The sequence below is a fragment of the Pseudidiomarina mangrovi genome, assembly GCF_003999375.1.
GTDB classification, from domain to species: Bacteria; Pseudomonadota; Gammaproteobacteria; order Enterobacterales; family Alteromonadaceae; genus Pseudidiomarina; species Pseudidiomarina mangrovi.
In genome coordinates, this window is sequence record NZ_RJLC01000014.1 from 249,177 (window position 1) to 302,432 (window position 53,256).

At 49.9% G+C, this 53,256-nt stretch carries 73 protein-coding genes and 1 pseudogene (2 of these 74 running past the window's edge); 57 read left to right on the top strand and 17 right to left on the bottom strand.

The annotated features are described in order from the left end of the window. On the bottom strand, positions 1-2,382 hold the 5' portion of the coding sequence (locus tag EFO84_RS06940; protein ID WP_127347321.1) for an alpha-2-macroglobulin family protein. 2,904 nt of this gene lie to the left of the window's left edge; 2,382 of the gene's 5,286 nt are visible here — the first part of the coding sequence; the start codon lies at positions 2,380-2,382; its stop codon lies off the left edge, out of view. A gap of 138 nt (positions 2,383-2,520) precedes the next feature. Here EFO84_RS06940 and EFO84_RS06945 point away from each other — a divergent pair, with 138 nt between their 5' ends. Continuing rightward, the gene (locus EFO84_RS06945) at positions 2,521-3,165 is read left to right on the top strand and encodes a DUF2959 domain-containing protein (protein ID WP_127347322.1); all 645 of its coding nucleotides are present in this window, start codon (positions 2,521-2,523) and stop codon (positions 3,163-3,165) included. 164 nt (positions 3,166-3,329) lie between these two features. Here EFO84_RS06945 and arsJ read toward each other — a convergent pair whose 3' ends face one another. The 12 genes from arsJ to EFO84_RS07010 form a co-directional block, all read right to left on the bottom strand. Beyond that, positions 3,330-4,523: an organoarsenical effux MFS transporter ArsJ gene (gene arsJ, locus EFO84_RS06955; protein ID WP_127347323.1), complete on the bottom strand. Its 1,194-nt coding sequence runs from the start codon at positions 4,521-4,523 to the stop codon at positions 3,330-3,332. After that, complete coding sequence (locus tag EFO84_RS06960) at positions 4,517-5,518, bottom strand: ArsJ-associated glyceraldehyde-3-phosphate dehydrogenase (protein ID WP_127347324.1); 1,002 nt, start codon at positions 5,516-5,518, stop codon at positions 4,517-4,519. The genes arsJ and EFO84_RS06960 overlap by 7 nt, the downstream gene beginning before the upstream one ends. Further along, positions 5,515-6,276: an arsenate reductase/protein-tyrosine-phosphatase family protein gene (locus tag EFO84_RS06965; RefSeq protein ID WP_127347325.1), complete on the bottom strand. Its 762-nt coding sequence runs from the start codon at positions 6,274-6,276 to the stop codon at positions 5,515-5,517. The genes EFO84_RS06960 and EFO84_RS06965 overlap by 4 nt, the downstream gene beginning before the upstream one ends. Before the next feature lie 83 nt (positions 6,277-6,359). Next, positions 6,360-6,992 carry a YiaD family glycine zipper/OmpA-like lipoprotein gene (locus tag EFO84_RS06970; protein ID WP_127347326.1) on the bottom strand — a complete coding sequence of 211 codons (633 nt, stop codon included), beginning with the start codon at positions 6,990-6,992 and terminating at the stop codon, positions 6,360-6,362. 80 nt (positions 6,993-7,072) lie between these two features. Further along, complete coding sequence (locus tag EFO84_RS06975) at positions 7,073-7,906, bottom strand: SDR family NAD(P)-dependent oxidoreductase (RefSeq protein ID WP_127347327.1); 834 nt, start codon at positions 7,904-7,906, stop codon at positions 7,073-7,075. Next, entirely contained in the window at positions 7,903-8,853 is a 951-nt protein-coding gene (locus EFO84_RS06980; protein ID WP_127347328.1) for an SDR family oxidoreductase, read from the bottom strand. Before EFO84_RS06980 ends, EFO84_RS06975 begins: the two co-directional genes overlap by 4 nt. Continuing rightward, positions 8,846-9,733 (bottom strand): bile acid:sodium symporter family protein, encoded by an 888-nt coding sequence (locus tag EFO84_RS06985; protein ID WP_127347329.1) that lies wholly within the window; start codon positions 9,731-9,733, stop codon positions 8,846-8,848. The genes EFO84_RS06980 and EFO84_RS06985 overlap by 8 nt, the downstream gene beginning before the upstream one ends. Continuing rightward, complete coding sequence (locus EFO84_RS06990) at positions 9,733-11,055, bottom strand: flavin-containing monooxygenase (protein ID WP_240642658.1); 1,323 nt, start codon at positions 11,053-11,055, stop codon at positions 9,733-9,735. The genes EFO84_RS06985 and EFO84_RS06990 overlap by 1 nt, the downstream gene beginning before the upstream one ends. Before the next feature lie 14 nt (positions 11,056-11,069). Continuing rightward, on the bottom strand, positions 11,070-12,161 hold the full coding sequence (locus EFO84_RS06995; RefSeq protein WP_127347330.1) for a PQQ-dependent sugar dehydrogenase: 1,092 nt from the start codon (positions 12,159-12,161) through the stop codon (positions 11,070-11,072). Further along, positions 12,161-12,631 carry a hypothetical protein gene (locus tag EFO84_RS07000; protein WP_127347331.1) on the bottom strand — a complete coding sequence of 157 codons (471 nt, stop codon included), beginning with the start codon at positions 12,629-12,631 and terminating at the stop codon, positions 12,161-12,163. The genes EFO84_RS06995 and EFO84_RS07000 overlap by 1 nt, the downstream gene beginning before the upstream one ends. Positions 12,632-12,673: 42 nt before the next feature. Beyond that, positions 12,674-13,192 carry a DUF6702 family protein gene (locus EFO84_RS07005; protein ID WP_205701955.1) on the bottom strand — a complete coding sequence of 173 codons (519 nt, stop codon included), beginning with the start codon at positions 13,190-13,192 and terminating at the stop codon, positions 12,674-12,676. Then, positions 13,192-15,666: a M1 family metallopeptidase gene (locus tag EFO84_RS07010; protein WP_127347332.1), complete on the bottom strand. Its 2,475-nt coding sequence runs from the start codon at positions 15,664-15,666 to the stop codon at positions 13,192-13,194. Before EFO84_RS07010 ends, EFO84_RS07005 begins: the two co-directional genes overlap by 1 nt. Positions 15,667-15,818: 152 nt before the next feature. Between EFO84_RS07010 and EFO84_RS07015 the strand changes: the two genes are divergently transcribed. From EFO84_RS07015 to glmS, 17 genes are all read left to right on the top strand, one after another. Continuing rightward, the gene (locus EFO84_RS07015) at positions 15,819-17,183 is read left to right on the top strand and encodes a sensor domain-containing diguanylate cyclase (protein WP_127347333.1); all 1,365 of its coding nucleotides are present in this window, start codon (positions 15,819-15,821) and stop codon (positions 17,181-17,183) included. Between the two features lie 10 nt (positions 17,184-17,193). After that, positions 17,194-17,637: a flavodoxin domain-containing protein gene (locus EFO84_RS07020; protein ID WP_127347334.1), complete on the top strand. Its 444-nt coding sequence runs from the start codon at positions 17,194-17,196 to the stop codon at positions 17,635-17,637. 327 nt (positions 17,638-17,964) lie between these two features. Continuing rightward, the gene (gene mnmG / locus EFO84_RS07025) at positions 17,965-19,866 is read left to right on the top strand and encodes a tRNA uridine-5-carboxymethylaminomethyl(34) synthesis enzyme MnmG (protein ID WP_127347335.1); all 1,902 of its coding nucleotides are present in this window, start codon (positions 17,965-17,967) and stop codon (positions 19,864-19,866) included. A 20-nt stretch (positions 19,867-19,886) separates the two neighbouring features. After that, complete coding sequence (rsmG, locus tag EFO84_RS07030; RefSeq protein WP_127347336.1) at positions 19,887-20,507, top strand: 16S rRNA (guanine(527)-N(7))-methyltransferase RsmG; 621 nt, start codon at positions 19,887-19,889, stop codon at positions 20,505-20,507. A gap of 6 nt (positions 20,508-20,513) precedes the next feature. After that, positions 20,514-21,329, top strand: coding sequence for a ParA family protein (locus tag EFO84_RS07035; protein WP_127347337.1), 816 nt, complete (start codon positions 20,514-20,516; stop codon positions 21,327-21,329). Further along, entirely contained in the window at positions 21,326-22,222 is an 897-nt protein-coding gene (locus EFO84_RS07040; protein WP_127347338.1) for a ParB/RepB/Spo0J family partition protein, read from the top strand. Before EFO84_RS07035 ends, EFO84_RS07040 begins: the two co-directional genes overlap by 4 nt. A gap of 82 nt (positions 22,223-22,304) precedes the next feature. After that, positions 22,305-22,727, top strand: a complete 423-nt coding sequence (locus EFO84_RS07045; protein ID WP_240642663.1) for an ATP synthase subunit I — start codon at positions 22,305-22,307, stop codon at positions 22,725-22,727. Between the two features lie 16 nt (positions 22,728-22,743). Then, complete coding sequence (gene atpB, locus EFO84_RS07050) at positions 22,744-23,601, top strand: F0F1 ATP synthase subunit A (RefSeq protein ID WP_127347340.1); 858 nt, start codon at positions 22,744-22,746, stop codon at positions 23,599-23,601. 47 nt (positions 23,602-23,648) lie between these two features. Continuing rightward, the gene (gene atpE, locus EFO84_RS07055; protein WP_127347341.1) at positions 23,649-23,882 is read left to right on the top strand and encodes a F0F1 ATP synthase subunit C; all 234 of its coding nucleotides are present in this window, start codon (positions 23,649-23,651) and stop codon (positions 23,880-23,882) included. Positions 23,883-23,926: 44 nt separating this feature from the next. Beyond that, entirely contained in the window at positions 23,927-24,397 is a 471-nt protein-coding gene (atpF, locus tag EFO84_RS07060; RefSeq protein WP_127347342.1) for a F0F1 ATP synthase subunit B, read from the top strand. Between the two features lie 18 nt (positions 24,398-24,415). After that, positions 24,416-24,949 (top strand): F0F1 ATP synthase subunit delta, encoded by a 534-nt coding sequence (gene atpH, locus EFO84_RS07065; RefSeq protein ID WP_127347343.1) that lies wholly within the window; start codon positions 24,416-24,418, stop codon positions 24,947-24,949. Positions 24,950-24,963: 14 nt separating this feature from the next. After that, a complete protein-coding gene (gene atpA / locus EFO84_RS07070; RefSeq protein WP_127347344.1) occupies positions 24,964-26,505 on the top strand; it encodes a F0F1 ATP synthase subunit alpha in 1,542 nt (513 codons plus the stop codon). Between the two features lie 56 nt (positions 26,506-26,561). Next, positions 26,562-27,428 (top strand): F0F1 ATP synthase subunit gamma, encoded by an 867-nt coding sequence (atpG, locus tag EFO84_RS07075; protein ID WP_127347345.1) that lies wholly within the window; start codon positions 26,562-26,564, stop codon positions 27,426-27,428. Between the two features lie 39 nt (positions 27,429-27,467). Then, the gene (atpD, locus tag EFO84_RS07080) at positions 27,468-28,853 is read left to right on the top strand and encodes a F0F1 ATP synthase subunit beta (RefSeq protein WP_127347346.1); all 1,386 of its coding nucleotides are present in this window, start codon (positions 27,468-27,470) and stop codon (positions 28,851-28,853) included. A 13-nt stretch (positions 28,854-28,866) separates the two neighbouring features. Beyond that, a complete protein-coding gene (locus EFO84_RS07085; RefSeq protein WP_127347347.1) occupies positions 28,867-29,283 on the top strand; it encodes a F0F1 ATP synthase subunit epsilon in 417 nt (138 codons plus the stop codon). Positions 29,284-29,426: 143 nt separating this feature from the next. Continuing rightward, a complete protein-coding gene (gene glmU / locus EFO84_RS07090; RefSeq protein ID WP_127347348.1) occupies positions 29,427-30,794 on the top strand; it encodes a bifunctional UDP-N-acetylglucosamine diphosphorylase/glucosamine-1-phosphate N-acetyltransferase GlmU in 1,368 nt (455 codons plus the stop codon). A 2-nt stretch (positions 30,795-30,796) separates the two neighbouring features. Continuing rightward, positions 30,797-32,629: a glutamine--fructose-6-phosphate transaminase (isomerizing) gene (gene glmS, locus EFO84_RS07095; protein ID WP_127347349.1), complete on the top strand. Its 1,833-nt coding sequence runs from the start codon at positions 30,797-30,799 to the stop codon at positions 32,627-32,629. Positions 32,630-32,639: 10 nt separating this feature from the next. On the opposite strand, the gene EFO84_RS07100 is transcribed toward glmS, so the two are convergent. Continuing rightward, entirely contained in the window at positions 32,640-33,614 is a 975-nt protein-coding gene (locus EFO84_RS07100) for an integron integrase (protein ID WP_348534533.1), read from the bottom strand. 308 nt (positions 33,615-33,922) lie between these two features. Between EFO84_RS07100 and EFO84_RS07105 the strand changes: the two genes are divergently transcribed. The 17 genes from EFO84_RS07105 (at position 33,923) to EFO84_RS07195 (ending at position 42,174) form a co-directional block, all read left to right on the top strand. Beyond that, positions 33,923-34,330 carry a GFA family protein gene (locus EFO84_RS07105; protein WP_008983313.1) on the top strand — a complete coding sequence of 136 codons (408 nt, stop codon included), beginning with the start codon at positions 33,923-33,925 and terminating at the stop codon, positions 34,328-34,330. A 108-nt stretch (positions 34,331-34,438) separates the two neighbouring features. Next, positions 34,439-34,744, top strand: coding sequence for a hypothetical protein (locus tag EFO84_RS07110; RefSeq protein ID WP_127347350.1), 306 nt, complete (start codon positions 34,439-34,441; stop codon positions 34,742-34,744). Positions 34,745-34,831: 87 nt separating this feature from the next. Then, positions 34,832-35,356 carry a hypothetical protein gene (locus EFO84_RS07115; RefSeq protein ID WP_127347351.1) on the top strand — a complete coding sequence of 175 codons (525 nt, stop codon included), beginning with the start codon at positions 34,832-34,834 and terminating at the stop codon, positions 35,354-35,356. A gap of 862 nt (positions 35,357-36,218) precedes the next feature. Further along, positions 36,219-36,608, top strand: coding sequence for a MerR family transcriptional regulator (locus EFO84_RS07130; protein WP_127347354.1), 390 nt, complete (start codon positions 36,219-36,221; stop codon positions 36,606-36,608). A gap of 59 nt (positions 36,609-36,667) precedes the next feature. Further along, positions 36,668-37,051: a MerC family mercury resistance protein gene (locus EFO84_RS07135; protein ID WP_127347355.1), complete on the top strand. Its 384-nt coding sequence runs from the start codon at positions 36,668-36,670 to the stop codon at positions 37,049-37,051. After that, positions 37,033-37,248, top strand: coding sequence for a GDCCVxC domain-containing (seleno)protein (locus tag EFO84_RS11805; RefSeq protein WP_127347356.1), 216 nt, complete (start codon positions 37,033-37,035; stop codon positions 37,246-37,248). Before EFO84_RS07135 ends, EFO84_RS11805 begins: the two co-directional genes overlap by 19 nt. Before the next feature lie 150 nt (positions 37,249-37,398). Next, on the top strand, positions 37,399-37,662 hold the full coding sequence (locus EFO84_RS07145) for a BrnT family toxin (RefSeq protein ID WP_127347357.1): 264 nt from the start codon (positions 37,399-37,401) through the stop codon (positions 37,660-37,662). Next, the gene (brnA, locus tag EFO84_RS07150) at positions 37,652-37,921 is read left to right on the top strand and encodes a type II toxin-antitoxin system BrnA family antitoxin (RefSeq protein WP_127347358.1); all 270 of its coding nucleotides are present in this window, start codon (positions 37,652-37,654) and stop codon (positions 37,919-37,921) included. Before EFO84_RS07145 ends, brnA (EFO84_RS07150) begins: the two co-directional genes overlap by 11 nt. A 22-nt stretch (positions 37,922-37,943) precedes the next feature. Further along, positions 37,944-38,228 (top strand): hypothetical protein, encoded by a 285-nt coding sequence (locus EFO84_RS07155; RefSeq protein ID WP_127347359.1) that lies wholly within the window; start codon positions 37,944-37,946, stop codon positions 38,226-38,228. Between the two features lie 149 nt (positions 38,229-38,377). Continuing rightward, on the top strand, positions 38,378-38,779 hold the full coding sequence (locus tag EFO84_RS07160) for a hypothetical protein (protein ID WP_205701956.1): 402 nt from the start codon (positions 38,378-38,380) through the stop codon (positions 38,777-38,779). Between the two features lie 84 nt (positions 38,780-38,863). Then, positions 38,864-39,523 (top strand): NADPH-dependent FMN reductase, encoded by a 660-nt coding sequence (locus EFO84_RS07165; RefSeq protein ID WP_127347360.1) that lies wholly within the window; start codon positions 38,864-38,866, stop codon positions 39,521-39,523. 95 nt (positions 39,524-39,618) lie between these two features. Beyond that, on the top strand, positions 39,619-40,107 hold the full coding sequence (locus EFO84_RS07170) for an Imm26 family immunity protein (protein ID WP_164742400.1): 489 nt from the start codon (positions 39,619-39,621) through the stop codon (positions 40,105-40,107). An 81-nt stretch (positions 40,108-40,188) separates the two neighbouring features. Then, positions 40,189-40,503, top strand: a complete 315-nt coding sequence (locus EFO84_RS07175) for a hypothetical protein (protein WP_127347362.1) — start codon at positions 40,189-40,191, stop codon at positions 40,501-40,503. Positions 40,504-40,612: 109 nt separating this feature from the next. Beyond that, positions 40,613-40,918 (top strand): hypothetical protein, encoded by a 306-nt coding sequence (locus EFO84_RS07180; protein ID WP_127347363.1) that lies wholly within the window; start codon positions 40,613-40,615, stop codon positions 40,916-40,918. A gap of 84 nt (positions 40,919-41,002) precedes the next feature. Next, positions 41,003-41,479 (top strand): hypothetical protein, encoded by a 477-nt coding sequence (locus tag EFO84_RS07185; protein WP_127347364.1) that lies wholly within the window; start codon positions 41,003-41,005, stop codon positions 41,477-41,479. A 147-nt stretch (positions 41,480-41,626) separates the two neighbouring features. Further along, positions 41,627-41,884 (top strand): type II toxin-antitoxin system Phd/YefM family antitoxin, encoded by a 258-nt coding sequence (locus EFO84_RS07190; RefSeq protein ID WP_127347365.1) that lies wholly within the window; start codon positions 41,627-41,629, stop codon positions 41,882-41,884. Continuing rightward, positions 41,872-42,174 carry a type II toxin-antitoxin system RelE/ParE family toxin gene (locus EFO84_RS07195; RefSeq protein WP_127347366.1) on the top strand — a complete coding sequence of 101 codons (303 nt, stop codon included), beginning with the start codon at positions 41,872-41,874 and terminating at the stop codon, positions 42,172-42,174. The genes EFO84_RS07190 and EFO84_RS07195 overlap by 13 nt, the downstream gene beginning before the upstream one ends. A gap of 66 nt (positions 42,175-42,240) precedes the next feature. Here the strand turns inward: EFO84_RS07195 and vapC are convergent, their stop codons facing one another. Further along, complete coding sequence (gene vapC, locus EFO84_RS07200; RefSeq protein WP_127347367.1) at positions 42,241-42,642, bottom strand: type II toxin-antitoxin system VapC family toxin; 402 nt, start codon at positions 42,640-42,642, stop codon at positions 42,241-42,243. After that, positions 42,639-42,833, bottom strand: coding sequence for a type II toxin-antitoxin system VapB family antitoxin (locus tag EFO84_RS07205; protein ID WP_127347368.1), 195 nt, complete (start codon positions 42,831-42,833; stop codon positions 42,639-42,641). The genes vapC and EFO84_RS07205 overlap by 4 nt, the downstream gene beginning before the upstream one ends. 205 nt (positions 42,834-43,038) lie before the next feature. On the opposite strand from EFO84_RS07205, the gene EFO84_RS07210 reads away from it, so the two are divergent. From EFO84_RS07210 to EFO84_RS07310, 22 genes and pseudogenes are all read left to right on the top strand, one after another. Then, a complete protein-coding gene (locus tag EFO84_RS07210; protein WP_127347369.1) occupies positions 43,039-43,263 on the top strand; it encodes a BrnT family toxin in 225 nt (74 codons plus the stop codon). After that, on the top strand, positions 43,253-43,522 hold the full coding sequence (brnA, locus tag EFO84_RS07215) for a type II toxin-antitoxin system BrnA family antitoxin (RefSeq protein ID WP_127347370.1): 270 nt from the start codon (positions 43,253-43,255) through the stop codon (positions 43,520-43,522). Before EFO84_RS07210 ends, brnA (EFO84_RS07215) begins: the two co-directional genes overlap by 11 nt. Positions 43,523-43,732: 210 nt before the next feature. Beyond that, positions 43,733-44,518: a GNAT family N-acetyltransferase gene (locus EFO84_RS07220; protein WP_127347371.1), complete on the top strand. Its 786-nt coding sequence runs from the start codon at positions 43,733-43,735 to the stop codon at positions 44,516-44,518. 46 nt (positions 44,519-44,564) lie between these two features. Beyond that, positions 44,565-45,257, top strand: coding sequence for a CPBP family intramembrane glutamic endopeptidase (locus tag EFO84_RS07225; protein ID WP_127347372.1), 693 nt, complete (start codon positions 44,565-44,567; stop codon positions 45,255-45,257). Positions 45,258-45,331: 74 nt separating this feature from the next. Further along, positions 45,332-45,565, top strand: a complete 234-nt coding sequence (locus EFO84_RS07230) for a CopG family transcriptional regulator (RefSeq protein ID WP_127347373.1) — start codon at positions 45,332-45,334, stop codon at positions 45,563-45,565. Next, on the top strand, positions 45,552-45,815 hold the full coding sequence (locus tag EFO84_RS07235) for a type II toxin-antitoxin system RelE family toxin (RefSeq protein WP_127347374.1): 264 nt from the start codon (positions 45,552-45,554) through the stop codon (positions 45,813-45,815). Before EFO84_RS07230 ends, EFO84_RS07235 begins: the two co-directional genes overlap by 14 nt. A gap of 29 nt (positions 45,816-45,844) precedes the next feature. After that, positions 45,845-46,222, top strand: a complete 378-nt coding sequence (locus EFO84_RS07240) for a VOC family protein (RefSeq protein ID WP_127347375.1) — start codon at positions 45,845-45,847, stop codon at positions 46,220-46,222. Next, the gene (locus EFO84_RS07245; protein ID WP_127347376.1) at positions 46,215-46,610 is read left to right on the top strand and encodes a hypothetical protein; all 396 of its coding nucleotides are present in this window, start codon (positions 46,215-46,217) and stop codon (positions 46,608-46,610) included. The genes EFO84_RS07240 and EFO84_RS07245 overlap by 8 nt, the downstream gene beginning before the upstream one ends. Next, positions 46,603-47,229 carry a hypothetical protein gene (locus EFO84_RS07250; RefSeq protein ID WP_127347377.1) on the top strand — a complete coding sequence of 209 codons (627 nt, stop codon included), beginning with the start codon at positions 46,603-46,605 and terminating at the stop codon, positions 47,227-47,229. Before EFO84_RS07245 ends, EFO84_RS07250 begins: the two co-directional genes overlap by 8 nt. Further along, the gene (locus EFO84_RS07255) at positions 47,214-47,594 is read left to right on the top strand and encodes a VOC family protein (RefSeq protein WP_127347378.1); all 381 of its coding nucleotides are present in this window, start codon (positions 47,214-47,216) and stop codon (positions 47,592-47,594) included. Before EFO84_RS07250 ends, EFO84_RS07255 begins: the two co-directional genes overlap by 16 nt. A gap of 61 nt (positions 47,595-47,655) precedes the next feature. Further along, positions 47,656-47,754: pseudogene (locus EFO84_RS11700) on the top strand (type II toxin-antitoxin system prevent-host-death family antitoxin); the annotation flags it as partial. Between the two features lie 102 nt (positions 47,755-47,856). Beyond that, the gene (locus tag EFO84_RS07260; protein WP_127347379.1) at positions 47,857-48,201 is read left to right on the top strand and encodes a hypothetical protein; all 345 of its coding nucleotides are present in this window, start codon (positions 47,857-47,859) and stop codon (positions 48,199-48,201) included. Positions 48,202-48,205: 4 nt separating this feature from the next. Next, positions 48,206-48,487, top strand: a complete 282-nt coding sequence (locus EFO84_RS07265; RefSeq protein WP_127347380.1) for a DUF167 domain-containing protein — start codon at positions 48,206-48,208, stop codon at positions 48,485-48,487. A 14-nt stretch (positions 48,488-48,501) separates the two neighbouring features. Next, positions 48,502-48,708, top strand: a complete 207-nt coding sequence (locus EFO84_RS07270; RefSeq protein WP_127347381.1) for a tautomerase family protein — start codon at positions 48,502-48,504, stop codon at positions 48,706-48,708. A 52-nt stretch (positions 48,709-48,760) separates the two neighbouring features. Continuing rightward, positions 48,761-49,126 carry a GNAT family N-acetyltransferase gene (locus EFO84_RS07275; protein ID WP_240642659.1) on the top strand — a complete coding sequence of 122 codons (366 nt, stop codon included), beginning with the start codon at positions 48,761-48,763 and terminating at the stop codon, positions 49,124-49,126. Between the two features lie 79 nt (positions 49,127-49,205). After that, entirely contained in the window at positions 49,206-49,514 is a 309-nt protein-coding gene (locus EFO84_RS07280) for a 3'-5' exonuclease family protein (RefSeq protein ID WP_205701957.1), read from the top strand. Positions 49,515-49,556: 42 nt separating this feature from the next. After that, positions 49,557-50,090: a hypothetical protein gene (locus EFO84_RS07285; RefSeq protein ID WP_127347383.1), complete on the top strand. Its 534-nt coding sequence runs from the start codon at positions 49,557-49,559 to the stop codon at positions 50,088-50,090. Between the two features lie 161 nt (positions 50,091-50,251). Then, entirely contained in the window at positions 50,252-50,503 is a 252-nt protein-coding gene (locus EFO84_RS07290) for a type II toxin-antitoxin system Phd/YefM family antitoxin (protein ID WP_127347384.1), read from the top strand. Further along, positions 50,493-50,738, top strand: coding sequence for a type II toxin-antitoxin system RelE family toxin (locus EFO84_RS07295; protein WP_127347385.1), 246 nt, complete (start codon positions 50,493-50,495; stop codon positions 50,736-50,738). Before EFO84_RS07290 ends, EFO84_RS07295 begins: the two co-directional genes overlap by 11 nt. 174 nt (positions 50,739-50,912) lie before the next feature. Further along, positions 50,913-51,425: a GNAT family N-acetyltransferase gene (locus EFO84_RS07300; protein ID WP_127347386.1), complete on the top strand. Its 513-nt coding sequence runs from the start codon at positions 50,913-50,915 to the stop codon at positions 51,423-51,425. 44 nt (positions 51,426-51,469) lie between these two features. Continuing rightward, entirely contained in the window at positions 51,470-51,718 is a 249-nt protein-coding gene (locus tag EFO84_RS07305; RefSeq protein WP_127347387.1) for a DUF6868 family protein, read from the top strand. Positions 51,719-51,734: 16 nt separating this feature from the next. Beyond that, the gene (locus tag EFO84_RS07310) at positions 51,735-52,787 is read left to right on the top strand and encodes a DNA-binding protein (RefSeq protein WP_127347388.1); all 1,053 of its coding nucleotides are present in this window, start codon (positions 51,735-51,737) and stop codon (positions 52,785-52,787) included. A gap of 24 nt (positions 52,788-52,811) precedes the next feature. Here the strand turns inward: EFO84_RS07310 and EFO84_RS07315 are convergent, their stop codons facing one another. Further along, positions 52,812-53,256: the final stretch of a S66 peptidase family protein gene (locus tag EFO84_RS07315; RefSeq protein WP_127347389.1), read on the bottom strand. It continues 611 nt past the right edge of the window; 445 of the gene's 1,056 nt are visible here — the last part of the coding sequence; its start codon lies beyond the right edge, outside the window — the gene reads right to left on this strand; the stop codon is at positions 52,812-52,814.

Sequence of the window (53,256 nt, forward strand, 5' to 3'; positions counted from 1 at the left end):
TTTCGACTGCTCAAAAAACTCGAGCCAAAAGCCATAATCCCAGTTCTTTGGCCAATTAGCGGCGGCCTCGATATACAAATTTTCGTAAAATTGCAGACTCATTTCAACCTGCTGATTAGCCAGTCCCGCCTTAGCTACCGTCTTGATACTTCCGCTCACGGTCACCATCGACAAGTCATTTGGGTCCACTGTGAGCGTGGTTGTAAGCTCCATCTGTGGAGGAATAAATTCAGTTAAATTAATTTGATACACCGAATCAATGAGTTGACCATCATAACTGAGCTCTAGATGGTAATAGCCCAACGGCATGGCCTCTTGAAAGCGGAAGGTTGCTGACGCTAAGCCATGTTCCGAAAGCTCGGACAAGGGCAGCTCATATCGGCTTTTTTGGTGCAGTAATTCCAACTTTAATAGTGACGGGTTCAGTGCTTGGTGATGACGATGTAAGATATCCACCGTAACATGCAATAGGTCGTCGCGGCGCAATTGTGATTGAGCAACCGATAGGTGGCCGACCACTGCTGTTTGTACTGCCTCTATATCTTCAAGAGCAGCACTGGCATGACGGTCGCCGAGACTCCCCCATAACCAGCAAGTATCTGGCTCATCCTTTGACTCAGTGGGCGCGACTAATTGTGTTGCCAGGGAACCGGTGCTGTCACTTTCACCTAAATAAATTGGGCTGGCATCGCCCTGACAGACTTTATAAACAGCAACACCACGAAGTGGCAGACCGCTCCAATCCCAAGTTGCAATCATGCCGTTCTGGAAACCCCGGTACTGCAGCAAAAAGTCATCAAATTGCACCAAGTCCTGCAGCCGATAAGGCGTATTAGGCACTCCAGTGCCACGCACCTGCTGCGGGCCATCAATCCAGACCACGCCTCCCGTAGGCAGCTGATCAGTAATCGGCAGTGGGTACAGGTTGCCTTCTTGCTGATCAGCAAACGTCATTTGCAACAATGTGCTCGAGCGCTTCCCATTGAGCCGATCCAGCAACTGTTGCGCTGAGGTCATTACATCGTATTGCAGCGTCAACGACTCCAACGAGCGGACCCCAATTTGCAGCGCGTCACCACTGCGTAGTTGCGCCACCTTTTTCACAACATCATAGTCGTTATGAATTTCAGGAGCCTCAAACACCGGCCACCAGTCATTGAATACAGCCGCAGTGGCAAGAGGGACCACAGCAGTTAATGGCGCCTTAATACCTGCCTCTTGCATTGCGTGCGCTTGCCACAATCCAGCTAGATCAAGTTGGTATTGCTGCTCCGGCTGTAAATATAAACTGACTTGATAGAACGAGTTATCAGCCATCATTAACCGACTAAGCCCGGCATTACCGCCTAACCAATCCAACCACTGCAGCTGGTGGCCATAACCATCTCTTTCGCGGCGCGCTTGGTACTCAGGAATCGGGAAATTATGGCTAAACAAGAGTTCAACATTGCTGGTTGGGCAGTCAATGAGAAGACTACTCTGCAACTCAGTGGGCTGCTCAAAATAGCTATCAAAATCGTCGTGACAGCGATAACCCATATAACCAAAGTGTTCTTCCCGTTGAATTTCACCCAACACCAAATCCTTGCCTAGCGGCAGATTGCTACCCGGCAACCACAACCCCGCTGGCAACACCACCTGAAACTTCCCGAACTGTGTCAGCTTTTTGGTCACATTCAAGCTGATGGTGTACTCATCATCCTCGCGAGACATTTTTAGCTGCTCAACACCACGATCTGGGTTAATCAGGGTCAAATGATCCGTCAACGCTGACAACCATGCATCTTCAACCGGATCGGCCTGTTCAGAACTGTCACCACCCTCAGGGAAGATAGTCCTGCCATAAGCATAAATTGTGACCTCAAGTTCAGCACTATTGGCGGTAAAATCAACCTTGAGATTAATCTGTGATGGCAAGCTACTGGTCTTATCTAACATAGCGGTGGTGAGGGTAAACTGCGCGGGTTCGGCCAAGCGCTTTCCGGCCGCCGAAAAATCACCAGACACGGTCAGCACAAATTCTGAATTTCGCGGTAACGCGCTGGTTAAATCACAGGCTAGCGCAGTGGTGCCGACAAAGCGCCAGCGACAACCGGGAAAATACTCGCCTTCAATAGTTATCGCGGCAATTTGTTCTGGATTGGGTAATTCCCCAGCAATACTGATAGGCTCAGCAAAGCGTAACAAAATCTGCCGCGTCTCGGCCATGCTTGGGTCATCAAACTGAATAGTCGGCGGGGCTAACTGACTCGCGGAAAGCTCGGCCGCACTGAGTGGTTGAGACCAACGCTCAGGAACAATACGCGCCTCACCAATAGGCACTAGGCTGATTAAACCAATCGCTAGTAGCGACGCCATGAATAGCAGCCATGACCGAGCCATAAAAATTCCTTTTCAGTAGTAGTTCACATAACTATAACAACTCATGGTGATATGTCATGGATTTATTGGAGTTTTCTAGGGTTGTGGTTATAGTGAAACCAACAACCTAATCACGGCACAACCCAAACGAGGTATCGCATGATCATTCGCACCTTACTCATTAGCTGTTCTATGCTGGCTCTCAGCGGCTGTTCTAGCGCCTATTACGGCGCCATGGAAAAACTCGGCTATGAAAAACGCGACATCTTAGTGGATCGGGTTGAACAGGCGAGCGATGCGCAAGGTGACGCGCAAGAGACGTTTCAGTCGGCTTTGGAGCAATTTCAGCAGGTGATCGGTACCCCTGAATCCGAGCTCAACAGCGTTTACCAAGATATCAATAGCGCCTTTGAAGACTCGCAGGCAGCAGCCAAACGCGTGAGTGACCGTATTGACCAAGTGGAGAAAGTTGCCGAGGACCTGTTTGACGAGTGGGAAACCGAGTTAGGCGAGTACTCCAACGCTAATTTGCGCCGCCAAAGTGAGCAGCAACTCAACGATACCCGCCGCCAGTACAACGCCTTAGTACGCCAGATGCGGCAAGTTGAGTCGCGTATGCAACCGGTGCTGACAGCATTCCAAGACCAAGTGCTGTACCTGAAACACAACCTCAATGCCCAAGCTATTGGTGCCCTGAAAGGCGAGCTCGGCCGCATAGAAAGCGACGTCACCTCGCTGATTAAAAACATGCAGCAATCCATTGCTGAATCAGAAGCCTTTATTGCCCGTTTTAAGTCGCCTTAGACCGCACGGGCGTTTTTTCGCGTAAAACTATTGAGTCCGGCATTCTTTCTAAACCCGTCGAATTCGATGGGTTTAAGATTTTGATTGTTGCGCGTTGCTCCCAAAAGTCTAAAAATTCGAGCGTATATCTATTACGCCGCCAATTTCTGATATAACTCAGCGGCTCATGAACATTTATCCATACTAGGCAAGAGAGACACAATTACCGTAGACGCCAACAGCAACGCTGCCGAGATCACCAAACAAGCTATCAGCCCAGCTTGCATATATACATAACCCGATAGCACTGTACCCAACAAGCGACCGGCAGCGTTGGCCATATAATAAAAGCCGACATCAAGGGATACCCCATCGGCACGCGCGTGGGCAACGATTAAATAACTATGCAGTGACGAATTAATGGCGAACAACAGGCCAAATAGCCCCAGCCCCACCATAATGCTTACGGACACCGGAAAACTGCCATACCACAGCGCCGCAGCGAGCCCTAGTGGCGCTAATGTCAGCAAGGCACCATAACGGGTAACCTGGTGCGCTTGGGTGAAACGTGGTGCGATTGCTTGCACGCCACCGTAGCCGATCACCCACAATGCGAGAAAGCTACCGACCTGCCAATGATCCCAACCCAGTTGCGCCGCTAAGAATACCGGTAGTGCTACCACAAACCACACATCGCGCGCGCCGAACAAAAATAATCGCGCCGCCGCTAAAATGTTAATGGCTCGGCTTTTTGACCAGAGGTCGCGAAACTTCGGTTTAAAGCTAGCCTTGCCGGTGTCGCGCCGTAAAAACATCAGGCTACCAAGCCACACCACGCTGAGCATCAGCGCCAGTGCCAACACCGCGCCTTGAAAGCCAATCAGCGTAAGCAATAAGCCACCCAAAAAGAAGCCAATACCTTTGAGCGTGTTCTTGGAACCGGTTAACAGTGCCACCCAGCGGTACAATTGCCCTTGTTGGTTATCGGGCACTAGCAACTTGATGGTGCTTTTGGCACTCATTTTATTGAGATCTTTGGCGATACCCGACAGCGCCTGTGCGGCCATCACCCAAACCACGGTCAGCCACTCGGCTGGCACCAATAACAGCATCAATGCTGTAATTTGCAGCCCCAAGCCAATGTTCATGGTACGGTTTAACCCCCAGCGGGCGCCAAGCCAACCACCAAAGAGATTGGTGACTACCCCAAAAAACTCATAAAACACGAACAACAGCGCAACTTCTAGCGCACTGTAACCAAGCTGATGAAAATACAACACCACCAGCATGCGCAGCGCACCATCGGTCAGGGTAAAGGCCCAATAATTGCCGGTAACCAGCAAATATTGGCGTACCGCTGGTGATAACTGACTTAACATGCGCCAACCTTAGCAACTAACTCAACGGCGCGGTTGGCGTAGCCCCATTCATTGTCGTACCAGGCGTAAATCTTCACCTGAGTACCGTTCACCACCATGGTGGATAAGCCATCGACAATACTTGAACGCGGGTCGGTTTTGTAATCAATCGACACCAGTGGTCGCTGTTCAAAACCGAGAATTCCCTTAAGCGGGCCTTCTGCCGCCGCTTGCAACCAAGCGTTGATCTCCGCCACTGTAGTGGGCCGCGCCACTTCGAACACACAGTCGGTTAACGACGCATTGGCCAGCGGTACCCGCACCGCATGGCCATCAATTTTGCCCTTCAGTTCAGGAAAAATTTCAACAATCGCGGTGGCCGAGCCGGTGGTAGTGGGAATTAAACTCATGCCGCAGGCACGAGCGCGGCGCAGATCTTTATGCGGCGCATCCAGAATCGTTTGAGTATTGGTGAGGTCATGAATTGTGGTGATGGAACCATGCACAATGCCAATGTTCTCCTGCAACACCTTCACCACCGGCGCCAAACAATTGGTGGTGCATGACGCCGCAGTGACAATACGGTGCTTGTTGGCATCAAATAGTTGGTCGTTGACGCCCATAACCACATTCAGCGCACCCGCTTCTTTCACCGGAGCCGACACCACCACGCGCTGCACACCGAGGTCTAAATACGGCTGCAACGCCGCTACTTTTTTAAATTTGCCGGTTGCGTCGAGTACCACGTCGCAATCGCCCCATGGGGTATCTTCCAACGCTTTATTTTGCGTGTGGATAATGCGCTGACCGTTGATGATTAATGCATTGGTCTCGGCGGTCACGCTGGCAGCCCAGCGCCCATGCACCGAATCAAACGCCAGCAAATGGGCAAAGGTGGCGGCATCTGCCGCTGGGTCATTAACCCGCACCACAGTCACATCGCTACGCGCAGCAAAAATTCGCAACGCCAAGCGGCCAATGCGGCCCAAGCCGTTAATACCTACTTTGATGCTCATGCTACTGCTCCTACTAAAAATTGTGGGTTATGCAAGGCGGTGGTCTCAATTACCCTGCGCATCCAATCGGGGAGCGCTGGGTTGATGCGGTAGAACACAAATCTGACATCTTTGCGATCCACCAACACCCCATATTCACGCAACTGCGCTAAGTGCCGTGACACCTTGGGTTGTGACATTTGCGTGGCCTCAACCACCTCATTGACACAGAGCTCGTTCATACAAAGCTCGCCATCATCGTTCACACAGACTTCGCCGCGCTGCGCTAACAGCATGATGATTTGCAGTCTTAAAGGGTCAGACAACACTTTGAAGAACTCTTGTGGCGCGTTGAAAATACTCGGTTGCTGGGCGCGCTTACGGATAATCAGCAAAAACATCCGAATGCGTTCACTGAGCTCTTGTGCGGTTTTCTTAAAGGCGTCATTACTGCGCATGGCTACCGGATCGGGGAAATCCCAAGCGACAAAATTGTGCTCTTGAAAATCAACGCGGCATTCCTGGCGGGCGCGGTCACATAAGCTAATCACGTAGTCAAAATTGTGCTGACCGAGTTCGGTGATGGTCTTAGAGTGTAAATCTTCGGTGGCAATTCCAATACTCTGTAATGCCGCCAACGCGCCGGGCTCAGGTGCTGTGGGATTGGTGCCAGCGCTATAGGCCTGCACGCTATCACCGCCTAACTGACGCAGAATAGCCTCGGCCATCAGCGAGCGCGCAGAGTTGGCCGAACAGAGAAAAAGAACGCGAACAGACATAGAAAACCCCACCAACGAAAACCATATATATGGTATTCCGTATGTGTGGGGCTGTAAAGTGTCTTCTACCTAACCCGCACGGCTTACGCCTGGTTCGGCACGATCCGTAATTCCACCCGGCGGTTTAATTGGCGGCCATCGGTAGTGCTGTTATCGGCTACCGGCTGGGTGGGGCCAAAGCCCATGGTGGTGAGTCGGCGCTGATCAACGCCATTGCCCATAAAGTGGTTGCGCACCGCATTGGCGCGGTTCAGCGATAGGGTTTGGTTGTATTCAAGGCTACCGGTGTTATCGGTATGGCCTTCAATCACCAGCGTGGTTTTTTCGTATTTGTTTAATACTTTAACCACATCATCGAGCACTGGATAGAAGCCTTGAGAAATGCTGGCACTATTGGTGGCGAAGGTAATGGCGCCTGGTAATTGCAGACGAATGGTGTCGCCTTCACGGATCACTTCAACGCCACTGCCAGCTAATTCATCACGGAACTCTTGTTCTTGCTGGTCCATGTAATTACCGATGGCAGCACCCGCTAAAGCACCCACTGCCGCACCCCACACATAGCGACTTTTATCATGATCACCGGTTCCTTTGCCCAGAATAGCTCCGGCAACGGCTCCAATAGCAGCACCCTTTTGGGTATTACTCATGGTGTTATTAGCACAACCGCTCACCAATAACGCAGATAAAACGCCTACTAAGATAGTCTTTTGCATACAGAAGTCCTCGTATTCGGGAAATACCGATAGGCACTGTAGCAGCATCGCACAGCCAGCACGTTAACTTTGCAAAGAATTTACTCGGGGCTGTTGTTTGATATGTGGCCTTTGGCTTGCCTGAGTTCGCCGGCAAAGCGGCGCGCCATAAGGCGCAGGTACAGCCGTGGTGCCAGCCGATAGAGCAGGCTAGCAAAGTAACTGAAGTTATCGGCGAATAGCCGCTGCTGATTACGCTGCATCGCCTTGATAATACGTTGCGCCATCCAATCGCTGCTGCGGGTCTGACCCACAGTTGAGCGTGCATGCCGAGCCGGTTGGCCATCTGCGCCTAAGGCGTTCTGTTCAATGGCGGTCGCCAAAAAGCTCGGATACACCTGCAACAGCCGAATTCCCAGCCCCGCCACCTCGGCCCTATAGGTTTCAAAATACTGCGCCAGAGCCGCTTTGGCGGCACAGTAACCGGCCCGCCCTAGCACCGGCATCCACGCCGCCATCGAGCCAATCACCACCACTTGGCCGGCCGCGGCTTGTAACGGCTCGGTGAGGCCTTGGGTGAGCCGCACGGGGGCAAAATAATCCACCGCCATCACCTGCTCCATCACCGCCGGTTGGGTTTGATAACTAAGCGAGCGCTGGGTAATACCGGCGTTGTTAATCAGCACGGCTACCTGCGGGTAGCGGGCGCGTAATTGTACCAGCAGCTGGTCAATGGCTGCCGCATCGGCTAAATCACAGGTATAACAATGCGCGGCTGGGCCGAGAGCTGGTGCCGCAAACGCTGCCAATCCAGCGCCATCACGATCAATCAGCACCAATTGATGGGTTGCTTGCAACCGGCGGGCTAAATCCGCACCCAAACCCGAGGCAGCCCCGGTGATAATGGCTACTGGCAAAACCGAGGCGACCGTCATTCCGAGTTCCTCCCGCCACGAAAGTGGTGATTGTGCGCCAGATAAAAGGCAAATACCTGCGCGGAGGTTTTACGCAGTTGGTAGCCGAACTGGGTTTTCAAAGCATGGTTAGAGAGCACCGGCCGGTAGCGTAGAAAATCCACTTGCTCCGGCCCATAGCGGCTCAACCTCAGCCGCGAGCCCAACCATAGCGCGCTGCGTAGCAGCCAGGCCGGCAGTACAAGCAACGGCTTACCCATCATTGCCGCTAACTCCTGCACACTCAGAGCACCATCGCCGGCCAGATTATAAATGCCAGTTTTACTGCTGCGCACGCCATCCAGCACAATGGCGACTAGGTCTTCATCCCAAATAAACACGAACGGCGAGGCGCTACCGCGGATGGCAATCAATCGCGGCCGCATAAACAGTTGGGTGATGGGGTTGTTGGTGTGCTCGCCAAGCACCGTGCCTGGGCGCAACACTAGCTGTTGTAAATTCGGATGCTGCTGCCGGTACTGGGCCAATAAGGCTTCAATCTGGCGCTTATGTTCGCTGTAGCTGAACTGCGGGTGGCCGCGGAGTGGGTCACTTTCGGTCAACCACTCTGGGTTATCGGCATGGTAGCCATAGGCCGCACCGCTACTGGTCACGGTAATATGCTGAACACCCGCCGCAACACAGGCCTGCAAGACATTGGCGGTGCCGTTTACATCAATATCGTGATCGCGAGCGGGGTCATCACTGGTCTGCAAAATACTAGCTAAATGCACCACATGGGTTATCTGCTGTTCGGCCATCAATGCCGTCAGCTTGGCGTCGCGAATATCCATCGGGTAATAGGCGTAACCGCTGCCAGCGGCTTGGGCGCGGATATCCAAGCCCACTAGGGCATGCTCAGCGGCAAGTGCAGCACACAGGCGCTGGCCCAAATAACCTTCACAGCCGGTAATTAAAATATTAGCCATTAGCAGCCGCCCGCTTGCGGTCACGCGCCTGCCACCAGAAGCACAGGCTCATGCCGGCAATTAAATGCCAAATACCCCACCCAGCGGCAATAATTGCCATATCACCAAGGTCACTGAAAAAGGTAAAAATAATGCCCAGCCCTAAGCCGGAATTCTGTAGCCCCACCTCAAAGGTAATAGCGCGTTGATCGGCGCGGTTCAGTTGCATCAGCCGTGCTGCGGTGAACCCCAGCGTCAGTGCCAAGGCGTTGTGCGCTACCACCGCCAGCAAATACCAATTGGCATCGGCGATAAACTGCTGCCAATTGGCCGCCAGCGCTAACGCCACAAAACCAAATAGCGCCAACAACGAGCCATGCCGAAACCACGGCTCCATGCGCACCGCCCACTGCGGCGCTATGCGGCCCACCAATAAGCCCAACGCGAGCGGCAGCGCCAGCACCAAACCTACCACCGCATACAACTGCTCGGCTGGCACCGCGATGCTTTGCAACAATGCCGCGGTATTGGGGTTTAAACTGGCATATAACATAAAGTTGAACGGGGTTAACACCGTTGCTGCAAGGCTGGCAACAGCGGTCATACTCACCGACAGAGCGGCATTGCCGCCGGCTAAATAGGTCACGATATTGGAGAAACTGCCGCCAGGGCAGCTGGCCACTAACAGCAAGCCGAGGGCAATCTCAGCCGGAATAGGCAGCAGCAGGGTGGCGACAAAGGTCAAAGCCGGCAACAGCAGAAATTGCGCCAGCAAACCCGTCAACACGCCTTTGGGATAGCGCAACACCCGCTGAAAATCAGCCCAACGCAGGTTCAGCGCGATGCCGAACATCATCAGCGCCAACACCCCGTTGAGCCACAGCAAGCTGATGCTCGACATTACCCAGCGCCCTGCTGCAGCGCCCGTGTTTGCTGCTGCACCGCTTTCAAATACTCGGCCTTATGCACGTAAAACGCCATACGCTCGAGCTCTAAGTAACGAATACCACCATCAATACGTTGTTGCGATTGCTGCCGTACGCGGGCAAAGAAGGCCTCGGCTTGCTGCGGACGCTGCTGCTGCGCAGCAATCACTTCGGCCACCAGTTGCGCTTGATCGTCGCGCCCCTGCCAGCCCAAGCCGGCCGCTTCCACCATGCCCAGCATGAACAAATGCGGTTGCGCAGGGTTAAAGATGTTGAGATACAGCTGCGGCGCAAAGCCCTTCCAGTTCAGCAGTTGTTGATCAATAAAGGGGTAGTGCAGCTGGTAGCCGGTGGCTTCTAAAATAATATCGTACTCAGCATGGCTACCATCGACAAACTGCGCGCCCGTGGGTAACAGCGTGTCTACCGCTGGGCGCACTTTAATATCGCCATGGCCAATATGATGCAAGAACATCGAATTCACCACCGGGTGGGATTCGTACATGCGGTAGTCTGGCTCCGGCAAGCCATAACGACTGGGCGGCCCCGAAATTAACCGCACCAGGGTGCCATCCAGCCACTGCTTCAGTCGTGTCGGTAATTTAATTTTGCCGCCTAAGGTGTCGGTGGGCCGCCCAGCGATAAATTTTGGCAAAAAGTAGTAACCGCGGCGTACCACCATATCGACCGAACGCGCCCGATGCACGGCATCAACGGCAATATCACAACCGCTGTTGCCGCAGCCAACAATTAACACCCGTTTATCGGCAAAAATATCGGCGCTGCGGTAGCTGCTGCTATGCATCAAGGTACCGTTGAATTGGCCATTAAAATTGGCGCGTTTGGGTTGGTGTAAGGTGCCGTTGGCAATGATCACCCCAGCCGCCTGCAATTGCTTGGCCTCACCTTGTTGTTGGTAATGCACTAACCACGCATCACCTTGAGGCTCAACCCGCTCCACCCAACTGTTAAATTGATAGTGGTCATAGAGACCAAAATGGCGGGCAAAATCTTGGAAATAGCGTTTCAGCTGATCGTGACGCGGGTAATCCGCCACCTCGTCGGCCATGGGGAAATCGCTGAACTCGGTCATGCGTTTTGATGAAATCAGATGCGCCGATTGATACATGGTGCTGGTGGCCGAATCGATGTCCCATAAGCCGCCCACATCGCTATGGGCTTCAAGCCCAATCACTGCAATACCACGCTCAGTTAACCGCCGCACCGCGCACAAACCCGATGGCCCAGCGCCTATCACCACATAAGGCAATTGCTGACTCATTGCGTCACTACCCATCACCACATTCCTGGTTAGTTTAATCGAATTAACCTGCCCTCGGGGCTGTCGGTAAGCACGTAGACATGACCATCGTGCCCAACATGAACCGCGCGAAAACGCTGGTCTAAATCAGTAAGTAACTGCTCACTTAGCTCTAACAGCCCGTTATTGTATGAAAACCGTTGTAGCCGTTTCCCGGCTAAGTGAGCCACCAATAAATCACCCTGCCAATCAGGGTGCTTGTCACCGTAATACACCGCTAAACCAGCCGGCGCTAACGACGGTGTCCACACCCATAACGGAATATCGATACCGGGCAATTCTTGAAATGGTGACACTTTAGCGCCGGTGTAATCAATGCCATAAGTGACCATAGGCCAGCCGTAATTGCGGCCTTTTTCGAGCTGATTGATTTCATCGCCGCCTTTTGGCCCATGTTCATGTTGCCAAATAATTTGTCGCTCGCGGTCGTAAGCTAGCCCTTGCACATTGCGGTGGCCATAGCTAAAGGTAGCAGGCGCCTCGGTGTGGGTGTAGGGGTTATCGGCCGGAATGCTGCCATCACGGTTGATGCGTACCACTTTGCCCAAGTGGCTATTGAGGTTTTGCGCCTGCTCACGGTAGTCAAAGCCATCGCCTAAACTCAGTAACAAGGTGCCGTCTGCCCACCACGTCATGCGCGCACCATAATGCGCTGAGCCCTTTTTATCAGGCGTAGCACGGAAAATTTGTTGTACCTGCTGCAACTGATACGGCGGCTGTGCCGATAACTGGGCGCGGCTTACACACGTGGCGTTGGCATCAGCGGTACCACAGGCATAGCTCAAAAACAGCTCGCGACTACTGCTAAAGTCAGTGCTTAATAGCACCTCAAATAAGCCGGCTTGAGCATCTACAAACAAACTATCGAGCTGCTGTTCGACGGTACTTTTTTGCCCATCGGGCGCCACATAAACCAGTTGCCCACTACGCTCCGTCACTAACCAGCCGGTATCCGGTAATTGCGCAACCGACCAAGGAAAATGCAAACCCTCGGCGATGGTTTCAAAGCGCTCATCAGCTTGCGCTACGGGAGCCAACAGCAACAGGCCTGTCAGCGCTGCTAGACAATGATGCAATTTCATCAGGCGTGCTCCTGCAATTCAACCGCGGTGGGGTGCCAAAGGCGATGGAAGACCCAGCCCGCTAAGCCACCGCAGCTGCTAAGCAGAATAAAACCCAGCGCAGTGCGGTTAGCGGCTATCAAGGTAGGCATGGGCGCTAAATAATCAATGATGGTAAAAGCGATCATCAGGCCAATCACCCCAGCAGCTATAAACCAGCGCCGCTCGTGGCGCGGTTGTCCGCGGCCAAGCCAATAGGCTACAGGCAGCGCCAGCACTAAGGTCAGGGACAGAAACACCGCCATGGTGGGGGAGAAATGTAAGACATCGTGATACATGGTGGCGATGCGGGCATCCATATCAATCTCAACCGACAGCGCGGTAAGCGCGGCTAAATTAAATTGGGTTTGGATCACGCTGGCAGTGATGGCGGCAGCCGTCACTGCCACCATGAACGCGATAATAATTCGCACAATACTGAATTGACGCATAAAAACAGTCCTTCGCTAACAGATGAAATTAGCTTAGCACTGTCACCATTGCACCGCTAACCAATTATCATCACGGCTAAAGGTCACGCTTTGCAGGGCATCACTGAAGCCCTCCACGTTGACCAAATTGCGCTGTGACGACCAGATTTCTTGCAACACCGGTTGGCGTATCATAAAGCCGGTTAAATCACCGGGGCGAGCCACCTCTTGATAAACCCAAAAATCGCGTCCATCAATCTGAAAGCCAACCAACTGCAGCGCCAGCGAGTCACCAGAGAGCGGCGCCAGCTCAAATTGGCTGGCGGCGTAGTCGGCAAATTGCTGCTGAGTTACGGCATTGCTGTGAATGTCCGCCTTGGCATCAAACAACTGCTTCACGGCATGCTCGGCATCATGCAAAAAGAACCGATGCATGACTTCAATGTTACCGCTGCGCGGGTTGTACGCCACGGTCGTTGAGGCGGTATGTAATTGATGCGCCCAAGCACTACTGAGCATGCTGCTGACAACCGTCAGCAGCACCACCATAGCCTTCGCTAAAGCGAACCCAGTACGCACCATTAACGTTCTACCTCGGGCTCAGTCTTCTTGCTGTCCGTCTTCTTGCTGTCCGTCTTTAATTCTGTTTTCGCCTCTTGCATCAGGTCGCGAGAAATATGATCACGACCACGCTGTGACTTAAACGCTTCAATACGTGATTCAATCATTCGCCGTGGATAGTAGTTATTGCTGATATCCACATCGGCTGTTTCCCAATTTGGGTCCACCGCGAACTCTTGTACCGGCTTATCGGTAATAATCAATTTGCTCACCGATTTTGCGTTACGACGCCAAATTTCAGCTGGAATGTTAAGCATTTCGGTGCTGCCGTCGGCATAAGTGGTGTGCAACAGAATCGGCATCACCAAGCCGCCAATATTATCGAAATCCAGCACATAATAATGCTTGTCTTCGGTAACCGCGCGCTCAAATACCCGCCGCTCCCATGGCTCTAACTTGGCCAAAAAGCTTTGATACTCGTTGCGCTGCTTATTGGTGACGGTGAACTGATCGTTGTCGTCATGGAAATCACGAATCTCTGGGTTCAGTTCTACCCAAGTTTTGCGTGCTTCTTCAGCGTTACGTTGCACAAATAGTGAGGTGGGTTTGTTCTGCTCTTCATCGCGACGGCGCTGCCAATCGATATCTGGATCTTGAGTATCGAGGCGCAGCTTGTACACGCGCTCTAAGCTGATATCAACGTGGTCGGTCGAGTAAAACCAGCCGCGCCAGAACCAATCCAAGTCAACCCCTGAGGCTTCTTCCATGGTGCGGAAGAAGTCGGCCGGCGTTGGTCGTTTAAAGGCCCAGCGCTGGGCATATTCTTTAAAGGCATAATCAAATAATTCACGGCCCATCACCACTTCGCGCAAAATATTCAGCGCTGCAGCCGGCTTGGTATAGGCATTCGGCCCAAGATTAAGCACGCTATCCGACTGGGTCATAATGGGTACTTGGTTGGTCGATTTCATGTAATCGATAATCGACCGCGGCTCAACGCCCCACGGAATCGATGGATCCCATTCACGCCCCGCCACGCCATCTAAAAAGCTGTTGAGGCCTTCATCCATCCAGGTCCATTGACGCTCATCAGAATTGACGATCATGGGGAAATAAATGTGACCAATCTCATGAATCACCACGCCAATTAAAAAGCGTTTTTCAGCCAATGAATAGGTGCGCGTACCGTCATCTTGTAACACCGTGCGCGGGCCATTGAAGGTGATCATTGGGTATTCCATTCCACCCACGGGACCGTTCACTGACTGTGATGTTGGGTAGGGGTAATCAAACGAGAAGCGTGAATACACCTCCATGGTGTGAATCACCGACGCAGTGCTGTATTTTTCCCACAGCTCGCCACCCTCTTTCGGGTAAAACGACATGGCCATCACCAACGGTTGTACTTTACCGCCCTGCTGATAACCCTGCGCATCCCAAATAAATTTGCGCGATGACGCCCAGGCAAAATCACGCACGTTTTCGGCTTTAAAGCGCCATACTTTGCGCTCATCGGTACCTTCTTTCTCGTTGTCGAGGGCTTCTTCTGGGGTCACCACAAACACTGGTTTGTCGGCCTTCTCCGCTTGCTTTAAGCGCTCGCGCTGCTGCTTAGTCAGCACTTGTTGTGGGTTTTGTAGCACCCCAGTTGCCGAAACAATATGATCTGCCGGCACATCAATGGCGACTTCAAACTCACCAAACTCCATGGTGAACTCGCCTCGACCTAAGAATTCTTTGTTCGTCCAGCCTTCATAATCGGTAAATGCGGCCACCCGCGGGTACCACTGCGCTAACAAGAAGATATCGTTGCCGCCTTGGCGCGCATCGTCAGCAAAGTGCTCGTAGCCTGAACGGGCATTGACGGTATCTTCTTCGACCATGTTAAAGGCAAAATCAATATCGAATTCAAACTGTTGACCAGGCTTCAGTGGCCGTGGCAAATCAATACGCAGATTGGTGCCCACAACGATAAATTCCAGCGCCTTATCATTGCCATCAACAATCTTATTGATACTAAAACCGAGTTCGTTATCCGCCATAAATTGCTGACGACGCAGCTGATTCAGCGACAAGCGGGCTGGTTTATCAATGCCGCCTAGGTTCACGCTAGGTTTGCTATCAAAGGTTGCGGTTAACTCAGCCATGGAATCATCTTTGAAAATATTCTGGTCGAGCTGAATCCAAATATATTTCAAGGTATGCGGCGAATTGTTGGTGTAACGAATTTCCTCGTACGCCTCTATGCGGCGACGCTGCTCATCAAGGCGCACGTTAATGCTGTAGTCGGCACGTTGTTGCCAATATTTCTCGCCAGGTTCACCGGTGGCGGCACGATACACGTTTGGGGTCGGCAAGCTCTCATCAAGCTGGCGGAATTTATCGACATAGGAGCCTTTGGTCTGGCTAATAGCGCTGGCCGCAGCGGCCTGCAGTGTCATCCCTGAAAGTAGAGCGAGGCCCACTAGGGCAAGCGCCAATTGCTGCTTTTGCATGATGTAACCTTGGTTGGTAAAAAAATAGGCTCGAATCTAGCAATATTCTGCTCAGCTGACCAATCAACTAGTCGCAAAAACTTTCCATTTGTCGCAAACCTTTAGTTGGCATAAAGTAGAGCTATAACAGGAAGTTCCAGGGACGCTTTACCATGTCGGAATTGAAATACGGGGCATTAATTGGGGTTTGGATTGCCGCTTGGCACTTAGCCGGCGTGATGGAGTACGCGCCATATACCAGCTTATGGTATCTGCCTGCCGGTATATCCATGGCGGCTTTTATTGTGCTTGGTAAACGTGCTTTATTACCTATTTTTATTGCCGCGTCACTCATAGACCCAGAATTACTGAATGCGATAACCAGTGACTACGATGCCGCTCATCTGTTCACTGGCATGTTGTTTGGCCTCGTTCACACCTGCTCCTACGCGCTCGGTGGCCATTTTGCCCGGCACTATTTTATTCGCCTAGGGCACGGTGAGTTCCCCCGCAAAACCATCATCTTACTGCTCGCTTTCTCTTTGAGTAGCGGCCTTGCCGCTCTTGCCGGCGTTTCGGTATTGCAGTTTACCGGCGGCCCCATGTTATATACCCCCTTTGAGGGCATGATTACCTGGTGGTTAGGGGATCTGATTGGTTGTCTGGTGGTTACACCGTTGGCGGTTATTGTGCTTTATCGCGCTTGGCCGCAATTTAGCCCGCCACTTCATGCTTTTGTCAGCCTGGCCCACCCTGAGCGCAGTGATATGCTGCGTTTCATCAGTAAGGTATTAGTCGTCTGTGCTTTCGTGACCCTTATCATGGGCGCTAACGCGATATTACCGCTCTCAGAAATTCCTTATTTAATGTTTTTTTTAGGCATACCGCTGATTTGGATTATTTACACTGAACATCCTTATCATGCTGCCATGACATTACTAATCATTAGTGTGCTGATGGTCATTGGCCTGCGCCTGTTAGATTTGCACAACGCTGCGGTGATCTATCAATTTGCGCTCTGTGTGACCGCCGTGAACGCCTACTTAGCCATGGCAGTACCGCGTTTAATGCAGCAAAATCAATTACTCAGTGAAGTAACCATGACCGACACTTTAACCGGACTTGCCAGCCAAGCCCAGCTAGTCGCACTGACCCATTTATTACTCCAACAACCTACTCGAAGTGGCCAACACCATACCTTGCTTCGTATCACCCTAGATAACATTCAAATCATCAATGATACCTACGGTCGCGCTGTGGGCGATCAGGTACTTATAGCTACCGCTGAGGCGCTCAGAGCAGTCATTCCAAGCGGCTCTCTACTCGCCCGAGCCGATTCAGAAGCGTTTCTGTTGGTGCTCCCCAACACCACGGAAGAACAAGCTAAAGGATTAATTCCAACGCTAAAACGAAATTTACCTGAAGTTCCTCATCGTGGCTTCGTAGTGCCCATCCGTAGTAGTTTTATGCCCGTTCAAGTAGACTCTCAGCAAGCTTTTGATCGCACGTTACAGCGTGTTTTATCCGAACAACTATAGCGACCACACCATGTCACACATTGATATTTTAGTAGCTACTACCTCAGGCAATACCGAGTACTTGGCCGACCAACTAAGTGACCAGCTGATTGCTGCGGGGCATACTACAGAATTACATTACGAACCGGATTATCAGCAATTAATGACCGGCGACCCAGCCATTTGGTTGTGCTGTATTGCCAGCCATGGTGCTGGCGATTATGCCGATTCAATGCTCGATTTTGCTGAACAACTCAGTGCCCAACAACCGCATTTACCATTACTTCGATATGCCGTGATTGCCGTGGGTGATAGTAACTACGACACCTACTGTGCGGCGGGTCGCGATTGTGACGAGCGCTTGCAACAAGCTGGGGCGACGCGGTTAGTCAGCCGCCTCGAAATCGATATGGCTACGGATGATCCAGAACAAAAAAGTACCGACTGGCTACGATCATTCATCGCCGCATTGTGAATAACATCGGTATAACCGTGCTTAAGGTCTGTAACTAACGCGTGGATAACGGTGTGCATAACTAGCATTGTGGATAACCCACGATCTTATCCACCGGATGATCACCGCTAGGATCGCTGGTTACCCACACCCTACCGGATCGTTGTGATCCTTGTCTGAATTGAGCTCGGCGAGGTTATCCACAACAACAACCTGGCTAGTAGTAAGAGAAGTAGAAGATCAAAAGAAAAAGATCTAAGTTCTTTTTTTTGTCTAAAATATACCCGTTCCGATCCAATCCAATTCGCGCTAAAATAGCCGGCTATATTTTTTAAGGATCAGCGCATCATGACAACCCAACATTCCTTCCATCAGCATTATGACGTTATCGTCATTGGTGGCGGTCATGCCGGAACCGAAGCCGCTCTTGCTGCAGCACGCATGGGTAGTAATACCTTATTGCTGACGCATAACATTGAAACGCTTGGACAAATGTCATGTAACCCAGCGATTGGTGGTATTGGTAAAGGTCATCTGGTCAAAGAAATTGATGCCTTAGGTGGCATCATGGCTCACGCCGCTGATCACGCTGGTATCCAATTTAGAACCTTAAACTCTTCCAAAGGCCCAGCTGTAAGAGCCACTCGCGCACAAGCAGATCGTTTGCTCTATAAAGCTTACGTACGCCAGTATTTAGAAAATCAGCCGAATTTGACGCTATTTCAACAAGCCTGTGAAGATTTGATCGTGCATAACGATCGGGTGATCGGAGTGTTAACCCAAATGGGCTTAAAATTCTCTGCCACCACAGTGGTGTTAACGGTAGGTACTTTTTTGGGTGGCGTGATTCACATAGGTTTAGAAAACCATCAAGGTGGGCGTGCTGGCGATCCTCCAGCCAATGCACTAGCCAAACGCTTACGTGAATTACCGCTGCGCGTTGATCGGTTAAAAACCGGTACACCACCGCGTATTGATGCGCGCAGCCTCGACTTTTCGGTGATGCAAGAGCAACCTGGAGATAGCCCAACCCCTATTTTTTCGTTTATGGGTAAAGCCAGCGATCATCCGCAACAAATATCGTGCTACATCACCCATACCAACGAGCAAACCCACGATGTTATTCGTGGTGGTCTTGACCGGTCACCCATGTATTCCGGTGTTATTGAGGGCATTGGCCCGCGTTATTGCCCATCCATTGAAGACAAAGTCATGCGCTTTGCCGATAAGCAATCGCATCAAATCTTCGTAGAGCCTGAGGGTTTAACCACCCACGAAGTGTATCCAAACGGCATTTCCACCAGCTTACCGTTCGATGTGCAAGTCAACTTGGTGCGTTCTATCAAAGGCTTTGAAAATGCTCATATAACGCGCCCAGGTTATGCCATTGAGTATGACTTTTTTGATCCCCGCGATCTCAAGCAAACACTAGAAACCAAGTACATTCACGGCTTGTTCTTTGCCGGTCAAATCAATGGTACCACCGGTTATGAAGAAGCCGGTGCACAAGGCCTAATTGCGGGTATGAACGCGGCCTTGCAAGCCCAAGGCCATGATGGCTGGGCACCACGCCGTGACCAAGCGTACATGGGTGTGCTGATTGATGATCTATCCACCTTAGGCACCAAAGAACCCTATCGTATGTTCACCTCACGGGCGGAATATCGCTTGTTGTTGCGTGAAGACAACGCCGATGCGCGGTTGACCGAACAAGGTCGTAAGCTGGGCCTTGTGGATGATCAACGCTGGGCGCGGTTTAACCAAAAAATGGAAGCCATTGAGCAAGAGCATCAGCGTCTGCGTGGTACCTGGGTGCATGTCAATCATGCTGCCACCCTGCAGCTAAATACGATGTTGAAAAACCCGATTAGCCGCGAAGTGAATGCCGAAGAGCTGTTACGCCGCCCTGAAGTGAACTATGCGGATTTAATGAAAATTACTGGATTAGGGCCGGGTTTAGCGGATCAAGAAGCAGCAGAACAGGTTGAAATTAAAACCAAATATGCCGGTTATATAGACCGCCAGCAAGATGAAATAGCCAAACAATTGCGCCATGAAAATACCTTGTTACCAGCCAGCTTTGATTACAAAACTATCAAGGGTTTGTCCAACGAGGTGGTGGCGAAATTGAACCAACATCAGCCAGAAACCATCGGCAAAGCAGCACGTATATCAGGTATCACGCCAGCGGCTATCTCCATGCTGTTGGTGCACTTAAAAAAACAAGGCTTATTGCGCAAAAGCGCTTAATCAATAGGGTTTAACGCGCTATGCAACACCGTTTACAACAGCTGCTTGAGCAAGCTGGCATTGAACTCACGCCCACCCAACTAGGCCAACAAGTGGCCTTGGTTGAGCAACTGCATAAATGGAATAAGGCTTACAATTTAACCTCGGTGCGTGACCCGCAACAGATGCTGAGCCGGCACATTGTTGATAGTTTAGTGGTGTTACCGCATTTGCATGGTCAGCGCTTTATTGATGTTGGTACTGGCCCTGGCTTGCCGGGTTTGCCATTAGCTATTGCGCGGCCTGATTGGCAGTTCGTACTGCTTGATAGTTTGGGCAAGCGCATTCGCTTTATTCGCCAAGTCTGTCACCTGTTAAACATTAAAAATGTCACCGCAGTGCAGAGCCGTGTTGAGGATTACCAGCCCGAGCAACAATTTGATGGGGTGATAAGTAGAGCCTTTGCCTCGTTAAATGATATGCTCAGTTGGTGTCAGCACTTACCAAACGCAAATGGACAGTTTTATGCGTTAAAGGGGCAATACCCAAGTAGTGAATTAGCCAGCTTGGATAACGCTTACCAAGTGCAAGAAATAACCAAATTGCAGGTACCTGAAGCCGATGGCGAGCGCCATTTGGTGATTATAAAAACAAGAGGTTAAGGCCGCATGGGACGGATCATTGCAATTGCGAATCAAAAAGGTGGTGTGGGTAAAACCACCACTGCAGTGAATTTAGCTGCCTCGATGGCGGCAACACGACGTAAAGTGTTGCTTATCGACCTTGATCCGCAGGGCAATGCCACCATGGGCAGTGGTGTCGATAAATACGAGGTGGAAAATACAGCCTATGAGCTGTTAGTTGAAAAAAAGCCCATCACCGACGTCATCATCACTGAAACCACCGGTAAATATCATCTGATTGCCGCCAATGGCGATACCACCGCCGCCGATATCAAGCTGATGGAAGAATTCGCCCGCGAGCAACGCTTAGCGCAGGCTTTGCAGTCGGTGGTGAACAACTACGATTACATCTTCATTGATTGCCCACCGTCACTCAGCATGCTCACGGTCAACGCTATGGCTGCTGCCGATTCAGTGTTAGTACCTATGCAGTGCGAGTACTTCGCGCTTGAAGGCTTAACCGCATTAATGGATACCATTGAGCGTTTAGCCGAAGCGGTCAACCCGCGGCTAACCATAGAAGGTATTTTACGCACCATGTATGACCCGCGTAATCGCCTGGCCAATGATGTGTCTGAACAACTAAAAGCGCACTTTGGTGACAAAGTGTATCGCACCGTGATCCCACGTAATGTGCGCCTTGCTGAAGCGCCAAGCTTTGGTACCCCAGCCATGTATTACGATAAGGCATCGTCAGGTGCTAAAGCCTATCTAGCGCTGGCCGGTGAATTGATTCGCCGGGCTGAACAACTAAAAAAAGCCGAAGCAGCGGCTAAAGCAGAAGGACAAGCATCGTCATGACAGCCAAAAAACGCGGATTAGGGCGCGGCTTAGAGGCCTTGCTCACCAACAGCCATAAGCAACGTGAGCACGATAGCCAAGTGCCTGATATTGAGCTAGCCACCAGTGAACTACAGCAACTACCCATAGAGTGGTTACAGCCTGGACGCTATCAACCACGCAAAGATATGGCGCCAGAAGCGCTCGAAGATTTAGCTGCATCCATTAAAGCGCAAGGCATTATCCAGCCGATTGTGGTGCGTGCTGTGGCGGAACAGCGCTACGAAATCATCGCTGGCGAACGGCGCTGGCGTGCAGCGCAACTGGCGCGCTTAGCCGAGGTACCCTGCTTAGTCAAAACCGTGGCCGATGATGCAGCCATTGCCATGGCCTTGATTGAGAATATTCAGCGTGAAGATCTCAATGCCATGGAAGAAGCCGTAGCTCTGCAGCGGTTATTAACCGAGTTTAAATTGACCCACCAAGAAGTCGCTGATGCGGTGGGTAAATCGCGCGCCACAGTAACTAACTTGTTGCGCCTGAATAACCTCATGGCAGAAACCAAAACGCTATTAGAGCGCGGTGACATTGAGTTAGGCCATGCCAAATTGTTGCTGGCCCTTGAAGGCGAGCAGCAAGCTGAGGTGGCACGAGTGATCGCCGCCAAGGCGTTGACCGTAAGAGAAGCCGACAAGTTGGTGCGATTGGCTTTAGAGCCACCGAAGCAGGCACCAGCAAAAGCCAGTCCTGATGCTGATATCAAACGTTTAGAACAGCGTTTGACAGAACGTTTTAGTGCCGCTGTGGCGATTAACCACAACCGTAAAGGCAAAGGTAAACTGGTGATAAATTACAGTAGCTTAGATGAGCTCGATGGTATTTTGGCGCATTTAGGCATAGCTGACGACGGCTAATGTTACCGATTTGTTTGCATTTAAAGCGCAAATCTTTATACTATCGCGGGCTTTTTGACGAGGTATGAAGCCCTTGGCTGACGTGAAAACTGACGTGAAAAACAACGCACACAAACAGGCTCTAACAGGGCATGGAAAACAACTGGCAGCGCGATTATTGCGCGCCCAAGCAGGCACCATATTTTTGCTCGCTTGTGTGTTTTCGCTGGTGCAGCCGTACAATGGCTACTTATATTTTTGGGGTGTGGTAGCGGGCGGGTTCGCCGTTTTTATTCCTACCGCACTCTTTGCTTGGCGCGCTTTTGCCCACGGCGGCGCGCGAGCAGCGCAACAAGTGGTTGCGAATTTTTTTGCCGGTGAAGCGCTGAAAATCAGCCTCACTGTGGTGTTGCTGATAACCGTGTTGTTAGTAGCAGAGCTCCCGCTGGTAGCGGTTTGTAGCGGCTACATTGCAACCATTATCATGCAATGGCTGGCACCGATTTTACTTTTAAAATCAACTTAAAATTGTGGGACTTACAATGGCTGCAGAAGAGTTAACGCTCCAAAGTCATATTCAGCACCACCTAACTAACGCCAAGATGTGTAATACCGAAGCCGGTATTGCCTTCAACAAAGCGTGTAGTGAGGCCGGGTTCTGGACATGGCACATTGACACCCTCGCCTGGTCGATCGGCTTAGGTATTATTTTCCTGATGATTTTCCGTAACGCGGCGAAAAAGGCCACGGTCGGAGTGCCAGGAAAACTTCAATGCTTTATCGAAATGATCGTGGAATTCGTGGCCGGCAACGTGCGCGATACCTTCCACGGTAAGAGCAAATTGATTGCCCCGCTGGCCTTAACCATCTTCGTCTGGGTATTTTTGATGAACTTGATGGACTTGATCCCGGTTGACTTTTTACCGGCATTTGCAGGCTGGATAGGCGCTACCTTCTTTGGCATGAACTCACACGATGTGTACATGAAAATTGTACCGACCACCGACATCAACATGACCGCGGCACTGGCTATCGGCGTGTTCTTACTGATGATTGGTTACAACATTCGCATGAAAGGCGTGTTGGGCTTCATCAAAGAGCTGACCTTGCACCCATTTAGCTCAAGTAACTTATTCGTACAAATACTGCTGATCCCTTTCAACTTATTGTTGGAGCTGATCGCGTTGGTCGCCAAGCCGTTCTCGCTGGCCTTGCGACTGTTCGGTAACCTCTATGCTGGTGAGCTGATCTTTATCTTGATCGGTGCTATCGGCTTAATGCAGTTACCATTGCACTTTGTCTGGGCGGTGTTCCACATCCTCGTTATCGTGCTGCAGGCGTTCGTATTCATGATGCTGACCATTGTTTACTTGAGTATGGCCAGCTCAGAAAGCCACTAGTTTTTTGTTTTACTTTTAACCTTTGACTTTACTTTTTGGAGATAAAAATGGAACTAATGTTAGGTCTTAAATATATCGCTGTTGCTCTGTTAATCGGCTGTGGCGCAATCGGTACTGCGGTTGGTTTCGGTAACATGGGCGGCAAGTTCTTAGAAGCTTGTGCACGTCAGCCAGAATTAGCTCCTTCACTGCAAGTTAAAATGTTCATCTTGGCGGGTCTGATCGACGCGGTAGCGATGATCGGTGTTGGTATCGCCATGGTCCTGTTGTTCGTACTCTAAGGTCCTTTGTCACCACTCGAACAACTGAACTAAGGGGGTAGGTCGTGAGTTTAAACATGACCCTGTTCGGCGAATTGATTGCCTTTATCGTCTTCGTACTATTCTGTATGAAGTTCGTATGGCCACCGCTGAACAACGCAATTGAAGCCCGTCAGCAGAAAATCTCTGATGGTCTTGCTGCCGGTGAACGCGCAGAAAAAGACCTGCAACTCGCGCAAGCGAAGATTGCTGACGAGTTAAAAGAAGCGAAAGCGCAAGCTGCTGAAATCATTGCCCAAGCGAAGAAACGCGCTGAGGACAGTGTTGAAGAAGGCAAAAAGCGTGGCGAGCAAGAGCGTGAGAACATCATTGCTGCTGGCCAAGCTGAAGTGCAAGCTGAGCGCAATCGTTTACGTGAAGAACTGCGCAAGCAAGTGGCCATGTTAGCCATTGCTGGTGCAGAAAAAATTATCGAGCGTGAAATTGATAAAAACGCTCACAGTGACATCGTTGAAAAACTGGTCGCTGAACTCTAACCAAAGGGGTCTGTGCAAATGTCAGAATTGACTACGGTTGCTCGCCCCTATGCAAAAGCAGCTTTTGATTTTGCAGTAGAGCATGGCGCTATCGAAAAATGGCACGAAATGTTGGTGTTTGCAGCTGCGGTTGCAACCGATGCCACCATGTCGACCTTTTTGAGCAGCGCCGAAACGCTAGAAAAGAAGACTCATGTGTTTGTTCAAGTCTGCGGTGAGCAGCTCGACAACCATGGCCAAAACTTTGTCAAAGTCATGGCTGAAAATGGTCGCTTGAAAGCGTTACCTGCAGTTGCAACTCTGTATAGCGAGTTGCGTGCTGAACACGAAAAAGAAATCGCCGTAGACGTAACCTCGGCGGTTAAATTGACGAAGAAGCAGCAGGATGATCTGGCAAAAGCGTTAGAGCAACGTTTTTCACGCAAAGTTAAGCTGAATTGCACCGTTGATAGCGCCATTACCGGCGGCTTGTTCATCAAAGCTGGTGACACAGTGATTGACGGTACGGTGCGCGGCAAGCTAACTCGCTTAGCCCACGCATTGCAATCCTAATTGGGGACTTGAGCATGCAACTGAATTCAAATGAAATCGCAGAACTGATCAAGAAACGTATTGATCAGTTTGAAGTGGTCAGTGAAGCGCGTAACGAAGGTACTATCGTCTCGGTAACCGACGGTATTATTCGCGTTCACGGCCTTGCCGACTGTATGCAGGGCGAGATGATCGAACTGCCAGGCAACCGTTATGCTATCGCCTTGAACCTTGAGCGCGACTCGGTAGGTGCGGTTGTTATGGGTCCGTACGCGGACTTGCAAGAAGGCGTAAAAGTAAAATCGACTGGCCGTATCTTAGAAGTGCCAGTAGGTCGCGCCTTGTTAGGCCGCGTGGTCAACACCTTGGGCTTACCGATTGACGGTAAAGGCCCAATCGAAGCCGATGGTTTCGAGCCGGTTGAGAAAATCGCGCCAGGTGTTATTGAGCGTCAATCGGTTGATCAGCCAGTACAAACTGGTTACAAATCAATCGACTCGATGATTCCAGTTGGCCGTGGCCAGCGTGAATTGATCATCGGTGACCGCCAAACTGGTAAAACTGCTTTAGCTATCGACGCCATCATCAATCAGAAAAACTCTGGTATTAAGTGTGTGTACGTAGCTATCGGTCAGAAAGCCTCGACCATTGCCAACGTAGTACGCAAGCTCGAAGAGCACGGCGCTTTAGCCAACACTATTGTGGTTGCGGCATCGGCTTCTGAATCTGCGGCACTGCAATACTTGGCGGCCTATTCTGGCTGTACCATGGGTGAATACTTCCGTGATCGTGGTGAAGATGCACTGATCGTATACGATGACCTGTCTAAGCAAGCTGTTGCTTACCGTCAGATCTCATTGTTGCTGCGTCGTCCGCCAGGTCGTGAAGCTTACCCAGGTGACGTATTCTATTTGCACTCCCGCTTACTAGAGCGTGCAGCGCGAGTAAACGCTGACTATGTTGAGAAATACACCAATGGTGAAGTGAAAGGCCAAACCGGTTCATTGACCGCACTGCCAATCATTGAAACCCAAGCTGGTGACGTATCAGCATTCGTACCAACCAACGTGATTTCAATCACCGATGGTCAGATCTTCTTAGAAACTGACTTGTTTAACGCCGGTATTCGCCCTGCGGTAAACGCTGGTATCTCGGTATCGCGGGTTGGTGGTGCAGCGCAAACCAAAATCATCAAGAAATTGGGTGGTGGTATCCGTTTGGCCTTGGCTCAGTACCGTGAATTGGCGGCATTCGCCCAGTTCGCTTCTGACCTAGATGAAGCCACACGTTCACAGTTAGAGCACGGTCAACGTGTTACCGAACTGATGAAGCAGAACCAGTACCAGCCAATGAGCGTTGGCGAAATGGCCGTATCTATTTTCGCCGCTGAAAAAGGCTATCTGAAAGACGTTGAACTGAACAAAGTTTTAGACTTTGAAGCAGCGTTGATTGCCTACATGCGTAGCACGCATGGCGACTTGATGGCTGACATTGATGCGACTGGCAACTATAACGATGCGATTGAAGCCAAACTGCACGAAGGCCTCAAAACCTTCAAGAAAACGCAGTCTTGGTAAGCGCCACGTGGCCACTCATGCAGTGGCCACAGGTCGTTAAGTAACAGGAGATTATCATGGCCGTCGGTAAAGAAATAAAGACCAAGATCGGGAGTATTAACAATACTCAGAAGATCACCAGTGCTATGGAAATGGTGGCTGCGTCGAAAATGCGTAAGGCGCAGGAACGGATGGCCTCAAGCCGCCCGTATGCCGATAGTATCTACAAAGTGATCGGCCATGTTGCCCACGCTAACTTAGAGTTCCGCCACCCGTATTTGGTAGAGCGCGAAGTAAAACGTGTTGGTTACATTGTCATTTCAACCGACCGTGGTTTATGTGGCGGTTTGAACACCAACGAATTTAAAGCGGTGGTCAAGCACGCAAAAACACAGAAAGACGCCGGAATTGAAGTGGACTTTGCTGCCATTGGTAACAAGGCAACAGGTTTCTTTAAACGTTTTGGTGGCCGTTTACTGGCACAAACCTCAGGCCTTGGCGATAAGCCAAGCGTGAACGATGTGCTCGGGACTGTACAAGTACTGTTAGATGCCTTTGATGAAGGCAAACTAGACCGTCTGTACCTGGTGTATAACAAGTTTGTGAACACCATGAAGCAAGAACCAACGATAGCCCAATTGCTACCGTTGCCAAAAGCTGAGTCTCGCGATGAAGTTCAATCAGGTAGCTGGGACTACTTGTATGAGCCTGACGCCCAACCCATTTTGGAAACGCTGATCCGTCGCTTCGTAGAAGTGACTGTGTATCAAGGGGTTGTGGATAACATCGCCAGTGAACAGGCAGCGCGGATGGTGGCTATGAAGGCCGCTACCGACAACGCCGAAGACCTGATTGATCAATTGCGCTTGGTGTATAACAAAGCTCGCCAAGCAGCGATTACGCAGGAAATTTCGGAAATTGTATCGGGCGCCGGAGCGGTATAAGGCGAAGCTTGCAAGAATTTTAGAGTTAGAGGAAATGTCATGAGTCAAGGTAAGGTCGTGCAAATTATTGGCGCGGTTGTGGATATCGAATTTCCACAAACTGCAGTGCCAAAGGTATACGACGCGCTGAAGGTGACCGACGGTGACCTCAAGGGTTTAACCCTGGAAGTTCAGCAGCAGTTAGGCGGCGGTATCGTGCGGAGCATCGCACTAGGTACTACCGACGGTCTGCGTCGTGGAATCAGCGTCGAGAATACCGGCGAATCAATCATGGTACCGGTGGGCAAACAAACCCTAGGCCGCATCATGAACGTGTTGGGTGAGCCAATCGACGAAGCCGGTGCTATCGGTGAAGAAGAGCGGATGTCTATCCACCGCGCTGCGCCATCCTATGAAGAGCAGTCAAACGCTACCGAACTATTAGAAACCGGCATCAAAGTTATCGACTTGGTTTGCCCGTTCGCTAAAGGCGGTAAAGTAGGTCTGTTCGGTGGTGCCGGTGTAGGTAAAACCGTAAACATGATGGAGCTTATCCGTAACATCGCTATCGAGCACAGCGGCTACTCAGTATTCGCCGGTGTTGGTGAGCGTACGCGTGAAGGTAACGACTTCTATCACGAGATGAAAGACTCCAACGTACTCGACAAAGTTGCGCTGGTATATGGCCAGATGAACGAACCACCAGGTAACCGTTTGCGGGTAGCGTTGACCGGTTTGACCATGGCGGAGAAGTTCCGTGACGAAGGTCGTGACGTACTGTTCTTCGTGGATAACATCTACCGTTATACCTTGGCCGGTACCGAAGTATCAGCCTTGTTAGGCCGGATGCCGTCAGCGGTAGGTTATCAGCCAACATTGGCGGAAGAGATGGGCGTTCTGCAAGAGCGTATCACTTCAACCAAAACTGGCTCAATCACCTCTATCCAAGCGGTATACGTACCTGCGGATGACTTGACTGACCCATCACCAGCAACCACCTTTGCTCACTTAGACGCAACGGTTGTATTGTCACGTGATATCGCGTCATTAGGTATCTACCCGGCGGTTGACCCGTTGGCGTCTACCTCACGTCAGTTAGACCCGTTAGTTATCGGTAAAGAGCATTACGAAGCAGCGCGTGGCGTTCAGTCAGTGTTGCAGCGTTACAAAGAATTGAAAGATATCATCGCTATCTTGGGTATGGATGAATTGTCAGAAGAAGACAAAACCACCGTATCACGGGCGCGTAAAATTCAGCGCTTCCTGTCACAGCCATTCTTCGTTGCCGAAGTATTCACTGGCTCACCAGGTAAGTACGTATCTCTGAAAGATACTATTGCTGGATTTAAAGGTATCTTAAACGGTGATTTTGACCACCTGCCAGAACAAGCGTTCTACATGGTTGGTAGCATCGAAGAAGCGGTCGAAAAAGCCAAGAAAATGTAACCGGGAGGTTTAAATGGCAGCTAAAACTGTACAGCTTGACGTGGTCAGCGCCGAAGAGAAGATTTTCTCGGGTGCGGTGCAGACCGTGCAAGTGACCGGTAGCGAAGGTGAGCTGGGTGTGTACCCAGGCCACGCGCCACTGTTAACCCTGATCAAACCAGGTATGGTGCGGTTGGTGTTAGAAGACGGTGCTGAGCAAATCATCTATGTTGCCGGCGGCGTGCTAGAAGTGCAGCCACACAACGTCACGGTACTTGCTGATACAGCCGTACGCGGCGACGAGCTTGACGAACAACAAGCTCTTGCCGCAAAACAACGGGCTGAAGCAGCAATTGCAGATTCAAGCTCAGACCTCAGCTACGCCGAAGCAGCTGCGGAATTAGCCCGGGCGTTGGCACAGTTACAGATTATTCGCAAAATCAAAAAATAATCCGTAGCAGCGCGACCAGAGCGAAAAGAAAGTGAAAAGACCCGACGGTTATGCCGATCGGGTCTTTTTTTGCGCTGTTAATTTTCTGTGAACCAAGTAAAATAACCCCTATTATTTGTAACATCGCAAGATTGGACGGATTCATGGCGTTAAGTGTTGTAGTCCTTGCCGCTGGCAAAGGCACCCGGATGCGCTCCGCGCTCCCTAAAGTTCTTCACCCTGTTGCCCATAAACCTATGGTGCAGCACGTGATTGACACCGCACAGCAATTGCACCCAAGCACGGTACACGTGATCTACGGTCACGGTGGCGACGCATTGAAAACAGCCCTTAAGGGGCAGGCAGTTAATTTTGTTGAGCAAGCAGAACAGCTCGGCACCGGCCATGCCGTGCAGCAAGTTGTGCCACACTTGGGTAGCGACGAAAAAGTATTGATTCTATATGGCGATGTGCCATTAACCCGTTTGGCTACCTTGAAAACCTTACTGGCCGCCGCAGAGAAAACCGACCTGGCGTTGCTGACCGTCACCCTGCCCGACCCCAACGGCTATGGCCGTATTGTGCGCAGCAAGCAAGGCGCGGTAAGCGGCATCGTGGAGCAAAAAGATGCCAACATTGCGCAGCTGGCTATTACCGAAGTAAACACTGGCATGATGGTGGTGCATAGTGCCTCGTTGAAGCGCTGGCTGGCCAACTTACAAAACAACAACGCCCAAGGCGAATTTTACCTAACCGATATCGTTGCTATGGCAGCGGTCGAGGGCGTGAAAATTGCCACCAGCCAGCCTGACGAGATTAGCGAAGTAGAAGGTGCGAATAACCGCGTGCAATTGGCCGCGTTAGAGCGTGCTTACCAACTGCGTCAAGCCGAGCAGCTGATGATTAGCGGCGCCACCTTGATGGACCCAGCACGCGTGGATGTGCGCGGCCAGGTCACCGTTGGTAGCGATGTGGTGATTGATGCCAACGTTATTTTTGAAGGCCGTGTGGAACTTGCCGATGGCGTGGTGATCGAAAGCAATTGTGTGCTGCGCAACTGCAAAATTGGTGCCGATAGCCGGGTAAAATCTCACTCGGTGATTGAGGGTGCAGAACTAGCTGCCGGTTGTAGCGTCGGTCCGTTTGCCCGCTTGCGCCCAGGCGCTGTGTTGGAACAAGGCGCCGCCATTGGCAACTTTGTGGAAGTGAAAAACACCCGCATGGGGCCCGGCGCAAAAGCTAGCCATTTGACCTATTTAGGCGATGCCGTGGTGGGCGCTGCAGCAAATATCGGCGCAGGTACCATCACTTGTAATTATGATGGCGCCAACAAGCATCTGACCGAAATTGGCGCCGGCGCATTTATTGGCTCCAACAGCTCGCTGGTCGCCCCAGTGCAAATTGGCGATAACGCCACCGTAGGCGCCGGTTCAACCATTACCAAAGCCGTTGCAGCAGGTGAGTTAGCTGTTGCGCGCGGTAAACAAATCACTATTTCAGGCTGGCAACGGCCGGTTAAAAAGGAACAATAAGCATGTGTGGAATTGTTGGCGCGACATCGGAACGTCGTATTAGCGAGATCTTAGTTGAGGGCCTCAAACGGCTGGAATACCGCGGCTATGATTCCGCCGGCTTAGCGGTGTTAAGCGAGAGCGGTAGCATTGAGTGCGTGCGGCGCACCGGCAAAGTCCAGGCGCTGAAAGACGCCATTGGCGATACCCCGTTAGCCGGTACCACCGGTATTGCGCATACCCGTTGGGCAACCCACGGTGGCGTCACCGAAGCCAATGCCCACCCGCACATTTCGGAAAACTGCATTGCCGTGGTGCATAACGGTATCATCGAAAACCATGAAAAGCTGCGCGCGCAATTGCAGGCGCTTGGCTATGTGTTCAACTCAGATACCGACACCGAAGTAATTTGCCATTTGGTGCATCATCAGCGCAAAACAGAAAGCGACCTATTTAAAGCGGTACAAGCCGCAGTGCGTCAATTAGAAGGCGCTTACGGCACGGTGGTGATGGACTGTCGCGAACCTGGCCGTTTGGTGGTTGCGCGTTCTGGTAGCCCGCTAGTGATTGGTTTAGGCATTGGCGAAAACTTTATCGCCTCTGACCAACTGGCGTTGTTGCCAGTGACTCGTCAGTTTATGTACCTCGAAGAAGGCGACATGGCCGACATCACCCGTACCAGCGTGAAAGTTTATGACCGCAGTGGTGCATTGGTGCAGCGCGACGTGCACGAATCAGACGGCCAATACGATGCTGGCGGTAAAGGCCAATACCGGCACTTTATGCTGAAAGAAATTCACGAGCAGCCAACTGCCGTGCGTAATGCTCTAGAGGGTCGTTTAGTGCATGGCCAAGTAGCTGATGATGCCTTTGGCCCCGGCTCTATGGATCTGTTGAAGGATATTGAGCACGTCCAAATTGTCGCCTGTGGCACCTCCTATCACGCTGGTATGGTGGCGCGCTACTGGCTGGAATCCATGGCTGGCGTGTCGTGTAATGTGGAAATCGCATCAGAGTTCCGCTATCGCAAGTCACACGTGCATCGCAACAGCTTGTTGGTCACCATTTCACAATCTGGCGAAACTGCCGATACCCTAGCAGCGCTGCGGCTGTCTAAAGAGCTCAGCTATCGTGGCAGCTTGACCATTTGTAACGTGGCAACCTCATCCATGGTGCGCGAGTCTGATCTCAACTACATGACCCGCGCCGGCGCGGAAATTGGCGTAGCCTCCACCAAAGCCTTCACCACCCAGTTAGTGGGCTTATTGATGTTGGTACTGGCCATTGGCCAACACCGTGGCATCTCAGACAAGTGCCGCAACGCTATTGTCAGCGGCCTGCAAGCGCTGCCAGCTAAGCTTGAAGAAGCGCTGCTGTTGAGCGATGAGATTGAAGCTCTAGCGCCAGAATTTGCAGACAAATTCCATAGCTTGTTCTTAGGCCGTGGTACGCAATATCCGATTGCAATGGAAGGCGCGTTGAAGCTGAAAGAGATCTCCTACATTCACGCTGAAGCTTACGCCGCTGGCGAGCTCAAACACGGCCCATTGGCGTTGATTGACGCCGACATGCCGGTCATCGTGGTAGCACCTAACGATGAGCTGCTGGAGAAGCTGAAATCCAACGTGGAAGAAGTACGCGCCCGTGGCGGCATTATGTATGTGTTCGCCGATAAAGACGCCCACTTTAAGAGCGACACCAGCATGCGCGTGATCAACGTCAGCCATTGTGACGAGCTGATTGCGCCCATCGTTTACACCATTCCGTTACAGTTGCTGTCGTACTTCGTGGCCATCATCAAAGGCACCGACGTAGACCAGCCGCGCAACTTGGCAAAATCGGTAACGGTGGAGTAATTCCACCGTTTTACTGGTTGCTGATTAGCCGATCAAGCGGGCTAGCTGTGCCCGCATAATGTTGACCAATGACGTGTGTATAAATTTGAGTTGTACTCACGTCGTTGTGCCCTAGCAGTTCTTGTACTGTTCTAATGTCGCATCCCGCTTGTAATAGATGGGTGGCAAAGGAATGTCGAAACGTATGACAATTCACCTTTTTAAATATTTTCGCCGCCTTCACAGCAGGTTGTAGCGCCTTGCGCACCACGCTGTCATGCAAATGATGACGGCAAAGAACCCCAGAATATGGGTGCTTACATAGGCTTGTTGCCGGAAAGACAAACATCCATCCAGGTTGTTTATAAGCATTTGGATATTTCCTATCGAGCGCATTAGGCATCGATGGCCCAAGTCCATTCTTGTTATCCTCTATCTGAACAGTCAAAGCTGTTTCGATGGCTTGTTGTAATGGTTCAATAAGCCTTTGGCTAAGAAGGGTTTGCCGATCTTTCTTGCCCTTACCGTCACGAACGGTAAGGGCAGCATGACTAAAATTGATATCTTGCACCCGTAAACGAAGCGCCTCACTTACTCTTAAACCGCTACCGTATAGGAGTTCAATAATCAGCTTATTTCGACCACTAAGCTGGTTTAAAATGCGCTGAACTTCCTCAGGTGAAAGCACTACAGGCAACTGACGCTGTTTAGTGGCAAGGCTAAAATTGAGTTCACCTAGTTCCTGATTCAGCGCTTTGTGATACAGATACACCAAAGCATTTAGAGCAACTTTTTGCGTATTTACAGCAACATGGCGCTCATTAGCCAACCAACTTAAAAAGGCCTTCACCTCTTCCGCGCCCATATCATTAGGGTGTTGTTTTTTATGAAAATAAATAAACTGCCGTATCCAACCTAAATAAGATTTCTCAGTTTTTAAGCTATAGCCACGCAATCGCATATCAGCGCGAAGTTTTTCAATAAAAGGGCTCGGCATCATTAACATCCATGATTTTTGATAATCGTGAGTTAATAAGCATAATCGATCAATCGGCACGCTTCACGGCTCAAAGTCGCACACTTAAAGCTTGCATGTAGGATAAATATGTCCTATTTTCAATTACATAATTTAAACAAAAATAGTGTTATCAGGCGTAGTCGAACAACAAAGTGTGCGTGCTTACTTTGCTGACAAGAAAAGGCGACATTTTAGATGGTTTTTGTATTGTTTTTGGTGAGTTACTAGGTACACCGAACGATTACGACATGTGCCAGAACACTATACAAATGTTATGTGCTCGCAAGGAACCAAGTATGGCTTTAAATTTGAAAGAGGTTGATGGCGTTCCAATCCAAGCTAAACACAAAGCTACCTGCCATTGTGGTTCTGTTGAGTTTGAGCTTGATTTGCCGGATGGTTTGGTTGAATTACGTCGCTGTGATTGTTCGCTTTGCCGGCGGCGTGGAGCAATAGCGGCTTCAATTCCTCTGTCGGGTATAAAAATTATAAAAGGTGAGAGCTTTTTAAAGCTTTATCAGTTTAATACAAAGACAGCCAAGCATTATTTTTGCAGTAACTGCGGTATTTATACCCACCATCAACGCAGGTCAAATCCAACGCAGTACGGTTTTAATGTTGCTTGCCTTGAGGGAATTAACCCATTGAAAATACCAAATGTACCAACCAACGATGGTGTAAACCACCCGGCCGATCGCAAATAATGGCACATAACAAGCAAATTTTATCGCCAGCAAAAAGCGCTGGCTGCGACGTCAACCCGCTGCGCGGCTTTCCGCGCTAAATTTGGGCGTTATGTGTAAGGATGCTTCGTGAAGACTATAGTTTTATACGGATTTGAAGGTGAGTTTGTTGGTGGTAATGAATACGATTACAACCATCCTGAATTGCATCATGTCCATAAATGCATATTATTTTTGGCTCAGGATAGTGAACATCCAGATTTTGAATTCGTGACTACGGAATGCTCAAAGTTTGGCTTTGCCAACTTGAAAAACCTCACTGGTAAGCCGCTAAAGGTTGATGTACTGAATACAGACAGTTTTCGCGGTTTTGCTGGTTTCTACGAAGAAGCATTAAACGAGGGTAGCTCAATTGTTTACTACCCAAACACATAACAAACCGCGTCATTCGGGGCCTCCGGCCCCTGCGACGCTCACAAGCTCGCGCGCATGCGCGGGGCGTTATAACTCACGAGGAAAGAGATGAGAAAGCGTCAATTCAGCTGGATTCTAATTTGCGTTCTCTTTTGGGGTGCTGCAAACGCAGAAACAACCCCAGGTCCAGTTGCTAAAGAAGCGGGTGACCTCGGGCTTGTAATTGTTGCATCCGGCACGCCTAAATACATCGAAGAATGGTTATCTACACCTTCGAGCCATGGAGTAACGATAAAAAGATTAAAGGTGGCAAAGCCTGATCAACTGATCGTAACGGCATTCTTGGTTACAGGCATGTCAGCTAACGATGATGGCAATTATGAATTTAGCGTCTCATTTTATATTCTTGATCCGAACGAAAAGCCAATATTTGGGCAGCGTGATTATGCTAAAGGGAGAGGCGAGTTGCCTTCTAAACCAATGCTAACAATGGCCGACCCTGCATTGGACCTAATACTTGAGGATAGTGATCCAGAGGGAGTTTATACAATATTGGCTCAGGTTGTGGATTTAGTAAATGGAAAAAAAGCTAGTGATTCATATAGCATCAAGTTCATCAAAGGTGATTTATAACAATGCGCTCCAGCCGATTCGTCGCCGCGATGCGGCGCCTTTCGGCTGAGCTTAGGCGTTATGTTTCTAGGTGAATATGTCTAAACTCTGCGCAAATACGTTCAAGCTTTCTGACGTCACATCTGGCGGTATGTTTGGAGTCGCAAGTTTAGGTGCACTACTGTCATTTGTCGTACCTAAAATTGCGTTAGTAGTGGCTGCAATAGTTCATAGTTTATCTTTGGGTAGTGGAGGCTATTTGTATTTCATAGCTTTTATCGGGCTAAACTATCTTACGTTCAGACATAGACCAGTTGCATTATTAGGTCACATTCTCCTAATTTTACTTTTAGCTGTATTTGGTAGTGGTTTTTCATATTTATATACCACTTTGTTTTTCATATATTTATTGCCTTACATCTTGGTGTACATAGAGGCAACGAAACATAACAAGTCAAGCAACCCGGAGGCGGCACGCCGCACCGGTTCTTGAAGCGTTATGTGTATCAGGTTAGGTGAATAAAATGAGCGCTGGAATACCTCTATTTGCGGTAAGTTGTTTAGCGGTTCTTATATTAGTGGCATGGTTGTGGGGCGGTTCCGGTACTTTACGAAGCAGAACGATGATTGCTAGCTTTACCTTGCTGCTTCTGTCTGTATCTTGGTTTGCGTTGCTGTTATTCGGCGTATTTCACCCGGTTGGGTCTTGGGCTATGGGCGTAGGTTTTGTTGTATCAGTAGCGGCGCTCTTCATACCTACCATACATAATAGGTACCAGAAAAATGGAAACACATAACCAAGCCATTAAGTACGCGCACTTCGTGCGCCGGACCTCGTTTCACTCGGCCGCTTATGGCGGGCGTTAAATACCAATCATAGCCTATGAGAATCGGTGAGCTTGCAAAAAGTGCGGGAGTTTCGGTTGAGACGGTTCGTTACTATCAACGGCGGGGACTTCTGGATATTCCAGAGTGCCCATACGGAGAGAACCGGCACTACTCGACTTCGCACCGTGATCGTCTGTCTTTTATCAGGCGCGCTCAAGCGCTTGGGTTCACGCTATCGGAAATTGGCACCCTGCTTGAACTTTCAGCATCCGATTGCTCGGGGGTCGAAAGCGTAGCTAAGCGTAAATTGTTGCTGGTGCGCAAAAAATTAATTGATCTTGCCAAGATTGAAGCTGTTTTGGAGCAAGCCGTTGCTAGCTGTAAAGATCGTAAGCCTTATGCGGGCTGCCCCATCATAGAGAGCTTGATCGACGAAGAACCTTGACACCGTACCTAGGTACGGGATTTATACTGACAGTGTCTCAATAATCAAGGTCTCTTACAATGAAAGAATCTCTCCTGAGCTTTGGTGGTATCGGAAGCGGTGTGGCAGCGGTAGCGGCTGCGACTCCATGCTGTTTTCCGGTGCTTGCTTCCGTTGCCAGCATCGTCGGTTTATCAGCTTTACTGCCTTACTCCGAGTACATTGCTTACATCGTGCAAATATTCGGTTTGCTGGCAGTTGTTGGTGCTTATCTGTCATTTCGCAAACATGGCAAGCATGGGCCATTAGCCTTAACCGTATTGTGCTTTAGCGCATTGTTGGTTGTTTATAACATTTTTCTACTAGGATGGCTGCTTTACTCTGCGCTGGTTGGGCTGGTAGTAGCTGCCATTTGGAACACTTTGGAAGCCAAGAGGTGTAATCAATGCATAACACAAGCATAGTGCTTCAATCGGAAATCACTTGCCCGCACTGTGGTTATCAAAAAACTGAAACCATGCCAACTGACGCATGCCAATATTTCTATGACTGCGAGTTCTGCAAAAGGGTCCTAGAACCAAACGCCGGAGATTGCTGTGTTTTTTGTAGCTTTGGTTCGATTAAATGTCCTCCAATACAGGAAGGCAAGTGTTGCGAGTAATGGCATTTAACAATCAAATTTTATCGCCAGCAAAAAGCGCTGGCTGCGACGTCAACCCGCTGCGCGGCTTTCCGCGCTAAATTTGGGCGTTAGCAGGCACTTCTTTCTAGCTATCTTGCCAAATGAGTAAAAAAGGAATAATTTATACTCATGCACATTTTCGAGTTTGATAACGATAAGAGCCAAGCGAATCTAGAGAAGCATGGAATCAGTTTTCATGACGCGCAGGCCTTATGGGATGACCAGGATCTTCTTGAGGTTCAAGCAAAGACGGTCGATGAACCACGCTACCTCGTTATTGGTCTTATTGGTAGCAAACACTGGTCTGCTGTTATCACTTACCGAGGGGAGAAAATTCGTCTCATCTCGGTAAGGCGCTCGCGTAAGAGAGAGGTAGAGTTGTATGAAAGCTAAAGATTTTGACACGAAGTTTGATGAAGGTGCAGATGACATCATTGATGATCTGGATGTCAAGAGCGCACGGCGGGTAAACCAGGAAGCGAAACGTATTAACGTAGACTTTCCTGCTTGGGTAGTTGAGTCACTTGATCGCGAAGCTGCTCGAATTGGCGTGACTCGGCAGTCGATTATTAAAGTTTGGCTTGTAGAGCGTTTACGGGCTGAAGCTGCTAACAAACCGCTGAAAGATGATGCCGCAAGCGGCGCACGTTAGCGGAGCGTTATGTGGTGATGCAATGAATCGTCGCTACGATGTATTTGATTTCGTTGTGATGGTCGGCTTCGTGCTGATCGTCGTGGCACTTGGACTGTTTTTTGTATTGCAGGCAGCCGATACCTTTGAGGTTTTGGTTACCTTGGGGCTGTGGGTGATTTTCTCTTTTTTCATAACAGCACTCGTGCATGGCGTCGCTCGGGGGATCCCAAGGACCGAAGTGAAGGTGCCCAAAGGGTTTGCTTTGCTCGCTTTCAGTATCAGTGGAGCATTGTTTCTATCTGCCTGGGTCATTCGTGGCACATAACCAGGCGCTCAAATGCGTTACGGCCACGAAAGGCGTGGCCTCCACCGGACAGCCACTGCTTCGCAGAGTCTGCCGTTTAGCATAGCGTTATGCCGGTTGAACAATTACCGTCAGCCTTAGAAACAACAACAGTTAAAAAGGAAAAGTAAATGTCAGTATTTATTAATTTTCGACTGCTCATGATTGCTGGCTTAAGTTTCATTCTTTCGGCATGCGTTAATTTGCCCGGGCATCGCCAAACAATAGATGAAGATAATTTCTATTTACATATCACTGCCCCTTCTAAGGCTATAAAAGAAGAAATTCGTTTTAACGCAGAAGAAACAGAACTATTATTTTTACCCGAAAATGCTCAGATCGAGTTAGTTGTTGCAGATGATATCGGAAAACATCAGCTCACGATAAAAGAACACCAAGGTTCTATTGTTTATCACTACAGGTTAAATGGACGTAAGACGACATTTGGAGACAAAGAAAAAGAGTGGTTCGCATCACAAGTCCCTTTAATCATTGAAAAATCTAAATATCGAGATGGTCCGAGTCAGGCATAACAAACGCCAGCACAACGCGCCTTTGGCGCTCGACTCGCAACAAGTTGCTCGCGTTATGCATGATGCTAACCACATGGAGTTTTTATGAAATTATTGGTTTTTTTGGGCACCGTGCGTGAAAGCACTCCTCCGACACCAGCCCGACTGGGTGTTCGTGTAGCGAAAGCAGTTCTTGAATGCCTGAAAAGTCGATGTAAAGGCTATGAAATAGAGCTTATTGACGCTAAAGATTACCCACTAGAGGCTGTATTCAAGCCGCACTTCGCGTATCCCAAAAGCAAGGCCCCTTCACAGCTCGTCGAGCTGGCTGAAAAGATTGAAAGTGCCGATGGATACATTATGGTCAGCCCCGAATACAATCACTCAATGAGTCCGGCGCTTGCCAATCTTTTGAATCATTTTGGCAGCTCTTTATTTTCCTATAAGCCAAGTGCCATCGTTACATACTCGGCAGGCCAATGGGGCGGGATGCGTGCAGCAATTGGAATGCGTACATTTCTTTCAGAGCTGGGCTGCCTGCCGGTCTCTTCGATGATACATGTTCCCAAAGCGCAAGAAGTCTTTGCCGCCGATGGATCAATGCAGGCCGGGGAAGACAAGGACGCTTGGTTCGATTATTTCATACGAACATTCAACCAATTGATTTGGTGGGCCCAGGCGGCACATGGGTATCGAGTACAAGTTGACCCGCATAAGCTGGTAAAAGATTTCAAGAAGAATCCCTCTGAGCGAAACGCGCCTTAAGAGAGGGAGTTGCATAACAATCGGCTGCACAGCGACCGACTTTCCGCCGCTTAGCGGCTCCAAACCGGCGCGTGAGCCGGGCGTTAGGTGATCTCGTGGCATTTCCCGAAACCAACATCGAATTACAACTACCATATAGAAATCATCTAAAGGTAGGTGATGTTTTTAGGCTCAAATATCCTGCCGAACGGTACTTTCTCGGGCAAGTTTCGAGTTTAAATGCAAAGGCAGGAGGTTTCGATGATTGTATCCTGATTAATGTTTTCGCATTCGAACACTCCTCGCCAAGGGATATTAGTAGCCTGCCTTCTCTCGAATTACTAATTGCACCTCTTTATATAAATCGACTCGGCTTTTCTAGAGGATATATGCCTGTTATTGGTAATACTTCAGTCATGGAAACTTCATCGGAATATTGCTATTTTGATGTTTTATACAAGAAATATTTAGATTCAAAAGGGAACGAAATCTCAGATCCTAAAGGCTTGGTAGGTCCTTGGGGCTTAAGTAATTATTTGGTCATGGACGATCTAATCAGTGAAAAACTTGGTTTACCAATCAAAGGTGAGTCGTATGCCACCTAACAAGGCGCTGCTACGGAAATTTTACTCGCTAGCGCTCCTAAATTTCCGCACAGTGCAGCGTTAAGGTTACAAGGAAAGCAAGTGAAAAAGTTTAGATACGTTTGTTTATTATTTATTTTTAGCTTTGTCGGCTGTAGTGAAAAACCAGCTGATATCATTACTTGTGCTGGTGCAGTTTCTGAAGGAAGTGTTTGGGTTTCTATTTCAAGTGATAACCAAGTAACTATTGGTAGCTCACAATTTTCTGAGAGTTTGCTTCGTTCAAAACATCAAGTGGTTAAGCAGTCTTGTGATTCTGTCATAGTTATAATTCAAGCTGATAAATATGCTAAAAATAAAGTAGTTTATGACACAATCCAAAAAATAAAATCATTGGGCTATCAAGTGTCGCAGTAACCCTAACAAACCAAGTAAACGGGACAAATACGCGCAGGCTCCCGTCACTTCGTTCCGTATTATAGCCTGCGTGAAATTGCCCCTTCTTGGGGCGTTGGGTGGACACACCATGGATCGTGAAACTGTGAATAGTATTGAAGTACTCGATACCGGAGAGCTTTTTCTAGGCCTTGAAGGCAGGGGCAAACCGATGTATCAGCATGTCTACAGAGAAGCGGCTGGGGTCTATTGGGATGAAACCAGGAGCGGCTTTAAATCCACTCCTATGAAGGACTGGAGTTACTCGCAGTGGTACAAGCAAATTGTGGCGATTGTCCGCTATATAGGAGTGGAGCTAGCTCTTGCCGATGATGTCACTTGGTCTGGCGTATCAGAAGAAGAAAAAGCGGAAATTGAGCGTGTCAAAGCCATCTAACCAAGCCATTAAGTTCACTCCCTACGGTCGCCCGACGCTCGCAAGCTTGCGCCTCTGCTGGCGGCGTTACAAGGCAAGCGAGTGATGAGTTACCTTCACGTTACAATCAAAACGAAAAGCTCGGATGGCTGGCTTTGTATCTTCAAAGATTTGTCGGCATCTGACCTTAAACGAAGCCTGGTTAAGCCCTATCGGCTCGGAAAACCAATCTTTTACGATGGCAATATACTTTTTCCAAGTGAAATCACGCACGTGAAGATCACAGAAACAGAAAGCCCGCATGAAGAAGAATTAGAAGTCGTGCAAGAAGAAAGTTATAGAGATGTCCAAGAATTCAATCGCACAAGCTCAAGCGTCGTTTTGGTAAGTGCGGGCTATGGGTATAGTGACTATGAAATCAATGAGTGTGGCAAAGACGTAACCAGCTCATACATAACCAGTGGGCCCGGAGTGGGCACCCCATTCACGGTGGTCGCTGAGTTTATTAGGCATCCCTGGGTGGTGCGCGTCGTTGGCGGCTTGGTGTTTGTAGCCGTGGCTGCATACTTGGGGCTTAAGTAAAATGCCTTGTAACAAGGCCATTAAATTCGCTCCCTACGGTCGCCGGACGCTCGTTCCTCGCGCCGTTTATGGCGGGCGTTAGCTGGGATTGCCTTACCCGTAAAGTGATACTATAGTGTCACTTGAAATTTAGAACAGGGTGAACCCATGAAAGTTGAGCTAGTTACGAACCTCAAGCGCCAAGCTACAAAGATTCTGGCAGATCTGCACTTGTCGAAAGAGCCCGTATTGATTACGGAGCATGGCCAGCCATCTGCATACCTTGTTGATGTGCAAGATTATGAATTCATGCAGCGTCGGCTTGAGCTGCTTGAGGGGCTCTCTCGGGGAGAGCGTGCTGTACTTGAGGGAAGAACGTATAGCCAAAGTGGGGCCAGAGAGAAACTGAGTAAATGGCTGAAGTAGTCTGGACAGAGTCAGCCCTCCAAGAACTTGATGCTATTGCTGAGTATATTGCTTTGGACAATCCTGCTGCCGCAAGCGATCTCGTTAAGGAAGTTTTCGGTAAGACAGAGCGTTTGGAAAATTTCCCCAAATCGGGGCGGATTCCTCCAGAGCTCCCGGATTCGGTATACAGGGAGGTAGTGGTTCCACCGTGTCGCATTTTTTATCGTGAGGATGAGCAGCGGGTTTTCGTCCTCTATGTCATGCGAGAGGAGCGGCAACTTCGTGCGTTCATGCTTGGAAACAGCTAACAATCCGCGTCATTCGGGGTCTTCGACCCTTGCGACGCTCACAATTTCGCGCGCATGCGCGGGGCGTTATGTTTCCGGTAGCGCCGAGATCAAACCAAGATGGTCAACGAACGGAATGAAGTCTCGATCAGTAAATAGTAGCGGCATTTGTCTTTCGATGCAGAAAGTCGCAATAATGACGTCAGTGGTTTTACGGATGGTGATTCCTTTTTTACGGAGTGCACGATAATTTTCAGCACATTTTTCAGGCATACCTTCGCCAAACAACTCGAGCCTGCCCAAGGTCATCAGTGTCTGCTTGGTCAGGCTATATTCGCTGTCGTTCCGGATGCCTTGAAGAATTTCTAGGAAAATCAGATCACCCATGGCGACGGTACCCGCTACAATTCCTGCATCCAGGGCATCCGTATGCTGGCTCAGAACTCCGTTAAGGTAGTCGATCCAGACACTGGTATCGACCAGAATCACTTGCCGCCTCGCATCTCTTCCAGGTCACCTTCCCATTTGACTCGGCCACGCAGCTTGCGAATTTCCTGTTGCTGGCTTCGTAAGACAAGCAGTTTAAGTCCTTGTTCTACAGCTTCTTTTTTAGTGCTGCACCCGGATGATTTGAGGGCCGCCTCCATCAGGTTGTCGTCTATTACTATGTTGGTTCTCATAAATCACCTAGCCATGTGTATGAATGGGATATATGTACACACTCTAGCATGGGTTAAAAAACATAACAATCCGCAGCAATCGATCCCTTTGGTCGCTCGGACAGCCAAAACGCTGCGCTTATTTGGCGGCCTTTGCGCGGGGCGTTAGCAGCCACTTCTTTCTAGCTATCTTGCCAAATGAGGAAAAAGGGAATAATTTATACTCATGCACATTGTCGAGTTTGATAACGATAAGAGCCAAGCGAATCTAGAGAAGCATGGAATCAGTTTTCGTGACGCGCAGGCCTTATGGGATGAACCACGCTACCTCGTTATTGGTCTTATTGGTAGCAAACACTGGTCTACTGTTATCACTTACCGAGGGAAGAAAATTCGTCTCATCTCGGTACGACGCTCGCGTAAGAGAGAGGTAGAGTTGTATGAAAGCTAAAGACTTTGACACGAAGTTTGATGAAGGCGCAGATGACATCATTGATGATCTGGATGTTAAGAGCGCACGGCGGGTAAACCAGGAAGCGAAACGTATTAACGTAGACTTTCCTGCTTGGGTAGTTGAGTCACTTGATCGCGAAGCTGCTCGAATTGGTGTTACTCGACAATCCATCATTAAAGTTTGGCTGGTGGAGCGTTTGCGAGCTGAAGCTGCCAACAAGCAGCTCAAAAGTGACACCGCAAGCGGCGCGCATTAGCGGAGTGTTAGTGTTTAATAAACGACCACTCATCGTCACTCTTCGCCACTCAAAGCTGCACACCTAGTGCTTGCATGTCCGATAACTATGCCCTACTTTCAAGTACATATTTTAAACAAGCGAAGTGTTATCAGGCGCAGTCTGGCAGCTAAAGGCAGCACATAAAGTCGAACACACGTAACCGACAATTTCAACGATAGGGAGAGGGCTGTGAACAACGCATCGAAACCACTGAGTGAGTCGGTTTTACGCCGTCTTACTAATACCGCCGTCACCATGTTTCTCGGCCAAGCAGCGAACTACGAGGCAGCCGCTCGACCCGGTTTGCAGTTAGCCTTGTGCAACGAGGCGGTTGCTGACATGAATATGTTGATTGTTGGGGCTGGCGCTGACTCGGATAACTTGCAGAGCATGTTGAAGTCATGTCTGGATCGGCAGCTGCCGTTTCTGGCCATCATCTTCCCTGAGGCCGACCAGGCGCACGATGAAATTTTATCGGATATGGGCTTAGTCTATGCGGTGGATTTCCCATTTATGGTGCGTGATGACATGCCGCTCGAGCCATCCGGCAATCCTGACGTTGATGTTGTTTGCGCGTCTGGCGCTGCCGATGCCGATGCCAGCGCAGATGTGATGGTTTCAGCCTATAGCATGCCCAAAGACAGCGTGCTTCGAGCGTTGCCTGCATCGTTGTTCGAAGCGACAGGAGTCGATGCTTTCGTCGCTCGTAGCAATGGCGACACCGTTGGAACCGTTACCTTAACCTATCACGGCGATACCTGCGGCATCTGGGCGATGGGCACAGATGCGTCGCGCCAGCGTGGGGGCATCGGTCTTAGACTGCTGTCGACAGCCATGGCGCAAGCTCGCCAGAACGGAGCGCGGCGTTTTTTCCTTGGTGCAACGCCCGCGGGTTACCGTCTTTACGAGAAACTTGGTTTCCAGACTGTTTGTACGGCCCGCGTCTGGGTATCCGGCGAAAGCCACCAGGTCTAGCTGAGCGTTCACAGGCCATTATGCTGCTTAAATCGAGGCCAGTGTATTGATCGGGCTTATACTTATTGCTATTTCATGGATTCTTTTTCGACTACAGGGACGGTCGCTTTCGGCGTTGGGTTTCAACAAACCCTCGCAGCGTCTGGTTGAGTTTACCGCGGGGCTTATGCTTGCAGGCCTGTTTGCCGCTGCGCAGTTCATTTTAATTTCACATTTTTCCGAGTTTCATTGGGTGCTGAATCCAGATTTTAGTGCGGCTATGGCATTGGAGAGCCTGCGCTGGAACGTAAACTCGGTGCTTTACGAAGAACTGGTATTCCGCGGCTACCTGCTCTACAAGGCCATTGAGTTGCTCGGAGCGAGAAAAGCCTGCTTATTATCCGCCGCAGCATTCGGGGTTTATCACTGGTTTTCCTACGGTGTTTTCGGAACTTTGGTGCCGATGGTCTATGTGTTTCTTTTAACCGGTTCTTTTGGGCTGATGCTGGCTTATTCCTTTGCCATGTCAAAGTCAGTGGTGTTGCCAATAGCACTTCACCTAGGCTGGAACATTGTGACGATATTGATATTCTCCAATGGCCCCATAGGCGCACAGCTGCTTCTGCCCAGTACAACGGAACCCATGGCGATGAGCGCCTTCCAACAGATCGTTACCAGCCTGGCAGTGCCACTTGGCTTGGTTATCTTGGTGCTGTGGCTCGTGACACAAAAGGTGCGTCGGTATGGTCAATCAGCCTGAAACCACTCTAGTGCCGTTGATGTTTTGACGCTATAACGCTATAGTGACATAACGTTAAAATTGTGAGGCTTCCAATGAACGAACTATCAAAACGCTCAACGGTCTATTTCGATCCACAACTCCATGCCGCCCTTCGTCTGAAAGCCGCGCATACCCAGCGTTCACTGTCTGACATTGTCAACGATGCTGTGCGCGCTGCGCTCGCCGAAGACCAACAAGACCTTGCCGCATTCAATGAACGAATCGCCGAACCGACTATGAGTTATGAAGCGTTGCTTGATGATTTAAAAGCGCATGGCAAGCTATAGTCTGGTCGTTAAGAAGTCGGTTGCCAAAGACTTAGAAGGTATTCCCAAAAAGGACATTCTGCGTATTCTTGCTTGTTTGCAGGGGTTAGCCGATAACCCGCGCCCTGCCGGTTGTGAAAAGCTTTCAGGCCAAGAGCGCTACCGAATTAGACAAGGCGTTTACCGAGTTATCTATGAGATTACTGATCGGCAACTGATTGTCACCGTGGTGAAAATAGTTCATCGTAGTCAGGTGTATCGCAAACCTTAATTGTTATTACCTCAACCGGAGTGTGTTCAATGTTTAGTCATATCATGATCGGTGCTAACAGCATCGACGAATCGAAAAAGTTTTATGATGCCGTGTTAGGCGCGCTTGGCCATAAGCCGGGCGTGTTAGATGACAAGGGGCGTTGTTTTTATTTTACCGACACCGGCGTGTTTGCGCTGACCAAGCCTATTGATGGCAAGCCGGCTAGCTGTGGTAATGGTAGCACCGTGGGTTTCGCGGCAAAAAGTACCGAAGCCATTGATGCATGGCATGCTGCTGGTCTACAAGCGGGCGGCACCGACTGCGAAGATCCGCCAGGCTGGCGCGAAGGCCCAACTATGAAGCTCTACTTGGCCTACTTACGCGACCCTGCCGGCAACAAGATCTGCGCCCTGCTGCGTGGCTAACCGACAAGCGGCGCTGCAATGCGCCGCGCTATTCTTCGCGGTTGCGGCAACAGCGTCGTTGTCGGCGTGCACCACGGGGCGGTTGGAATACCTGACGCCTGAGGGTGAACGTAAGTATGCGTGCGCTACGGAGTACACCTGGCAACCCAGTGTCGATAAGTATGCCGTGGAATATGTGCTTGCGCATTGTGCCAAACAGGCGCAAGCGCAGGGGAATACGGTGGTTGATACGCGCTTGCTGACGCTTGATTTGTCATTGCCTAGGCCTCCTGAAGGCCGGCAATGGACACACGAACTGGCCAAGCAACAGCATCAGTCCGGCCAGCTAACAGATCAGCAATACGGCTATATCATCGCGTATTTAGACCTTGGTCTGGATAGTGACTAAAATACAGGAGTCTATTGGTTTGTATCGAATCGCTTTGTCTTTCCTGCTCATTCCGCTGCTCGCAGGTTGCGTTTCCAAGCAAGACTTAGGTGGTTTGGCAACGGTATCGGCACTGATCGTCGCCGTGCCTTTGGTGCCGGTAGCCGAGGCTTACCATGTTATCAATGATACCGAGGGTAAGGCCGCAGAGCAGCAACAACAATGGCGAGCTAGCTTTGACCCTGTGTACCAACAGCGAATTACCATCATCGATAACCGTGATCCGCGTGCCGATGCCGAGCGCAAGTTTGCCGCCAATACCCTCGGCTTTTTTCCGATAGAACGCGACAGTAAGTTCTTAATTGGCATGAATTGGGGTAAGAATGAGGTTGATGGCGTAGCCAATCAGCAAATCATCGATAGTGACGAGGAGTTGACGACTTTGCAGCAACTATTTGCCGATGACCCGACTCACCAACAAGTTGCTGGTCACCGCTACAATAGCCCTGTTTACGACTGCTTTGTCGCAAAAGCGTTCACCTATCGAAAGGTCTATAACCAGCGACTCTCTGAGCTGAGCGGCTTGTATTCGGTGAGCTTAAGCAACCAACAACGAGATAACCCATGTCAGACTCCATGATACTGAAGGGTATTGGACAAATTGCTATTACCGTCAGTGATATTGACCAAGCGTTGGCTTTTTATAGCGACTTACTGGGCTTGCCACTGCTGTTCCGCGCTGGGCCTAACCTAGCATTTTTGCAGGCGGATAGCGTTCGCATTATGCTCACTACGCCACAAGGTGCTGGAGCTATTGGTGCTAACTCGGTACTGTACTTTAAAGTGACCGATATCAATGCAGCGCACAGCGAATTTGTGCGCCGAGGAGCGGTCAACGAGCGTTCACCGCAATTAGCAGCAAAGATGCCCGACCATGACCTCTGGCTTGGCTTTTTACGTGATCCGGATGGCAACCTAGTTGGCTTGATGGAAGAGCGGAGCTAATTCGATGTAAGCGGGAACAAAATACTATAGTGTCACTATTTGATGCCAGTAGGTGAGAGCCATGAAAGTTGAACTTGTTACGAACCTTAAACGCCAAGCAACTAAAATCTTGGCCGAGTTGCATGCCTCAAAAGAGCCGGTATTGATTACCGAACCCGGCCTCGCCGAACTTGACGCTGTCGCAGCATACATTGCGCGCATTAATGCTTAATGAGGCGTCACCTAACCACCTAGGTTGAGCCAACCATAAGGAATCTTTACCATGAAAAAATTAGTGACTGCCCTATTTGCGATGCTGTTTGTCTCGCCTGTTTTGGCTCAATCTGTATTTCAAGTTGCTAGCCATGTATTCCACCACGGTGAATTGGTCGCAAGCCCAGTGATGTTGATTGAAGCCAATAAAGAAGCGTCCATGAGCATTGGTGACGACTTCTATTATCAACTGACGGTATCACCGAATGACGATAATACCGTGAGTATTGTGACTCGAGTTACTGTCGCCGGTGAGACTTTTGAGCCATCACTCATTGTTGCCTATGACCGCGAAGCGATTATTGAAATTGGTGCGCAGAAATTGAGCATGGTCATTTCTAAAGCTAGCCACTAACAGCATGAAAGCTGTAAGACTGGCCGTTAAGATTATTCCGGGGGCCTCGCAAGAGAAAGTTGTGGGTATGCTCGGCGATGCGCTCAAGATCCGTGTGCGGGCGCAGCCTGAACGGGGAAAGGCCAATGCTGCCGTGATTGCGACATTGGCCAAATTTTTGCAATTGCCAGAAACGGCAGTGACTATTTGCGCGGGCCACACCTCTGCCAGTAAAGTGGTTGAGATACAAGGGCTTTCGCCCGTTGAGTTACAACATAAACTGACGACATTCGGGAAGTCATCGTAATAAGAGGAAACCACATGCCATACGTCAATGTGCAAATAACCAAAGGCGCAACCCGTCAACAAAAAGCTGAGTTGGTCAAAGATATAACCGACTCATTGGTTCGGGTGCTGGGCAAAAAGCCGGAGTATACGCACGTAGTGATTCAAGAGATTGACGATGAAAATTGGGGCTTCTCGGGATTGCTTACCGATGAATGGAAGCGACAACAAAAAAATGGTTAGCTTTCAACCGTGCTCTGATTTCGTTGCGGCGGCCGCGTTAACGTTAAGCAACATGCAAAGCTATTATCATCACTATGGCGTTGATTGGGATGCGCGGCAAATTGAAGCCATGACCCGTGACTTGGTGAACCTTGATATTCTGGCCGATGGCCAAGTTGTTGGCGTGATGCGCCTGTCATTCGATGAAACTAGCTGTATGGTGCGCGATTTACAGGTAGACCCGCGCCAGCAAAATAAGGGCATCGGCGCACAGGCTCTTAGCGAAGCGAAACGTTTAGCACAGGCACAGAACCTGCAACGCCTGCAACTGCGGGTATTCACCATCAGCCCAGCGGCGCGGCTGTATCAGCGTTTTGGCTTTACCCTTAGCCATCGCGATGAGCGCTTCGATTACATGGAGCTGTCACTGACCGTTTGACGTTGCCATTTTTTCGTCGCAATGAGGTGATGATTGCCTATAATTAGCGTTGCGCCACAACTCATGGAGTAGCAAGCTGATGTCGGAATTTCAACATTTTACAGTATTAGCCGAAGGCATGGTGGCTGACCTTGATAGCGATTTTCAATGCCCCGATGGCCCGGCTTTTATGACTATGAAGGCCTGGGCGACGGATGCCGACGAAGCGGCCGATATGCTGATACAGATAGGTAAGCATCTGGGTTTTCATGCCATTGGCGAGTTGCAGATTTTCATCACTGATTCGGAACAACCACCCGAGCCCCAGCCGTACGGCTATGGAATTAACTTTACGCCCTTTGATGATGACGCCATGGATGACGATGAGGACAGTTCTGAGCTCCATTGATCAGATAAACAGCGCTGGCAAAACATACATGGAGTTATATAAATGAAGAAAATAGTACTGTTCGTTGTGCTGTTACTAACTGGCTGTGCCAATATTCCATTGGCCACCATGCTGGAAATGCGCTCGTTTGATCAAAATAGTTTTGTGCAGCTAAATCCAGAGGTGATTCGCACCAAGATCCAACTTGATGAGCCGGTCAAGATCGATCTCGATAGCGCTGAATTATCGTTGGCCATCAACAGTTCTAAAGGGGTGCGGCTATTTCAATTTCCGTTGGAGCTAGTGAGTGAGCAGAACATTGCGCCAGAAGAGGGGTTTATCTTTACTACGCCGGGCAAGACTGAATACACGCTGAAGCTTTCTGCTGAGGCTATTCGTAGCTTTGAAGAAACCCAGCACGTGGTGGCGAGCGATGCCGGCAGCGAATTCGATATCACCGTACGTACTGGCTTTGACGATTTACCTGACCATATTGATGAAATTCGCCTCTCTATTTTTCTTTTGCTCAACGAACAGCGCGGCTACATCACCTTGTTTGAGGACGCTGAGCTCGCAATTAATCGCGATGGAGAGTAACACCGCATGACGGTGACCGAAGCGTTGGCAGTTACTGAAGCCGCCGGGCCCATTGCCTTCACCTCCGCTAAATAATCTGGCAAAAGCTGATTGTTTGACCTAATATAAGACCATTATTTTGGTCTTTTTTTTGGCTTATATTTAGGTGTGAAGAGGTGGTTATGCAGCGTGTTTTAGCGAGCTTGTCAGTCAGCGTTTCAGAATTGAAGAAAAATCCTTCGGCACTCGTGGAGCAGTCCAACGGAGCGCCTATTGCAGTGCTAAATCATAACAAGCCAGCCGCTTATTTGATCCCGGCTGCTACTTATGAGGCGCTGATGGAGCGACTTGAAGACTATGAACTCGGTCAGCTTGTTGAGCAGCGTCGTGATGAAAAATCACAGGCCATAGCGGTATCGGTCGATGAGTTATGAGCTGTATTTCCTGCCAAGCGCGCTGAAGGAATGGCAAAAACTATCGCCAACTATTCAGTATCAGTTTAAAAAGAAGCTCGTTGAACGGCTTGCTAATCCGCGAATCGCAGCGCACAAGTTAAGCGGCTACGATTCTGTGTATAAAATTAAGTTGCGTGCTGTTGGCTATCGTCTGGTTTATGAAGTAATCGACGATAAACTCCTCGTTTATGTCATTGCAGTGGCTAAGCGTTAAAATAATGCTATTTATAAGCGCGTTAACCAGCGATTATGACGCCAACGGATAGCTACCAATGACTTTACTCAACCAGAAATGGGTGTTAACAGCGCTAGCTATGCTGGCTTTTGCCGGTAACTTCATTCTCGGTGGCGTTTACTTCGTTATCTGCCATAACTCCAGAGCGCCATTATGAATAACAACCTGCAGTTGACCACCGAGCGGCTGACCATTAGGCCGTTTACCCTAAGCGACGCCGCGTTTATTGTGAATTTGCTGAACCAACCCAGTTTCATTATGAACATTGCAGACAAACAGGTTCGCAGCGTGGCCGATGCCGAAAACTATCTACTGAATGGCCCGCTTGCCAGTTACCAACAGCATGGTTTTGGCTTATGCCGGGTGGCGCTGAAGCAGTCAGATACGCCGATTGGTATGTGCGGCTTGTTAAAGCGACCCGAACTGCCCCATGCCGATATCGGCTATGCTCTGTTGCCTGATTTTTGTGGCCACGGCTATGCTTTTGAAGCCGCGCAGGCGGTGTTAAAAAGCGCGCGCCAGTTGGCCACCATTTTAGCCATTACCAAACCCAACAATGTCAGCTCAAATAAGCTGTTGGTGAAGCTTGGTTTTCAAGCCCAAGGCCAGCTAGAAATCTATGGCGAGCAAAATAATCTCTACCACTATCAAGCGCCCGCGCCTTAATCTGCTATAACTAAGGTAGTCTTCGTTACCTAGAGAGAAAGCCGATGAATAGCTTACACATTCAAGATTTCCTGCTGTATTGTTTGCTTGTTAATTACGCAGTTTTGTTGCTTTGGTGGGTACTTTTGATCGCTGGTGGCGAGCGAATTTATAGCTTACACCGACGCTGGTTTGCTCTCACCAATGAGCAGTTCGCAACCATTCACTACAGTGCGATGGCGGTTTACAAAATTCTAGTGATTGTCTTCAATGCGGTACCTTGGCTGGTGCTTTGGTTGATGTCGAATAACTAACAAGTAATTAGAGAGTATGAACAAACCAGAAAACACTGAGTTTGAGCTGACAAACTTCGGCCATAAGGACGAATATGGCCGCCAGGTTCGGATTGAACATCGCACCCGCTATACTCGAGTAAGTCGCACCAGTGCAGCAGCGCTGCGCGCACAAGTGCAAGCAGCAGGGGTTAATTTAACGGTTAATTCCAGTCACGGCGTGCGGTTATCGAAAGGCGTGTTGAAAGGTACGCAGGTAGCGCTACAAGATGGTCAATTTCGGCTACGTGGTCGTTATGGCAAAGGGCCAACCAAAATAAACCTAGCAAAAAGTGGGGTGACACTATCAACGCGTAATCAGTTGGGTAGTTTTAACTGGATCAAGCCTAACCGTTCATCGGCTAAATTATTTGGGGTGCAGGTACGCGGTAAGAAAGCCGCGCAACTACAACTGGTATATATGCTATTTTTGCTGCTGTATCAGGCTATTATCTTGCTTGCCAATACCGTGGTCATGCTCCTTAAGCTGGTGTGGTTGGTGGCTCAGCAGCTCTATCAGGGACTACTCGCGGCGATGCGTTGGCTTGCTGCCCGCCGAGCCGCTCTCATGCAATCGCGACAACGCACGGCACTAACAAAAGCGCTGTTGGATGCCGACCTGCTCCCGACCAAAATAGTGCAAGCCATACAAGGTTGGACACCGCTTCAACAACAATCAGCCATACTATGGATTATTGCTGCGTGGGGTCAGGGTGACTCCGATCTCAGTCTAGTAACTCGCTGGCAAAGTGAGGCAGATAAGGCCGACTTCAAGACACCAGAGTTAACAGAGGCATTTGCTAGGCTCGCCGATATTGCACCGCAATTGAATGCGTTTACCGTGAGCTTTGACTCACGGCAGCTACGGCAAGACGAAATGCGTTTACTCACATGGTTGGCGCAACGCTTGCCTAAAACGCAGATCACGCTTGACTGGTTGCTTGATTTAGACGAGTGGCTAGTGCTAAACCAAGGCGGCCGATCAGCCCTGCAAGTGGCTATGTTTGATCGTTTAATGGCTTGTTTAAGTGTGGGTGTTGAGCCGCCATAGCAATCCCAGCCATTTGGTCATAATTTATCGCACCGCCGGCATCATTAGTGTCACGGTTGCAGCATCGGCATCTAGCTCTACCGGAAGGCCCATTGGCAAAATATGATTTTTACGAATATGACCAAATTGCGCACCGGTATAGGTCGGAACCCCGAGTGGCTTGAAGTAGTGTTCAAACACTTCATGTAAGGTAAAGCTGCCAAACCCGTTACCGGGGTCACAATCGGTGCAATGACCAAAAACTATTCCGGCTACACCGTCTAAATGACCGGCTAATTGTAGCTGCGATAAGAAGCGGTCAATGCGATAGATATCCTCCCCAACATCTTCGAGGGCCAGAATTTTACCGCGCAGATCGGGGAAAAACGGCGTGCCGACAAGGCTTGCGAATACCGTAAGATTACCACCCATCAAAATACCTTGCGCACGACCTGAGTTGATGGTGGTGGTACGGTTGGTCATCATGGTG

Excerpts from the sequence above, each read along its gene's own strand:
- EFO84_RS06985 (WP_127347329.1), bottom strand. The coding sequence starts at position 9,733 with ATGTCGAGCATCAGCTTGCTGTGGCTCAACGGGGTGTTGGCGCTGATG.
- atpD (WP_127347346.1), top strand. The coding sequence starts at position 27,468 with ATGAGTCAAGGTAAGGTCGTGCAAATTATTGGCGCGGTTGTGGATATC.
- EFO84_RS07285 (WP_127347383.1), top strand. The coding sequence starts at position 49,557 with ATGAAGAAAATAGTACTGTTCGTTGTGCTGTTACTAACTGGCTGTGCC.
- glmU (WP_127347348.1), top strand. The coding sequence starts at position 29,427 with ATGGCGTTAAGTGTTGTAGTCCTTGCCGCTGGCAAAGGCACCCGGATG.
- EFO84_RS07255 (WP_127347378.1), top strand. The coding sequence starts at position 47,214 with ATGTCAGACTCCATGATACTGAAGGGTATTGGACAAATTGCTATTACC.
- EFO84_RS07165 (WP_127347360.1), top strand. The coding sequence starts at position 38,864 with ATGAAATTATTGGTTTTTTTGGGCACCGTGCGTGAAAGCACTCCTCCG.
- EFO84_RS07240 (WP_127347375.1), top strand. The coding sequence starts at position 45,845 with ATGTTTAGTCATATCATGATCGGTGCTAACAGCATCGACGAATCGAAA.
- EFO84_RS07145 (WP_127347357.1), top strand. The coding sequence starts at position 37,399 with ATGCACATTTTCGAGTTTGATAACGATAAGAGCCAAGCGAATCTAGAG.
- EFO84_RS07105 (WP_008983313.1), top strand. The coding sequence starts at position 33,923 with ATGGCTTTAAATTTGAAAGAGGTTGATGGCGTTCCAATCCAAGCTAAA.
- EFO84_RS07000 (WP_127347331.1), bottom strand. The coding sequence starts at position 12,631 with ATGCGTCAATTCAGTATTGTGCGAATTATTATCGCGTTCATGGTGGCA.
- EFO84_RS07235 (WP_127347374.1), top strand. The coding sequence starts at position 45,552 with ATGGCAAGCTATAGTCTGGTCGTTAAGAAGTCGGTTGCCAAAGACTTA.
- brnA (WP_127347358.1), top strand. The coding sequence starts at position 37,652 with ATGAAAGCTAAAGATTTTGACACGAAGTTTGATGAAGGTGCAGATGAC.
- EFO84_RS07130 (WP_127347354.1), top strand. The coding sequence starts at position 36,219 with ATGAGAATCGGTGAGCTTGCAAAAAGTGCGGGAGTTTCGGTTGAGACG.
- EFO84_RS07310 (WP_127347388.1), top strand. The coding sequence starts at position 51,735 with ATGAACAAACCAGAAAACACTGAGTTTGAGCTGACAAACTTCGGCCAT.
- EFO84_RS06945 (WP_127347322.1), top strand. The coding sequence starts at position 2,521 with ATGATCATTCGCACCTTACTCATTAGCTGTTCTATGCTGGCTCTCAGC.
- EFO84_RS06980 (WP_127347328.1), bottom strand. The coding sequence starts at position 8,853 with ATGGCTAATATTTTAATTACCGGCTGTGAAGGTTATTTGGGCCAGCGC.
- EFO84_RS11805 (WP_127347356.1), top strand. The coding sequence starts at position 37,033 with ATGCATAACACAAGCATAGTGCTTCAATCGGAAATCACTTGCCCGCAC.
- mnmG (WP_127347335.1), top strand. The coding sequence starts at position 17,965 with ATGACAACCCAACATTCCTTCCATCAGCATTATGACGTTATCGTCATT.
- EFO84_RS07035 (WP_127347337.1), top strand. The coding sequence starts at position 20,514 with ATGGGACGGATCATTGCAATTGCGAATCAAAAAGGTGGTGTGGGTAAA.
- EFO84_RS07100 (WP_348534533.1), bottom strand. The coding sequence starts at position 33,614 with ATGTTAATGATGCCGAGCCCTTTTATTGAAAAACTTCGCGCTGATATG.
- EFO84_RS06965 (WP_127347325.1), bottom strand. The coding sequence starts at position 6,276 with ATGTCTGTTCGCGTTCTTTTTCTCTGTTCGGCCAACTCTGCGCGCTCG.
- rsmG (WP_127347336.1), top strand. The coding sequence starts at position 19,887 with ATGCAACACCGTTTACAACAGCTGCTTGAGCAAGCTGGCATTGAACTC.
- EFO84_RS07300 (WP_127347386.1), top strand. The coding sequence starts at position 50,913 with ATGAATAACAACCTGCAGTTGACCACCGAGCGGCTGACCATTAGGCCG.
- atpA (WP_127347344.1), top strand. The coding sequence starts at position 24,964 with ATGCAACTGAATTCAAATGAAATCGCAGAACTGATCAAGAAACGTATT.
- EFO84_RS07265 (WP_127347380.1), top strand. The coding sequence starts at position 48,206 with ATGAAAGCTGTAAGACTGGCCGTTAAGATTATTCCGGGGGCCTCGCAA.
- EFO84_RS06960 (WP_127347324.1), bottom strand. The coding sequence starts at position 5,518 with ATGAGCATCAAAGTAGGTATTAACGGCTTGGGCCGCATTGGCCGCTTG.
- EFO84_RS07195 (WP_127347366.1), top strand. The coding sequence starts at position 41,872 with ATGGCTGAAGTAGTCTGGACAGAGTCAGCCCTCCAAGAACTTGATGCT.
- EFO84_RS07085 (WP_127347347.1), top strand. The coding sequence starts at position 28,867 with ATGGCAGCTAAAACTGTACAGCTTGACGTGGTCAGCGCCGAAGAGAAG.
- EFO84_RS07260 (WP_127347379.1), top strand. The coding sequence starts at position 47,857 with ATGAAAAAATTAGTGACTGCCCTATTTGCGATGCTGTTTGTCTCGCCT.
- EFO84_RS06990 (WP_240642658.1), bottom strand. The coding sequence starts at position 11,055 with ATGGGTAGTGACGCAATGAGTCAGCAATTGCCTTATGTGGTGATAGGC.
- EFO84_RS07020 (WP_127347334.1), top strand. The coding sequence starts at position 17,194 with ATGTCACACATTGATATTTTAGTAGCTACTACCTCAGGCAATACCGAG.
- EFO84_RS07205 (WP_127347368.1), bottom strand. The coding sequence starts at position 42,833 with ATGAGAACCAACATAGTAATAGACGACAACCTGATGGAGGCGGCCCTC.
- EFO84_RS07185 (WP_127347364.1), top strand. The coding sequence starts at position 41,003 with ATGAGTTACCTTCACGTTACAATCAAAACGAAAAGCTCGGATGGCTGG.
- atpG (WP_127347345.1), top strand. The coding sequence starts at position 26,562 with ATGGCCGTCGGTAAAGAAATAAAGACCAAGATCGGGAGTATTAACAAT.
- EFO84_RS07005 (WP_205701955.1), bottom strand. The coding sequence starts at position 13,192 with ATGGTGCGTACTGGGTTCGCTTTAGCGAAGGCTATGGTGGTGCTGCTG.
- EFO84_RS07135 (WP_127347355.1), top strand. The coding sequence starts at position 36,668 with ATGAAAGAATCTCTCCTGAGCTTTGGTGGTATCGGAAGCGGTGTGGCA.
- EFO84_RS07180 (WP_127347363.1), top strand. The coding sequence starts at position 40,613 with ATGGATCGTGAAACTGTGAATAGTATTGAAGTACTCGATACCGGAGAG.
- atpE (WP_127347341.1), top strand. The coding sequence starts at position 23,649 with ATGGAACTAATGTTAGGTCTTAAATATATCGCTGTTGCTCTGTTAATC.
- EFO84_RS07290 (WP_127347384.1), top strand. The coding sequence starts at position 50,252 with ATGCAGCGTGTTTTAGCGAGCTTGTCAGTCAGCGTTTCAGAATTGAAG.
- EFO84_RS07015 (WP_127347333.1), top strand. The coding sequence starts at position 15,819 with ATGTCGGAATTGAAATACGGGGCATTAATTGGGGTTTGGATTGCCGCT.
- EFO84_RS07160 (WP_205701956.1), top strand. The coding sequence starts at position 38,378 with ATGTCAGTATTTATTAATTTTCGACTGCTCATGATTGCTGGCTTAAGT.
- EFO84_RS07270 (WP_127347381.1), top strand. The coding sequence starts at position 48,502 with ATGCCATACGTCAATGTGCAAATAACCAAAGGCGCAACCCGTCAACAA.
- arsJ (WP_127347323.1), bottom strand. The coding sequence starts at position 4,523 with ATGTTAAGTCAGTTATCACCAGCGGTACGCCAATATTTGCTGGTTACC.
- EFO84_RS07230 (WP_127347373.1), top strand. The coding sequence starts at position 45,332 with ATGAACGAACTATCAAAACGCTCAACGGTCTATTTCGATCCACAACTC.
- EFO84_RS07040 (WP_127347338.1), top strand. The coding sequence starts at position 21,326 with ATGACAGCCAAAAAACGCGGATTAGGGCGCGGCTTAGAGGCCTTGCTC.
- EFO84_RS07155 (WP_127347359.1), top strand. The coding sequence starts at position 37,944 with ATGAATCGTCGCTACGATGTATTTGATTTCGTTGTGATGGTCGGCTTC.
- EFO84_RS07210 (WP_127347369.1), top strand. The coding sequence starts at position 43,039 with ATGCACATTGTCGAGTTTGATAACGATAAGAGCCAAGCGAATCTAGAG.
- EFO84_RS06975 (WP_127347327.1), bottom strand. The coding sequence starts at position 7,906 with ATGACGGTCGCCTCGGTTTTGCCAGTAGCCATTATCACCGGGGCTGCC.
- glmS (WP_127347349.1), top strand. The coding sequence starts at position 30,797 with ATGTGTGGAATTGTTGGCGCGACATCGGAACGTCGTATTAGCGAGATC.
- atpB (WP_127347340.1), top strand. The coding sequence starts at position 22,744 with ATGGCTGCAGAAGAGTTAACGCTCCAAAGTCATATTCAGCACCACCTA.
- atpH (WP_127347343.1), top strand. The coding sequence starts at position 24,416 with ATGTCAGAATTGACTACGGTTGCTCGCCCCTATGCAAAAGCAGCTTTT.
- EFO84_RS06970 (WP_127347326.1), bottom strand. The coding sequence starts at position 6,992 with ATGCAAAAGACTATCTTAGTAGGCGTTTTATCTGCGTTATTGGTGAGC.
- EFO84_RS07275 (WP_240642659.1), top strand. The coding sequence starts at position 48,761 with ATGCAAAGCTATTATCATCACTATGGCGTTGATTGGGATGCGCGGCAA.
- EFO84_RS07305 (WP_127347387.1), top strand. The coding sequence starts at position 51,470 with ATGAATAGCTTACACATTCAAGATTTCCTGCTGTATTGTTTGCTTGTT.
- brnA (WP_127347370.1), top strand. The coding sequence starts at position 43,253 with ATGAAAGCTAAAGACTTTGACACGAAGTTTGATGAAGGCGCAGATGAC.
- EFO84_RS07115 (WP_127347351.1), top strand. The coding sequence starts at position 34,832 with ATGAGAAAGCGTCAATTCAGCTGGATTCTAATTTGCGTTCTCTTTTGG.
- EFO84_RS07010 (WP_127347332.1), bottom strand. The coding sequence starts at position 15,666 with ATGCAAAAGCAGCAATTGGCGCTTGCCCTAGTGGGCCTCGCTCTACTT.
- EFO84_RS07295 (WP_127347385.1), top strand. The coding sequence starts at position 50,493 with ATGAGTTATGAGCTGTATTTCCTGCCAAGCGCGCTGAAGGAATGGCAA.
- EFO84_RS06995 (WP_127347330.1), bottom strand. The coding sequence starts at position 12,161 with ATGAAATTGCATCATTGTCTAGCAGCGCTGACAGGCCTGTTGCTGTTG.
- EFO84_RS07280 (WP_205701957.1), top strand. The coding sequence starts at position 49,206 with ATGTCGGAATTTCAACATTTTACAGTATTAGCCGAAGGCATGGTGGCT.
- EFO84_RS07190 (WP_127347365.1), top strand. The coding sequence starts at position 41,627 with ATGAAAGTTGAGCTAGTTACGAACCTCAAGCGCCAAGCTACAAAGATT.